This window comes from Bacillus sp. AFS002410, assembly GCF_002556365.1.
GTDB lineage: Bacteria > Bacillota > Bacilli > Bacillales > Bacillaceae_G > Gottfriedia.
This window is the reverse complement of record NZ_NUEU01000099.1, coordinates 1-57,671: the sequence shown is the minus strand read 5'-3', so window position 1 is coordinate 57,671 and position 57,671 is coordinate 1. Positions and strand designations below refer to the sequence as shown.

The 57,671-nt window shown below is 30.7% G+C and carries 62 protein-coding genes, 1 pseudogene, 1 riboswitch and 1 other annotated feature (1 of these 65 running past the window's edge); of the genes and pseudogenes, 52 read left to right on the top strand and 11 right to left on the bottom strand.

Annotated elements, in window-relative coordinates; translation table 11 throughout:
• A protein-coding gene (trhA, locus tag CN692_RS23915) for a PAQR family membrane homeostasis protein TrhA (protein WP_098121633.1) crosses the window boundary here: on the bottom strand, positions 1 to 251 show its start. Its footprint begins 376 nt before the window's first position; the window shows 251 of its 627 coding nt (coding positions 1-251); it begins with the start codon at positions 249 to 251; its stop codon lies beyond the left edge, outside the window.
• Between the two features lie 212 nt (positions 252 to 463).
• Here trhA and iadA point away from each other — a divergent pair, with 212 nt between their 5' ends.
• The 4 genes from iadA (at position 464) to CN692_RS23895 (ending at position 4,854) form a co-directional block, all read left to right on the top strand.
• Positions 464 to 1,630, top strand: coding sequence for a beta-aspartyl-peptidase (iadA, locus tag CN692_RS23910; RefSeq protein ID WP_098121632.1), 1,167 nt, complete (start codon positions 464 to 466; stop codon positions 1,628 to 1,630).
• Positions 1,631 to 1,822: 192 nt separating this feature from the next.
• Entirely contained in the window at positions 1,823 to 2,869 is a 1,047-nt protein-coding gene (locus CN692_RS23905) for a BMP family lipoprotein (protein WP_098121631.1), read from the top strand.
• Positions 2,870 to 3,043: 174 nt separating this feature from the next.
• The gene (locus tag CN692_RS23900; RefSeq protein ID WP_098121665.1) at positions 3,044 to 3,226 is read left to right on the top strand and encodes a twin-arginine translocase TatA/TatE family subunit; all 183 of its coding nucleotides are present in this window, start codon (positions 3,044 to 3,046) and stop codon (positions 3,224 to 3,226) included.
• Positions 3,227 to 4,011: 785 nt separating this feature from the next.
• On the top strand, positions 4,012 to 4,854 hold the full coding sequence (locus CN692_RS23895; RefSeq protein ID WP_098121664.1) for a DegV family protein: 843 nt from the start codon (positions 4,012 to 4,014) through the stop codon (positions 4,852 to 4,854).
• Positions 4,855 to 4,882: 28 nt separating this feature from the next.
• Here CN692_RS23895 and CN692_RS23890 read toward each other — a convergent pair whose 3' ends face one another.
• Entirely contained in the window at positions 4,883 to 5,836 is a 954-nt protein-coding gene (locus CN692_RS23890; RefSeq protein ID WP_098121630.1) for an MBL fold metallo-hydrolase, read from the bottom strand.
• Between the two features lie 171 nt (positions 5,837 to 6,007).
• On the opposite strand from CN692_RS23890, the gene CN692_RS23885 reads away from it, so the two are divergent.
• The gene (locus CN692_RS23885) at positions 6,008 to 6,592 is read left to right on the top strand and encodes an SCO family protein (RefSeq protein ID WP_098121629.1); all 585 of its coding nucleotides are present in this window, start codon (positions 6,008 to 6,010) and stop codon (positions 6,590 to 6,592) included.
• Positions 6,593 to 6,710: 118 nt separating this feature from the next.
• Here CN692_RS23885 and CN692_RS23880 read toward each other — a convergent pair whose 3' ends face one another.
• Entirely contained in the window at positions 6,711 to 7,196 is a 486-nt protein-coding gene (locus CN692_RS23880; RefSeq protein ID WP_179865663.1) for an Hsp20/alpha crystallin family protein, read from the bottom strand.
• Between the two features lie 187 nt (positions 7,197 to 7,383).
• On the opposite strand from CN692_RS23880, the gene CN692_RS23875 reads away from it, so the two are divergent.
• From CN692_RS23875 to CN692_RS23860, 4 genes are all read left to right on the top strand, one after another.
• Entirely contained in the window at positions 7,384 to 7,869 is a 486-nt protein-coding gene (locus CN692_RS23875; protein WP_179874541.1) for a GNAT family N-acetyltransferase, read from the top strand.
• Positions 7,870 to 8,067: 198 nt separating this feature from the next.
• A complete protein-coding gene (locus CN692_RS23870) occupies positions 8,068 to 9,981 on the top strand; it encodes a hypothetical protein (RefSeq protein ID WP_142317423.1) in 1,914 nt (637 codons plus the stop codon).
• Positions 9,971 to 11,842, top strand: coding sequence for a hypothetical protein (locus tag CN692_RS23865; RefSeq protein WP_098121625.1), 1,872 nt, complete (start codon positions 9,971 to 9,973; stop codon positions 11,840 to 11,842). The genes CN692_RS23870 and CN692_RS23865 overlap by 11 nt, the downstream gene beginning before the upstream one ends.
• Before the next feature lie 438 nt (positions 11,843 to 12,280).
• Positions 12,281 to 12,838 carry a hypothetical protein gene (locus CN692_RS23860; protein ID WP_098121624.1) on the top strand — a complete coding sequence of 186 codons (558 nt, stop codon included), beginning with the start codon at positions 12,281 to 12,283 and terminating at the stop codon, positions 12,836 to 12,838.
• A gap of 287 nt (positions 12,839 to 13,125) precedes the next feature.
• Here the strand turns inward: CN692_RS23860 and CN692_RS23855 are convergent, their stop codons facing one another.
• Positions 13,126 to 13,317, bottom strand: coding sequence for a hypothetical protein (locus tag CN692_RS23855; protein WP_098121623.1), 192 nt, complete (start codon positions 13,315 to 13,317; stop codon positions 13,126 to 13,128).
• Between the two features lie 130 nt (positions 13,318 to 13,447).
• Positions 13,448 to 13,912 carry a MerR family transcriptional regulator gene (locus CN692_RS23850; RefSeq protein WP_179865661.1) on the bottom strand — a complete coding sequence of 155 codons (465 nt, stop codon included), beginning with the start codon at positions 13,910 to 13,912 and terminating at the stop codon, positions 13,448 to 13,450.
• A 338-nt stretch (positions 13,913 to 14,250) separates the two neighbouring features.
• On the opposite strand from CN692_RS23850, the gene CN692_RS23845 reads away from it, so the two are divergent.
• Positions 14,251 to 15,591: a hemolysin family protein gene (locus CN692_RS23845; RefSeq protein ID WP_257144116.1), complete on the top strand. Its 1,341-nt coding sequence runs from the start codon at positions 14,251 to 14,253 to the stop codon at positions 15,589 to 15,591.
• Between the two features lie 62 nt (positions 15,592 to 15,653).
• Here CN692_RS23845 and CN692_RS23840 read toward each other — a convergent pair whose 3' ends face one another.
• Positions 15,654 to 16,043, bottom strand: a complete 390-nt coding sequence (locus CN692_RS23840) for a YueI family protein (RefSeq protein WP_098121620.1) — start codon at positions 16,041 to 16,043, stop codon at positions 15,654 to 15,656.
• A 299-nt stretch (positions 16,044 to 16,342) separates the two neighbouring features.
• On the opposite strand from CN692_RS23840, the gene CN692_RS23835 reads away from it, so the two are divergent.
• The gene (locus tag CN692_RS23835; protein WP_373605054.1) at positions 16,343 to 17,473 is read left to right on the top strand and encodes a histidine kinase N-terminal domain-containing protein; all 1,131 of its coding nucleotides are present in this window, start codon (positions 16,343 to 16,345) and stop codon (positions 17,471 to 17,473) included.
• Between the two features lie 36 nt (positions 17,474 to 17,509).
• On the opposite strand, the gene CN692_RS23830 is transcribed toward CN692_RS23835, so the two are convergent.
• Positions 17,510 to 18,268, bottom strand: coding sequence for a DUF4397 domain-containing protein (locus tag CN692_RS23830; RefSeq protein ID WP_098121618.1), 759 nt, complete (start codon positions 18,266 to 18,268; stop codon positions 17,510 to 17,512).
• Between the two features lie 297 nt (positions 18,269 to 18,565).
• Between CN692_RS23830 and CN692_RS23825 the strand changes: the two genes are divergently transcribed.
• From CN692_RS23825 to CN692_RS23785, 8 genes are all read left to right on the top strand, one after another.
• Positions 18,566 to 18,880, top strand: coding sequence for a hypothetical protein (locus tag CN692_RS23825; protein WP_098121617.1), 315 nt, complete (start codon positions 18,566 to 18,568; stop codon positions 18,878 to 18,880).
• A gap of 232 nt (positions 18,881 to 19,112) precedes the next feature.
• A complete protein-coding gene (locus CN692_RS23820) occupies positions 19,113 to 19,379 on the top strand; it encodes a hypothetical protein (RefSeq protein ID WP_098121616.1) in 267 nt (88 codons plus the stop codon).
• 497 nt (positions 19,380 to 19,876) lie between these two features.
• Positions 19,877 to 20,137 (top strand) — a binding site (T-box leader).
• Positions 20,138 to 20,208: 71 nt separating this feature from the next.
• On the top strand, positions 20,209 to 21,192 hold the full coding sequence (asnA, locus tag CN692_RS23810; RefSeq protein ID WP_098121615.1) for an aspartate--ammonia ligase: 984 nt from the start codon (positions 20,209 to 20,211) through the stop codon (positions 21,190 to 21,192).
• A 260-nt stretch (positions 21,193 to 21,452) separates the two neighbouring features.
• On the top strand, positions 21,453 to 21,758 hold the full coding sequence (locus CN692_RS23805; protein WP_098121614.1) for a hypothetical protein: 306 nt from the start codon (positions 21,453 to 21,455) through the stop codon (positions 21,756 to 21,758).
• Positions 21,759 to 21,793: 35 nt separating this feature from the next.
• A complete protein-coding gene (locus tag CN692_RS23800; RefSeq protein WP_098121613.1) occupies positions 21,794 to 22,741 on the top strand; it encodes a LacI family DNA-binding transcriptional regulator in 948 nt (315 codons plus the stop codon).
• Between the two features lie 76 nt (positions 22,742 to 22,817).
• Positions 22,818 to 23,588: a Cof-type HAD-IIB family hydrolase gene (locus tag CN692_RS23795; protein WP_098121612.1), complete on the top strand. Its 771-nt coding sequence runs from the start codon at positions 22,818 to 22,820 to the stop codon at positions 23,586 to 23,588.
• 482 nt (positions 23,589 to 24,070) lie between these two features.
• Positions 24,071 to 24,172: riboswitch (purine riboswitch) on the top strand.
• Positions 24,173 to 24,203: 31 nt separating this feature from the next.
• Positions 24,204 to 25,925: an adenine deaminase gene (gene ade / locus CN692_RS23790; RefSeq protein WP_098121611.1), complete on the top strand. Its 1,722-nt coding sequence runs from the start codon at positions 24,204 to 24,206 to the stop codon at positions 25,923 to 25,925.
• A gap of 185 nt (positions 25,926 to 26,110) precedes the next feature.
• Positions 26,111 to 26,800 (top strand): Crp/Fnr family transcriptional regulator, encoded by a 690-nt coding sequence (locus CN692_RS23785; protein ID WP_098121610.1) that lies wholly within the window; start codon positions 26,111 to 26,113, stop codon positions 26,798 to 26,800.
• 81 nt (positions 26,801 to 26,881) lie between these two features.
• Here CN692_RS23785 and ric read toward each other — a convergent pair whose 3' ends face one another.
• Positions 26,882 to 27,589, bottom strand: a complete 708-nt coding sequence (gene ric / locus CN692_RS23780; protein WP_098121609.1) for an iron-sulfur cluster repair di-iron protein — start codon at positions 27,587 to 27,589, stop codon at positions 26,882 to 26,884.
• A gap of 458 nt (positions 27,590 to 28,047) precedes the next feature.
• Here ric and CN692_RS23775 point away from each other — a divergent pair, with 458 nt between their 5' ends.
• Entirely contained in the window at positions 28,048 to 28,275 is a 228-nt protein-coding gene (locus CN692_RS23775) for a hypothetical protein (RefSeq protein WP_257144114.1), read from the top strand.
• A gap of 155 nt (positions 28,276 to 28,430) precedes the next feature.
• On the opposite strand, the gene CN692_RS23770 is transcribed toward CN692_RS23775, so the two are convergent.
• Together CN692_RS23770 and CN692_RS23765 are read right to left on the bottom strand one after the other, a co-directional pair.
• Positions 28,431 to 28,655 (bottom strand): hypothetical protein, encoded by a 225-nt coding sequence (locus CN692_RS23770; RefSeq protein WP_098121608.1) that lies wholly within the window; start codon positions 28,653 to 28,655, stop codon positions 28,431 to 28,433.
• Between the two features lie 175 nt (positions 28,656 to 28,830).
• A complete protein-coding gene (locus CN692_RS23765) occupies positions 28,831 to 29,061 on the bottom strand; it encodes a hypothetical protein (RefSeq protein WP_098121607.1) in 231 nt (76 codons plus the stop codon).
• 215 nt (positions 29,062 to 29,276) lie between these two features.
• On the opposite strand from CN692_RS23765, the gene CN692_RS23760 reads away from it, so the two are divergent.
• The 8 genes from CN692_RS23760 to CN692_RS23730 all read left to right on the top strand — a co-directional run bounded on the left by CN692_RS23760 (position 29,277) and on the right by CN692_RS23730 (position 36,812).
• On the top strand, positions 29,277 to 30,824 hold the full coding sequence (locus CN692_RS23760; RefSeq protein WP_098121606.1) for a spore germination protein: 1,548 nt from the start codon (positions 29,277 to 29,279) through the stop codon (positions 30,822 to 30,824).
• Positions 30,825 to 30,874: 50 nt separating this feature from the next.
• The gene (locus CN692_RS23755) at positions 30,875 to 32,065 is read left to right on the top strand and encodes a Ger(x)C family spore germination protein (protein ID WP_179874540.1); all 1,191 of its coding nucleotides are present in this window, start codon (positions 30,875 to 30,877) and stop codon (positions 32,063 to 32,065) included.
• Positions 32,062 to 32,277: a hypothetical protein gene (locus CN692_RS23750; RefSeq protein ID WP_098121604.1), complete on the top strand. Its 216-nt coding sequence runs from the start codon at positions 32,062 to 32,064 to the stop codon at positions 32,275 to 32,277. The genes CN692_RS23755 and CN692_RS23750 overlap by 4 nt, the downstream gene beginning before the upstream one ends.
• A 121-nt stretch (positions 32,278 to 32,398) precedes the next feature.
• Positions 32,399 to 33,496 carry a GerAB/ArcD/ProY family transporter gene (locus CN692_RS23745; protein ID WP_098121603.1) on the top strand — a complete coding sequence of 366 codons (1,098 nt, stop codon included), beginning with the start codon at positions 32,399 to 32,401 and terminating at the stop codon, positions 33,494 to 33,496.
• A gap of 157 nt (positions 33,497 to 33,653) precedes the next feature.
• Positions 33,654 to 33,752, top strand: coding sequence for a putative holin-like toxin (locus CN692_RS26930; RefSeq protein ID WP_257144113.1), 99 nt, complete (start codon positions 33,654 to 33,656; stop codon positions 33,750 to 33,752).
• Between the two features lie 151 nt (positions 33,753 to 33,903).
• Positions 33,904 to 35,268, top strand: coding sequence for an NAD(P)/FAD-dependent oxidoreductase (locus tag CN692_RS23740; RefSeq protein WP_098121602.1), 1,365 nt, complete (start codon positions 33,904 to 33,906; stop codon positions 35,266 to 35,268).
• Positions 35,269 to 35,311: 43 nt separating this feature from the next.
• The gene (locus CN692_RS23735; RefSeq protein WP_098121601.1) at positions 35,312 to 35,962 is read left to right on the top strand and encodes a histidine phosphatase family protein; all 651 of its coding nucleotides are present in this window, start codon (positions 35,312 to 35,314) and stop codon (positions 35,960 to 35,962) included.
• A gap of 493 nt (positions 35,963 to 36,455) precedes the next feature.
• Positions 36,456 to 36,812 carry a hypothetical protein gene (locus tag CN692_RS23730; RefSeq protein ID WP_098121600.1) on the top strand — a complete coding sequence of 119 codons (357 nt, stop codon included), beginning with the start codon at positions 36,456 to 36,458 and terminating at the stop codon, positions 36,810 to 36,812.
• Positions 36,813 to 36,876: 64 nt separating this feature from the next.
• Here the strand turns inward: CN692_RS23730 and CN692_RS23725 are convergent, their stop codons facing one another.
• Positions 36,877 to 37,836 (bottom strand): LCP family protein, encoded by a 960-nt coding sequence (locus CN692_RS23725; RefSeq protein ID WP_098121599.1) that lies wholly within the window; start codon positions 37,834 to 37,836, stop codon positions 36,877 to 36,879.
• Between the two features lie 401 nt (positions 37,837 to 38,237).
• On the opposite strand from CN692_RS23725, the gene CN692_RS23720 reads away from it, so the two are divergent.
• From CN692_RS23720 to CN692_RS23605, 24 genes and pseudogenes are all read left to right on the top strand, one after another.
• The gene (locus CN692_RS23720; RefSeq protein ID WP_098121598.1) at positions 38,238 to 38,366 is read left to right on the top strand and encodes a YjcZ family sporulation protein; all 129 of its coding nucleotides are present in this window, start codon (positions 38,238 to 38,240) and stop codon (positions 38,364 to 38,366) included.
• 193 nt (positions 38,367 to 38,559) lie between these two features.
• A pseudogene (locus tag CN692_RS23715) lies at positions 38,560 to 39,564 on the top strand (KamA family radical SAM protein); the annotation flags it as partial.
• Positions 39,565 to 39,662: 98 nt separating this feature from the next.
• Entirely contained in the window at positions 39,663 to 41,249 is a 1,587-nt protein-coding gene (locus CN692_RS23710) for a recombinase family protein (RefSeq protein ID WP_257144112.1), read from the top strand.
• Between the two features lie 365 nt (positions 41,250 to 41,614).
• Positions 41,615 to 41,773, top strand: a complete 159-nt coding sequence (locus CN692_RS27290) for a DUF3953 domain-containing protein (protein WP_373604999.1) — start codon at positions 41,615 to 41,617, stop codon at positions 41,771 to 41,773.
• Between the two features lie 443 nt (positions 41,774 to 42,216).
• Positions 42,217 to 42,642 carry a hypothetical protein gene (locus tag CN692_RS23695; protein ID WP_098121595.1) on the top strand — a complete coding sequence of 142 codons (426 nt, stop codon included), beginning with the start codon at positions 42,217 to 42,219 and terminating at the stop codon, positions 42,640 to 42,642.
• 301 nt (positions 42,643 to 42,943) lie between these two features.
• Positions 42,944 to 43,168, top strand: coding sequence for a hypothetical protein (locus tag CN692_RS23690; protein WP_098121594.1), 225 nt, complete (start codon positions 42,944 to 42,946; stop codon positions 43,166 to 43,168).
• A 164-nt stretch (positions 43,169 to 43,332) separates the two neighbouring features.
• Entirely contained in the window at positions 43,333 to 43,527 is a 195-nt protein-coding gene (locus CN692_RS23685; RefSeq protein ID WP_098121593.1) for a hypothetical protein, read from the top strand.
• 533 nt (positions 43,528 to 44,060) lie between these two features.
• Positions 44,061 to 44,303 (top strand): hypothetical protein, encoded by a 243-nt coding sequence (locus CN692_RS23680; protein ID WP_098121592.1) that lies wholly within the window; start codon positions 44,061 to 44,063, stop codon positions 44,301 to 44,303.
• Positions 44,304 to 44,819: 516 nt separating this feature from the next.
• Positions 44,820 to 45,536 carry an alpha/beta fold hydrolase gene (locus CN692_RS23675; RefSeq protein ID WP_257144111.1) on the top strand — a complete coding sequence of 239 codons (717 nt, stop codon included), beginning with the start codon at positions 44,820 to 44,822 and terminating at the stop codon, positions 45,534 to 45,536.
• 91 nt (positions 45,537 to 45,627) lie between these two features.
• Entirely contained in the window at positions 45,628 to 46,554 is a 927-nt protein-coding gene (locus tag CN692_RS23670) for a hypothetical protein (protein WP_098121590.1), read from the top strand.
• 160 nt (positions 46,555 to 46,714) lie between these two features.
• Positions 46,715 to 47,530, top strand: a complete 816-nt coding sequence (locus tag CN692_RS23665; RefSeq protein ID WP_098121589.1) for a lipid II flippase Amj family protein — start codon at positions 46,715 to 46,717, stop codon at positions 47,528 to 47,530.
• A 99-nt stretch (positions 47,531 to 47,629) separates the two neighbouring features.
• Positions 47,630 to 47,968, top strand: coding sequence for an NIPSNAP family protein (locus CN692_RS23660; protein WP_098121588.1), 339 nt, complete (start codon positions 47,630 to 47,632; stop codon positions 47,966 to 47,968).
• Positions 47,969 to 48,057: 89 nt separating this feature from the next.
• Positions 48,058 to 48,612, top strand: a complete 555-nt coding sequence (locus tag CN692_RS23655) for a histidine phosphatase family protein (protein WP_098121587.1) — start codon at positions 48,058 to 48,060, stop codon at positions 48,610 to 48,612.
• Positions 48,613 to 48,785: 173 nt separating this feature from the next.
• Entirely contained in the window at positions 48,786 to 49,457 is a 672-nt protein-coding gene (locus tag CN692_RS23650; protein WP_142317569.1) for an HAD hydrolase-like protein, read from the top strand.
• 120 nt (positions 49,458 to 49,577) lie between these two features.
• The gene (locus CN692_RS23645; RefSeq protein ID WP_098121585.1) at positions 49,578 to 50,588 is read left to right on the top strand and encodes a class I SAM-dependent methyltransferase; all 1,011 of its coding nucleotides are present in this window, start codon (positions 49,578 to 49,580) and stop codon (positions 50,586 to 50,588) included.
• An 86-nt stretch (positions 50,589 to 50,674) separates the two neighbouring features.
• Positions 50,675 to 51,340, top strand: a complete 666-nt coding sequence (locus CN692_RS23640) for an HAD family hydrolase (RefSeq protein WP_098121584.1) — start codon at positions 50,675 to 50,677, stop codon at positions 51,338 to 51,340.
• A 176-nt stretch (positions 51,341 to 51,516) separates the two neighbouring features.
• Complete coding sequence (locus CN692_RS26925) at positions 51,517 to 51,642, top strand: FeoB-associated Cys-rich membrane protein (protein WP_179874539.1); 126 nt, start codon at positions 51,517 to 51,519, stop codon at positions 51,640 to 51,642.
• 152 nt (positions 51,643 to 51,794) lie between these two features.
• Positions 51,795 to 52,604 carry a class I SAM-dependent methyltransferase gene (locus CN692_RS23635; protein WP_098121583.1) on the top strand — a complete coding sequence of 270 codons (810 nt, stop codon included), beginning with the start codon at positions 51,795 to 51,797 and terminating at the stop codon, positions 52,602 to 52,604.
• A 355-nt stretch (positions 52,605 to 52,959) separates the two neighbouring features.
• Complete coding sequence (locus CN692_RS23630) at positions 52,960 to 53,886, top strand: AAA family ATPase (RefSeq protein ID WP_098121582.1); 927 nt, start codon at positions 52,960 to 52,962, stop codon at positions 53,884 to 53,886.
• Complete coding sequence (locus CN692_RS23625; protein ID WP_098121581.1) at positions 53,883 to 54,980, top strand: DUF58 domain-containing protein; 1,098 nt, start codon at positions 53,883 to 53,885, stop codon at positions 54,978 to 54,980. The genes CN692_RS23630 and CN692_RS23625 overlap by 4 nt, the downstream gene beginning before the upstream one ends.
• Before the next feature lie 12 nt (positions 54,981 to 54,992).
• Positions 54,993 to 55,691: an LPXTG cell wall anchor domain-containing protein gene (locus CN692_RS23620; RefSeq protein ID WP_098121580.1), complete on the top strand. Its 699-nt coding sequence runs from the start codon at positions 54,993 to 54,995 to the stop codon at positions 55,689 to 55,691.
• Between the two features lie 193 nt (positions 55,692 to 55,884).
• Complete coding sequence (locus tag CN692_RS23615; protein ID WP_098121579.1) at positions 55,885 to 56,232, top strand: DUF2538 family protein; 348 nt, start codon at positions 55,885 to 55,887, stop codon at positions 56,230 to 56,232.
• Between the two features lie 297 nt (positions 56,233 to 56,529).
• A complete protein-coding gene (locus CN692_RS23610) occupies positions 56,530 to 56,922 on the top strand; it encodes a hypothetical protein (RefSeq protein WP_098121578.1) in 393 nt (130 codons plus the stop codon).
• 247 nt (positions 56,923 to 57,169) lie between these two features.
• The gene (locus CN692_RS23605) at positions 57,170 to 57,637 is read left to right on the top strand and encodes a hypothetical protein (protein WP_098121577.1); all 468 of its coding nucleotides are present in this window, start codon (positions 57,170 to 57,172) and stop codon (positions 57,635 to 57,637) included.
• Positions 57,638 to 57,671: the final 34 nt, after the last annotated feature.

Below are 57,671 nucleotides of genomic sequence, written 5' to 3'. Positions count from 1 at the left end.
AAATAAATAGCTGAGTGATCTAGTATGGTAAATATTTTAATAAGCTTCGGGTCTTTTACACTATGAAGTAAAGTTGAACAAATATAAAGGAGCAACATGGAAGATCCAAAGATTGTAAAAGAAAATAAATGCCAAGGCGTTCCGTTATTAAGTGCTTTACTAATTAAATAATACAGTGCTGGAATACTCAGGATTGCGCCGACTCCGTGAGTAATTGCATTTGCTAATTCTTCTTTCATTGCTCTACTCATAAAAATGCCTCCTATATTAATTGAATCATTTTTATCCTTGAGAGTATTATGAACAAATGTGGAGATTTAATGTTTTCAACTTTTGTTAGTAGTATGTAAACTGGCTCCAGATAGCTTTTTATTAATTTAGAAAGCAACAAAGATTCCTAAAACATGAAACATGCATATATGTTAATCTGAATTTAAACTAATTTATCTAATTGGAGGTATATATGTTACTCATAAAAAATGGAGAAATATTCTCACCCAAATCAATAGGTAAAAACGATATTTTAATTTCGAATGAAAAAATTGAGTATGTTCATGAGGAAATAAACTTTACTTCAGCTAATCTGCCTATACAAATATTGGATGCAACTGACTACTATATTGTGCCTGGCTTCATTGATGCACATGTTCATCTTATTGGAGGTGGAGGAGAAGGTGGGTTTAAAACTAGAACACCTGAATTATTATTATCTGACTGTATAAAAGGTGGAATCACTACGGTAGTAGGGGTGCTTGGTACAGATGGAACAACGAGAACAATGGCAAGCTTACTTGCGAAATGTAGGGCTTTAGAGGAAGAAGGAATAACTTCGTTTGTCTACACAGGCTCATACCAAACACCTGTTAAAACACTATTTCCTAAAATTGAAGAAGACATCATCCTTATTGATAAAATTATTGGTGTTGGGGAAATTGCAATTTCAGACCATCGATCTTCTCAACCGACAAAGGATGAATTTGCAAGAATAGCAGCACAAGCTCGAAATGGAGGGTTACTTTCTGGAAAAGCTGGTGTTGTGAATGTACATATAGGGGATAGTAAAAAAATGCTATCAATGATTGAGGAGATTGTAGATGAAACTGAATTACCAATCACTCAATTCTATCCGACGCATATTAACCGAAATAGTTACTTATTTGAAGCAGGGATTAAATATGCAAAAAATGGTGGATTTGTAGACTTTACGACAAGTTCCATTCCACACTTTTTAAATAATGGTGAAGTCAAATGTAGTGTAGGTTTAAAAAGAATGCTCGACTCTGGAGTTAATATTGAACAAATTACATTTACATCTGATGGACAAGGAAGTCTCCCTGATTTTGATGAAAATGGAAAATTAAGAGGAATGAAAGTTGGAAGAGTAAGTAGTTTATATACCGAAGTGAAGGATGCCATTTTAATCGAAGGTATTTCGATTGAAGATGCAATTAGTGTAATCACAATCAATCCAGCTAACATCTTAAAATTACAAAAAGGTCAAATCAAAAATGGTTTCGATGCTGATTTAGTATTTTTAAATAAAACTACTTTAGAAATTGAAAGCGTTATATCAAAAGGTAAAATCATGATGCGAAATAATGAGTTATTAGTCAAAGGAACATTTGAATAGTTTTGGGATTAAAGGGTTAAGAGCGGTCCAAGGAAAGAATTTACTTTTTTTAATACTCTTTTGAATCCCTAGTTGATAATTTTTCTTTTGTCTTAAAAACCTTTAATTTCCTAATACATGCATTTAGAGACGAATAAAAGAATTAACCGAAATTCATACTAGAAATAATTGTATTTGAATGAGGTGAATGATTTGTATAAAAAAAGGACTGCATTAATCTTCACGATGTTAATTGCAGTCGTTATTTCGGCTTGCAGTGTTAAACAAAATTCTGGTGATTCATTTAAAATTGGGATCGTATCAAACTCTAATGGTAAAAATGATAGTTATTTAAACTCAATTGCAAAGAAAGGGATTTCTAAATTTGCAAAAGAGGAGAAGCTAAAAATAGATAAAGATTATAATTACATTGAAACAACAAGTACTAAAAAATTTGAAAAGAAAATAAGCAAAATGGCAGATTCAAATTATGATTTAATTATTGGAATCGGAAGTAATTTAACTAATTCCATGAATACAGTTGCCACTCAATATAAAAATATAAATTTTGGTTTAATTGATTCAAGAGTTGATTTACCTAATGTGATAAGTATTAATTTTTCTGAACAAGATGGAGGTTTTTTAGCAGGCGTAATTGCGGCTATGAAAACAAAAACAAAAAAATTAGGGTTTATCGGCGGTGTCGACAATGAAATAATAAACCGTTATAAATATGGTTTTATTTCTGGAGTTAAATCAATCAATAAAGACATCGAAGTTTTTACTGCTTATTCTGATACTTTTAGTGATCCAAAAGAAGGTTCTAAAATAGCCACCGATTTCTTTAATCAAAATGTAGATATTATTTTTCCTGTCGCAGGTTTAACAAGTAAGGGTGTTTTTAATACTGCCAAAAAAATAAAGAAATCAAATAAAAGAGAATTGTGGGTTATTGGAGTAAACAAAAACGAATATAAACAAGGTTTACCTGAAAATGTAACTCTTTTCTCAATTGTAAAAAAAATTGATCAAGCTGTATATGATTTAGCTAAGCAAGCAAAAACAAATGAATTTCATGGTGATAAAACATTAATTTATGGGCTTAATGAAGGTGGCATAAGGTTAATATGGGCTAAAAATAATGTAGAGGACCCCATTTTATTAAAGGTTGGAGAATTTAAAGATAAAATTGAATCAGGTAGTATTGTTGTACCAAGTAATGAAAATGAATACTTGAAGTTCAAAGAAAATTTAACTTAAATAAAATGCGGATAAAATGGAAATAATATTATTATGTAAACTAAATCTTAATACTTATTAAAATTTTATAAAAATCCTTGAAATTATTTGACGAATGGACAAATTTTTGACAATATTACTATATAAGGAAAGTTTGGTACTTACTTATTAATAGTGGATGGAAGTTGGGGGAAAATAATGGCTAACATAGGCTTTCCAGGTTTAATTTTAATTCTAATTTTAGCTTTAATTATATTTGGACCAAAAAAATTACCTGAAATCGGAAAGGCATTTGGAGATACACTTAGAGAATTTAAGCGTTCTACACAAGGCCTTACAAATGATCTTTTAGAAGATAAAGATGAGAAGAAAAAGTAAATAAATTACTAAAAAACTCGGACTAGTACCGAGTTTTTTTTTATCGCATTTTAATAAAAAAATAGTCAAAAGTTAAAATGTTACTAAGCGATCTATTTAAAGGTGAATTTCTTCTGATGAAGTTATAATGTTATTTATTTTTTTTATAGAAAATTTATTTATTGAATAAAACCAAACTTTTAGTAATGGCTCTTTTTTCAGAATATAAATTATTGAGTTGGTAATTGTTTGAAGAACAAATTTAATTATTTGATATAAGTAGACGGTTACAATTATTAGCAAAATAACTGAGTATCTAATTTTTGATATTCCCATACGATAGGGGATTAGTAAAGTTCTTTATTGCTGCTTTTATTTGAAAAAGTTGATTGGAACGGAAGGATTCTCGACTCCTATGGGAGATGCGGGAAGGCTGAGACCCCGGAGGCAAAGCCGAGGAGGCTTAGGTCTCGCCCCATGGAAAGCGAGATTCCTGTAGTGGAAATCAACTACACATAGCTTCTTTTTATGGGAAAATTTATTAATTGATAGGTTCTTATGCCAACAACGTGTAAAAAACTCGGTATCATACCGAGTTTTTTTATTTTATTAAGGTCAATTTGAATGTCCCTTCTAATAGTTTATCGCTTCACTTACCTAATTTTTCTCTGAAGTCAATACGATTTTTTAATAAATTTTGAATTTTTAATGGAATTTTAATAGTTACTGTTAACTGAAAATAAAAATGATATAATAAGTTAGCTTGCAAAATTTGTAGAATTTTAGAAGAGAAAGATGTGAATCAATTGGCGAATATTAAGATTGTTACTGACTCAACGGCCGACTTATTAAAAGAAGAAATTGAAAATTTAAATATAACAGTAATTCCATTATCAATTCAAATAAATGGTGAAACTTATATAGACGGTGTTACGATCTCACCGAAGGAATTTATCGATAAAATGCAACAAACAGTCGAATTGCCAAAGACATCTCAACCAGCTGTTGGTACATTTGTAGAGACATTTGAAAAATTAACAGCTGATGGTAGTAAAGTTATTTCAATTCATTTATCGAGTGGTTTAAGTGGTACTTATTCAACTGCATGTGTAGCAGCTGGTATGGTGGAAGGTGATGTTACAGTAATAGATTCAGCATTTATTACAAGAGCAATGGCTTTTCAAGTAATAGAAGCAGCAAAAATGGCAGAAGACGGATCAACAAAAGAAGAAATCGTTAAACGTATTACGAAAATTAAAAATAATTCATATTTATATATAATGGTAGATACACTTGAAAATTTAGTTAAAGGCGGAAGAATTGGGAAGGGTAAAGCATTTATTGGTTCATTATTAAATATTAAACCAATCGCATCACTTGATGGAGGCGTTTATTCTCCAGTTGGAAAGGTGCGTAGCCATCCACAGGTCGTAAAAACTTTAACGAAGTATTTTGAGCAAGATACAAATGGAAAAACGATTAAAGGCGTAGGGATTGCGCATGCAGATGCGCCAGAACTTGCAGATGCTCTTAGAAATTCAATTCAACAATTTTCAAATTTTGAATTAGACAAAACTGGTTATACGACACCGGTTATAAGCACACATACTGGTAAAGGTGCAATTGGGTTTGTTTTTTACGCTGAATAATATTTTTTCATACTAAAAAGAAGAAGCCTCAATAAAAAATGGCTTCTTCTTTTTTATTAAGTACTTTAGAATGCAGTATTGTTTCGCCTAGTAAAGATATTTTAAGCTTTTCTGTTTTTAATTTCTTTCTTTTCCATTCAGAACATAAGCGCTCTAATGCTTCGATTGGAGTGTCATCTGCAAGTTTAAAGGTTCCGTAATGCATTGGGATAAATAATTTTGCATTTAAATCGATAAACGCTTGCACTGCTTCCTCAGGTGACATATGGTTGTATTTCATAAACCATTCAGGTTCATATGCTCCAATTGGGATGATCGCTGTATCAATTTTAAATTTTTTCCCAATTTCTTTAAAGCCTGAGAAATATGCACTATCACCAACGTGATATAAGCATTCTGTAGATGTTTTGAAAACAAACCCACCCCAATGTGATTTATTTCTGTCAAATAATGTTCGCTTCGTCCAGTGTTGTGCAGGGACGAATGAAATATTAATTCCAGAATAGTTTTTTGATTCCCACCATTTCATTTCACTTACGTTATGATAGCCACGTTTATGAAACTTTTCCTTTAAACCTATTGGTAAAATGAACAATGTGTTTTTTGGAAAATGGCGTAATGTATTAAAATCAAGATGATCATAATGACCATGTGAGATACAAATTATGTCAATTGGAGGTAATTCGGATAAAGACAGCCCTGGATTTGATAAACGCTTTTTTAAAGCCATTTGATTAGCATAAACAGGATCAGTTAAAATATTGACTCCGTTAATTTGAATTAGAAAAGTAGAATGTCCAATCCATGTAATAGTTGTTTTATGACGATTTTCTTTTAAAAATGAGATTTCCTTTTGACTACTTTGTTGAATTGTACTGCTGTAATCTTTTCTTTTTTTACTTCTTTCAATTCCACATTTGACATAATCTTTAAAAGTTTTTCGATAACTCGTGTCTAAGTTTTTGTATTTTTTATTTGCCATGATCAGTCATCCTTTCGAAGATTATTAATCAACATGATTAGTGTAACTTTAGTTTGTAAAATTATCTTTTGAAAAATTTAAAGTTTATATGTTAATTAATTTAAAATATTAGAAAAGAGTAAGCTATTTTTGATACAATGGACGAGTACAACGCAACTTAGGGGGAGAAATATGAAGAAAAGTAGGTTATTCATGACATTAATAGTGATTTTATGTCTTTCATTATTAAGTGGTTGTGGAAATAAACTTGATAATCCTTTAAATTGGGATTTAGAGAAATTTACATACAAAAATCAAGAAAATCAGTCATTTGGTACAAAGAATTTAAAAGGTAAAGTTTGGCTAGCTGATTTCATATTTACAAGTTGTCAAACAGTTTGTCCGCCGATGACAGCAAATATGGCAAAATTACAACAAAAGGCAGCAGAAAAGAAATTGAATGTGGACTTTATTTCGTTTAGTATTGATCCAGGAGTTGATACACCACAATTATTAACGTCATACGCTAATAAATTTAATGCTGACTTTAGTAATTGGAACTTCTTAACAGGTTATTCTCAAAATCATATCGAAAAATTTGCTTCAGAAAATTTTAAAACAATTGTTAAAAAACCAGAAAACAATTCTCAAGTTATTCATGGTACTAGGTTTTATTTAGTTGATCAAAAAGGCAAGATTGTGAAAGATTACAGCGGTGTAAGTAATGTGCCATTTGATGACATTTTGTCAGATATTAAAACATTGAACGGGCAATAATGGTTAAATGTTAAAATAAAATATGATTTAATAAAAAACTGAGTACTTAAAAGATACTCAGTTTTTTTATTATTTAATTTAGTTTTTGCTAGCTAATTGAAATGATTAAATTGTCATTTTAGTCTAAAAAGATTTGTTTTTGGTATTCTGGTAATTTTGTACCTTTTATGACAAGCATTCCATTTTCGTAAATTGCAGCCGCTGTCGTTGCATTGATTGGGTATGGTAATTTAACAATTCGTTGTGATTGGCTATAAGAATATTTTTTATATGAGTAGTTTGTTTGATCGTTTAAAACTTCAGTAGTCGTATCAGCTTTTAAGCCTATTGTTAAGATTGTTCCTTCTAAGTCCATATAAATTTGTTCTTTGCTAACACCAGGCATACTTGCTTGAATAATTAGCTCTTCTCCATTTTCGATGATTTCTACTCCAATTGAAGAAAATACACCGTGTTTATGGAAGAATTTATCAATTTCATCAAATAGACCTCTAATAGGGGATTGATCGATTAAATCATCCACCTTTTTTAAATAATGTTGTAAATCAATAGATGAATGGCTTTGTTTTTCATCTGGAGTGTTGTTATTTTCTTTTTCACTCATACTTATACCTCCTAACATTCCGACTAACGCAGTATATGTAATGAGCCTAATATAGGTGCAGGTATTACGTGAAAAAAGATAAAGAAAATAATCAGGATAAGCCAGAATTGATAAAACCATTAGTTGAAAAAGTTTATTATAATGTAAAATAAGAAAATAAAATTAATAAATGAGAAGAGGAAGTTTAATGGAACTAACATTTGCAGCAAAAGAAGATGTAAAAGATATTGTAACAATTTATAATGACGCAATCATGAACACAACTGCTACATTTGACACGAAAATTAAAACGGAAGAGGAAATGCTAATATGGTTTCATAATCATCCAGAACTTTATCCAGTTATTGTTTCTAAAGAGAATGGAATCGTCACGGGTTATTGTTCCATAACACAATTTAAAGAAAAAGATGCATATAAACATACTGTAGAGCTATCTGTTTATATCCATCCAGATCATCGCCGTAAAGGGTTAGCAAAAGCATTAATGGTTGAGATGATCGAAACAGCTAAAAAATTAGGTCATTATACAATTATTTCATGTATAACTAGTGGAAATGAAGTTAGTGAAAGATTGCATGAAAAATTAGGATATCAAAAGGTTGGACATTTTTATAAAGTTGGCCAGAAGTTTAATCAATGGTTAGATATTGTTTATTATCAATTAATGCTTTAGGACTTTTTCAATTTATTTAACTTATACAAATTACATTAGAAGCAACAATTAACAACAACTTGATTTTATACTTTGTCTACTATTTAAACATCTAGGATTTCCTAGGTGTTTTTATTTGTATTAAGGCCGTAGTATTCATAATTTCTTTACTTTGAACGTAAAATGTAGGAGAAATGTCGGAAAGTGGGGGAAATGACTTTGAAATTAAAACGCGCATTGACCCAGAAATTAGTGAAAAAAATTCATAATTTCTTGTTTCTTGGAAAAATTGTTACAGAAAGAGTAGTGGATCAAGAAAAGCAGAGTTTGCTTTTTTATGAGGATGAAGATCATATTCGTTTTTATGTAGAATGCTTATCTCCAATTCCATCAAAATTAAAGGCTAGTTTTTCGACTCAAGACGTGCTGTTTGTAGGGACAACTGCAAATAAAAATAATGAAAGTAAAATAAAACCATGGATTAAAAGTAAGAAAAAAGACGATATAATTGACGGACTAAAAAAGGTGTTTGATTCTAAGTTAGTCATGTTTCGTTTAGAATATGCGAATGAAGTAATTACAGCAGATTTAGTTGAGTTTTTTGATGGGAAAAGAGATTCATTCTATCATCTTTTACCAGTTATTGAACTTAGAGGGGATGGTAAACGGGAAGAGGTGGAAAATCGGTTAATAAAAGGATCCTTGCCAATTCATCTACCAAAATATTTTAATGACTTTGAACAACCCGAATTTATTTTTTATGAAAATAGACTATATGGAAATTTATTTTTAAAATCGATGATGAATGATATCAGTTACTTAGAAAAGCAAAATGAAGTTACTTTTCAAGAATATGATGAAAATGAACTGAAAAAGTCTTTTATTCATTTAAATAATTTAATTTATTTTATCCCGGAAAAACAGTGGGATGAGCTGAAAAAGGACTTTAAAAAAGAATGTAGAGAACTGATCTATACTCAAGAATTTACTGAGAAACAACCATTTCCAATTGAATGGAGTAGTGATTCTGAAAATGCGTTCATTGAAAGGTTTTATCAAAATTGCTTGCAGCAAGGCTTATTATATGAAAAAAAAGACATCATAAATTTTCATATATGTTGTAAATTCCAGGCATTGACAATACTAGGTGGAGTCAGTGGTACAGGGAAGTCACAACTAGCAAGGGTTTATGGTGAGACTTTAGGACTGGAGTTTGGAAAAGAGCTACTTTTTGTTCCAATTTCACCATCTTATCGAGAACATTACGATTTATTAGGCTATTTAAATCCGGCAACAGGAATCTATATAGACTCAGAGACTGGTTTAACAAAATTACTTATAGAGGCAGAGCAATTTCCACACAGGATGTATATGGTGATTTTTGATGAGATGAATCTATCTCAAATTGAACATTGGTTTAGTAAATTTTTATCAATTTTAGAAATGCCACAAGATAAGAGAGTTATTACATTATTTCATGATCATAATGTCGTAATTAACCAATATTATAAGCCTAAAGTAAAAATAGGAAATAATATTATTTTTGTTGGTACAGTTAATTTTGATGAAACCTCAAGTGAGTTTTCTTTAAGATTATTAGACCGTGTTAATATCATCTCACTTAGATCTACGTCTTTTGTAAATTATGCTGAAAAGATGAGTAATGAAAATATATATGAAAATGTACCTCAAATTTATATTAATGCAGAATCCTTTAATAATTGGACGAAGAAAACGTTCAGTTCTTCAGAGCTTACAAATGATGAGCTTAAGTTTTTTGACGAATTTAATAAAATAGTTGAGCAGTCGCTTAGTGAACGAATTATTTCTCCTCGAATGATAAAAGATTTATCAAATTATTTAGCTAATATCCCTACACTGCCTTCACATATCCAATTTGAACGTAGAGAAGCAATCGATCTTTTTGTAAAGCAACGTGTATTAACGAAGGTCAGGGGACTGTTTGCAAATTTAGAAGAACTAATTGGTACCGGAGAGGGGAATGAACAAGAAGGGCTGTTAAACATGATTATGAAATCAAATTTAGGTAGATCAATTTCTGATTTTGAGAATTCTATTAAAGAATTGAAAAAGAAAAGAAAACAGCTGGAGATTGATGGATATGTCAACTAACGAAAGTCCAGAAGTTTTTGAACCTCTTTATCTACCATTTACAATTGCAATTCTAGTTGGAACTAGAGGCAAAGAAGAAAAAATCTCTCTTGATGCACTAACAATGAACCCAAAGGAAGCTTATTTATTTGCCTATGAAATACAGGAATTAAAAAGGTTTTTATTTCAAGTTGATGGTGAATTTGACGGTAAAATTACATTCATTTGGAACAATTTGTATCATTTTCAACAAGAAAATTTAGATGATCATCAATATATTTTCACCTCTGAAAATAGAAGAATACTAATTTATGAACATGGGAAAACGGAAAATGCATATCCTTGGAGATGTGGCTATTATGAATTTTGCATTGTTTATCAGGAACAACATTTTTACGGAATGATTAAAATCGTACCGAAAAATTTAGAGTACGATCAATTAGAGTGGATGCATGCCACTTTACATCAACAAATAAATGGAATAATGAATGATTCCCAATACTTTAAAAAATCTTCAGCTTCTTTAACACAAAATGGAACTATGTATTTTTGGCCAATTATTCGCTTTATCGAAGCGAATGAAGAGCGACTACTTGTAGCTATTCAGCAATTTATTAGTAAACTAAAGCGGAAACAAAAAAAAGAATATGAATTAAAAAGGCAAGTTAAAAAATTAGATTTCACTACGATTAGATGGAATTTATTGCATCCAGACATTTCAAACGCAACGAATTTAACGATGCAGCCTGTTGTTCAAGAGGAAAATTATTTAGATGAAATCAAGTATGCAAAAAATAAAGTGCGCAAATTTTTATTAACAATTGAAACGCTATTAACTTTTGTAAAATATGAATTAGTAAAAGACAAAAATAAAATGAATCAAATCGATTTTCAAATAAGAGATATTGAAAAAATGATGCAGAACGTTGTCGGTAATGGATCAATTACGGATCGGGAAAAAGCTAAATATCGACAGTCAAAATTATTAAAGGAAATCGAGCTAGAAAAATTAGTGAAGAGCGTTTCAGAGAAAGAACGAATTACGAATTCCTTAGAAAAACTTTATGAAGTTTATTTTAGAGAATATACAATCGGTATTTTTCGGATCGCGACTGATAATGATACGTCTAATTACCCTTCCAGTCCTTCTAAAGTGTTTTTAAATTTTATTCACTCGTTAAGCTTGTTTGATAAAAAGGTAAAGGAATATGGTAAAAAACAAATGCTTTTACCTGTTTATAAGCCAACTTTTTTACTATACGAATACTTTGTTTTTTTTTCATTATGCGATATTTTCCTTAAGTTGAAGTTTCATAATGATGAAGAACCGTTAGCTGAACAGATTTTAATGCATATTAAAGATGATGAGCTAATGGATGGTGCCTTTGTAAAGCTTGAAAACAAAGAATGGATTATTAGTTTAGTGTATAACGAAATCATTGAAGGAAGCCCACAAGTATCACTGTTGAAAGGAACTAATTTTTTTAGCGGTGAAGAATCTAAGAAACCCGATATTCGGTTAGATTTTTACCGGAAAAAAAATAATGAATATGTTGCATCAATCATTTTTGAAATTAAATATAGCCCTATGTTTAATATCTACCAGCCAGTAGGAAACACAAAAGCTATGGAACAAATGTATAAATACTGGGGACTTAAATATGTGGAACGCGTGAATGGTAAATTATCATTTGTGCGAAAACCGATCAATGAAGTAATTTGCTTATATCCAGGAAGTAATGTTCATCGTAAAGTTTTAGAGGCAGGTTGCGGAACTTATATTCAGTTTTACCCTAAGAAAAAGGGCGAGGATTTTTATGAGCTAGTAGGTGAAAGGGAATTAGTTGAAATTATTAATAAAACCCTTGAAGAAATAAAGTGATTTTCGAACGTAAACTTGGAACAAATTGTTCAAAGTTAGCTACGCTATAAGAAAAAACAGTGCCCTATACCGAACGAAAGGCGTAGGGCATATTTTTTCTAAACAACAAGTATTGTGGTTTGACATTTCGTTACATTGTCTATATCTTATTTTAAGAAATGAAATTTCATTAAAATAATTATTTTAAATTGGAAATTTATATTACAAAACTAATTATGTTATAATTCGGAATTCACATTTTATACATAATTACTTATGAAAGCGTTGCCAAAAGCTAAATTTTACCATACAATAGAGCCATGTACTCAAGATATTTATATATTTTTTTAACAAAATAACTAAATAGAATTCATGTGAGTTTATTAAAATTTGGTATAAACATAGGTTTATAGACGTAAGATAAGAATATTTATATAGGAATTTTAGGGGTGAATGAGAGTGTTTCGTGTTATTCATACAAATGAAGAGAATAATTTATTTAACGAGCTTTGGGGAGATTTTTGTGAAGAAAACGAAATACCTTTTTTAAAAAGGCATAATCAAGTTACTCGTTATGGTATTTGTAGTTCGGATAAAAAGTTAATTGGCACATTGGAGTTTGATAAATTTGAGTTTGGCAGTGAAGACAAAAACAAATATTATTATAATTTTTCCGAAAACAAGTATATTAAATATATCCAAAATGAAGAAATCTATGAAATTAGTAAGTTATTAATAACCCGGGAAAATAGAGGTAAAGGGTTTTTTAAACATATTTTATTGGCTTGTTATGATCATGCGATGAATAGTAACGCTGATTGGTATATTGGTACAATTAATAAAAGACTTTATATGTTTGCTAGAAGTGTAGGGTTTAAAATCTTACCTATAGACGAGTATTTCGAAATTAGTGATGATATTATTACTGTTCCTTTTTTACTGGATATCAAGCATGCTATTAAACTATTGAAACATTCAGATGAATTTAAAGAAATATTGATGTATTACGATAAATAATTTTTTTAAAAAACTCAGGGTTATTCCTGAGTTTTTTCAGTCTATTGAAAAAAGAACTATTCAATTAAGGAGCATATTTTTAATGTAGAGGAAGCGGTATGATGTTGATTTCCACTACAGGATTCTCGCTTTCCATGGGGCGAGACCTGAGTCTCCTAGGCGCGCATGCGGGGTCTTAATATAGAAATGAATTACTCAATATATTCGCTAATCTCGACCGATTATCTACTTATAATTTCAACACACTAAAAAAACTCAGGGGAATTCCTGAGTTTTTACAAATTGCACTATTCTTGCTCAAGAATAGAAGCTGTTTGATTTGTTTGATTATAAGCTGTTTGACAAGCTTGTAGAGCTTGTTCAATTCTTTCGTGATTTTGTGGTTTTTCAACAGTTTCTAATGCAGATTGAAGACATTCAATAGCGTGTTTAAGTTCAGTCGTAGCATCCTGAGTAAATTGACGTGCATTTTTTTGCATAGAAATTCCTCCCTTCATTCATTCATTTTTATTTTTACCAACATTAATTTAAGTATGTAAAAAAACGCAGCAGAGAAAATCTGCTACGTTTCAGAACTCTTATTAAGTTTTCGCACTGAATAACTTACGGTTAAACTCCAAAAATTGATAAGATTGCAAACCGTTTTTTTGGTTTAAATGTTAGAATTTTTTTCTGATCCTCTAAATCAGCCTTTAATAAAGTTACTTGTTCATTTAATTGGTCAACTTGATTTTCAAGAGTACCAATTACTTTTTTTAAATCTTCTATTTCACAGCGATGTTCCAAGATTTGCACTGAAACAACCTCGTTTGCTTTTGTTTCAACTTTTTCTTCAAGTTTGATTAATTTTTGAGTTAACTCTCTAATCAGATCAATATTGTCAGTTTCCATTTGTTTTGATTCAACTACTTGAATTGATTCTTCATAAATTTCTTTAATTTGCTCTATTTGTTCATCTGTAAATAAATATCCATTATTGGATTTCTCTAATTCTAAATTACCTTTTTTTGAAAATAATAAAACTTTTTTATTTGTTAGTTGAAGCTGTTCCGCTACTTGAGAAGTTGTATACATTGCCATTCCTCCTCTAATAATTTATATATAAACAGTTCTTTATTAAATTCGACTTTCCTTTATGGTTGACAAAACTAGTGTTGACTCGGCAAAAGTTCTTATAATACTTCGAATTTATTTGATATACCTATTAAAATGACTGATTATGTAAACTTTCTTATTTTTATATTGTTTTTTAGCGAAGGGCAGGACATAGGTGTTTAATTTGCACTTTTGATGAAATACTTTTTAAAAATTTTTTGATAACAAATTATTTAACTGAATATACTAAGATAAGCCTAATTTTAAAAATTAGATTATGAAGATAGCCTTCACTTCCAAATGGAGGGATGACTCAGTTGTTAGGAATTGGAACTAATTTACTTTTAGTTGTTGTATTAATTGCATTTACGGCCTTTTTTGTTGCTTCAGAATTTGCGATTGTTAAAATAAGAAGTTCAAGAATTGACCAGTTGTTAGGGGAAGGAAATAAAAAAGCAAGAGCTGTTAAAAAAGTAATTACCCATCTTGATGAATATCTTTCAGCTTGTCAACTTGGTATTACTGTTACGAGCTTAGGTTTAGGTTGGTTAGGTGAGCCCACTATAGATAAGCTATTTACACCTTTAATTGAACATATGAATTTGAATCCTGCTATAACAAAAACGATTTCATTTTTAATCGCATTTGGTATTATTACATTTATTCATGTAGTTGTTGGTGAATTGGCTCCTAAAACAATTGCAATTCAAAAGGCAGAACAAATTACGTTAATGTTTGCTCCAGTGTTAATTTTATTTTACAAAATTACATATCCGTTTATATGGTTGTTTAACAATTCAGCAAGACTAGTCTTAAAAATATTCGGACTTCCACCTGCTTCGGAGCATGAGGTAGCGCATTCAGAAGAAGAATTAAGAATTTTACTTTCAGAAAGCTATAAAAGTGGCGAAATTAATCAATCAGAATTTAAGTATGTAAATAATATCTTTGATTTTAATATGCGAGTCGCTAAAGAAATTATGGTACCTAGAACGGAAATGACAGCAATTGATTTGCGCGAACCTTTTCATGAGAATATTCATTTTATGAGCACAGAAAAGTATACACGATTTCCTGTTGTAGATGGAGATAAAGACCATGTTGTCGGGTTAATTAATTTTAAAGATGTATTTACTGATTTTGTCCTTCACAAAGGAGATGCAGAGGTAAAAACACTTGAACAATATATTAGACCGATCATTCAGGTTATCGAATCAATTTCTGTTCATGATCTGCTTGTGAAAATGCAAAGAGAACATATACATATGTCGATTTTAGTTGATGAATATGGTGGAACTTCTGGGCTGGTAACCGTTGAAGATATTTTAGAAGAAATTGTTGGAGAAATTCGAGATGAGTTTGATGTTGATGAAAAAGAGGATATTACGAAAGTAAACGAAAATAAATTTATTATCGCTGGTAAAGTATTAATTAGTGAAATCAATGATGTTTTTAGTTTGGATATTGACGATACAGATGTCGACACAATTGGTGGTTGGATTCTAACCGAAAATTTTGATGTCCAAGAGGGAGACTTTATTAAATTTCAAAACTGTACGTTTAAAGTACTTAAACTAGATGGGCACTATATAAAATCAATTGAATTAACACGTGAACCAGTTAAAAAAACTGAAAGCCAAGAAGAAAGCGCAACTTAAATTGTCAAACAATTAAGCTGCGCTTTTATCTATCATTTTGAAAATTTCACATACCGTAGTGATTAAAAATCAGTTGATTTAAAAAGTGCATCTTTTACAAAAATTTCGTTCTTTTCAATTGCTTTGCTATGAGTCACCACTAGTCCGATTGGGGTAGGGACGGGCAGATTGTTGACAAGTGAGAATGGAATATTCTTATTCTTAGCCATTAAAATATATTTTGAGATTGAATTGTAAGGAAGGGTACCATTTAATAATAATGTGACATCCTTGTTCTTAATTGAATTTTCAACGTTTGGATAAATTGAATTCGACATAACTTGACTAGTTGTTAATGCAATTTCAATTCTCTCGCGAATTGTGCCTAAAAAAACGTTTCGTTCTTCAATTTTTACTTGCTTTTCACCATAGATACCTTTAATTAAATAATCTTCAACATTATTACTAGCCATAAAAAAACCTACTTTCAGTTTATTAATTTAATTGTATCTAAATTTATTCTATTCTACATACGATATTATTGACATTTTTTCATACTTTTAGTTTATTAATAACTGACTATAAGATTGATAATGAGAATTTTGAAAGCCAATTTTAAAATTAATTGGATTTTAACTTCATTATAATTATAATTTTAATTTTATGTAAAATCGGAAAATTGTAAAAAATAATACCTTTTTGTAATAAATTCGACAAATTTTTATTTTTTACTTAACGAATATTTAAAAATTTGATACTATTTAATTAATAGATTTTATTGGAGGTGTTCCTTATTGATAAATCAATAGAGAGTAGGTATAGCTCTTTCATAAAGGAAAGTATGCCTACATTAACGAAGAATTGGGTCGCTCAAGCGGTAATTAGCGATGATGATCCATTTAAATCCGAGATTATCATTAATGGAACCAAATTGATTGATTATACATTATTATTTATTGAAGGTAAAATTAATGAGGATCAAGTAGTAGATTTGGCACATAAAATAGCCCTTGAACGAGCGAAGGCCAGCGCAAACATCGGTGATTTTGTGTATAACTCGAATATAGGCAGAAGTGAACTTTTTAAACATTTGTCAGAATTTGAAGAAAGTATTAGCTTACTTCAACCACTAATTAATAAAATAAACTATGTTTTTGATCAGTTTATTTATTTTACAGTTAAACAGTATTCTTATATTATTACTCAAGACATTGAAGAAAAGAAGCACTTCATAGATGAAACACATAAAGAACGACTGACAATTCTTGGTCAAATGTCAGCTAGTTTTGTACATGAATTTAGAAATCCACTTACTTCGATTATTGGATTTGTTAAATTGCTTAAAGGTGATCATCCAGAATTGAAATATTTAGACATAATAGATCATGAATTACATCAATTAAATTTTAGAATTGATCAATTTCTTCATGTTTCGAAAAAAGATCATGATCAAATGGTGGAGAACTTTTTAATAAATGATTTATTCAAAGAGATAACTGATTTTCTATATCCAAGTATTGTAAATTCGAATGTTATTTTACAAGAAGGACTTTTTAATCATATATACATACCAGGTTTCCGAAACGAACTTCGCCAAGTTTTACTTAATATACTGATGAATTCAATTGATGCACTTGCTGAAAACAACGGTCAAAAAACGATTCATTATCAAGTTGTTGATTTAGAAGATAAAATTGAAATTCAAATTAGAAATAATGGCCCTAAAATAAGTGAAGAAAGCATACGGACAATTTTTGAACCATTTGTTACGACAAAAAATCATGGTACTGGAATTGGTTTATTTGTATGTAAACAAATTGTAGAAAAACACGATGGTAAAATCGAATGTATTTCTGATGAGGATTGGACAGCATTTTGCATAACTCTGCCAAAAGAGGCATAAAAAAACTCGGAAAAAAACCCGAGTTTTTTTATTTTACTAATATAATTTTATAACATCAAATTTTGAATCCCCACCAATACTCCCAACTGACACTAAATCATATACTATATTTTCTTGGAATTTTGATTGATAAAGCGGCAGAATAATTAATTTTGTACCTGATAACCTTATTTCTAAATTAACAGTCATAGGTGAAATTGGGAGATATTCTGATGCATTTCTATATGGTACATTTGAAAAAACAACGTCTCCTTCCCCAGCTTTTACAGCAAAATCAAGATTAGTTGAACTAGGAGATAAGTTAATAAAACGAATTTTAGCTTCTCCTAAAGGTAATGAAAGATCATCAGTATAAGAAAAAAGTGAAATCTTCTCTACTTTAGCACCAATTGCAATTGTATAATTTTGCTCATCAAGTAACGATATTTCTTCAGAATGTATCGGGTTGGATAAATCCCCAGATTTGAAAATGTCAATATGGTGTACTCCAGAAGAAATGCTTAAATAATGAGTCGAGTTTTTAAATGATAAATTAGAAATTAATGGCTTTTTATTAATAAAAATATCAATGCTAATTTTGTTCGGGATTACATTTAATAGTCTAATGAAGGATAAATTTTGTTTTTTTATCGCCTGTTTTTTATGACTTAATGGTGCATTATTTGTTATTAATCTTTCAAACGAATCAAACTGCTGATATTTGATATGGTAAAAATCATCATTGTTATTTGTATTGGATGAAAAGTGATTAATTATATTTGGTTTCAAACGATCCATATGCTCGACTTTCTTCAAATTGCACACCTCCTATATGTATCATTTAACCGTCCCACTTAAACTATTATTCAATAAATAGTTAATTATGAATTATTTTCTGTTTAACACTCTAAGCAAAAGATTGAAATTGAAAAGAGGCGTGTCAACAAAGAGTATTACCTAATGGCAGATTCGAATATGTTCTTTTTTTCTTAAAAGTTAAAGGGATTGATAACGTGCAATTCTTTGAAAAGCAAAAAAGAAAAAAGGATAAGATAAAATTAGTAAGATTGATAGTAATATTTTAAAAACTTATAAGAGGTAGAGGGAAAAATAATGGCTTTAAGTGCAACTGTAAATTATAAAGATAAAACTGTTAAAAGCTTTGTAATAGAAGAACATCTTCATGATGAAATATTTGAAAAAAATACAGTGTGGAAATCATATAAACAACTTTCAAGGATAAGTGATTATTATCTTTATGGATTGAAAATGAATAAAAAAGATTTTTTTCAATTTATTGAAGAGTGGGAGGAATATTCAAAATGGATCCATACTACTTATCAGATAGAATATGAAAAAATATTGATTGATTTGAGAAAAATATATAATTTTAATGAAGTAAGTTATGTGAAATTTATTGGTGATTGATTAGGTTAATAAAACTAATTGGTTAAGAAAGAAATTATGCCTATGTAACTAAAACGTTGTTTGTTAGATAACATTTTGGAGCTCTAATCAGCTCTTTTTTTATTTGAAAAAATGGTAGTTTAGTACCATAAGGATTGTTTAATTTTATATGAAAAAATGTGAGATTCCCCCAAATTATACAAGACGTTAAGTTGATATAATTAATTTAAAAATATTTGTAGGTGGTGTAAATATGAAGAAATTTATATGGTTACTACTTTGTATTTTTGTATTTTCATTAATATCTGGATGCAATTCGGATAACAAGAGTTTTTCTGAACTGAATCACGGAAATTTAAATGAAATTAGCAAAATTAAAATTACTAACGGTCAGAACGGGGAGAACACAGTAATAACAGAAAAGAAGGCAATTGAAAATTTTATTAGTGATATTAAAGATATTAAAGTTGCCCAAAATAAAAACACTGATGTAAAAGGATGGTTATACAGTGTTACATAGTATAATCAAGACAAAAATTTAATGAGTTTCACAACTAGTGAAATAGTAGGAAAGACAAAAAAAGATGATGCAACATTAGTTATTGCAATTGAAAAATTATTGAATCTTAAGTGAATTTTATTCAACTAATGCAATGCCTTAGTTGAACAATTTAATCTACGTTCTGCGGGACTTTTTTTATTGAAGACAATGGGAGATTAGTTGAAAAAGGATTGTCTGAAACTACATAAAAAAAGGTGGAATTCCTCCACATTATAGAACTCTCTTATGTAAAATAAGAAAAGCTTTTTGTCCTGTATCTTTCATTATCTTGGTTATATGAAACATTACACATTATCGATTTAAACAATAATAAGGAACTCGATAATGGCTTGATTTGGTCAATTTTTAATGGAAATAAAAATCTTGATAAAGAATAAAAATATTAAAAAAATATTGACTTTTTCATATTTATGTATAGAATAATTATTAATAAAATGTTTCAGAGATGTGACAACAAAACGACTGTGAAAGGACGAGTAGTAGTAGGACGTAGACAAAGCGAGTCAGGGGTGGTGTGAGCCTGATACGAAGCCTATTATGAAGAACCTCCTGGAGTCGCTGACCGAAATCCTTTAGAGGAAAGTAGACTTAGCCGTGATCTTCGACGTTACAAGAAGAGCAGTATCGAGATATCTCTAATCTCCGTACTGAATAAGTGAGCAACCTCTGTTGCTAATTTGGGTGGTACCGCGGAACCAAAGCCTTTCGTCCCAGTTTTTTTGGGAAAGAAGGGCTTTTTTTGTTGGCTTTTTTCTATAACATCCAAACATTTTAGGGGGAAATAAGCATGTATCAATCATTAATGACAGTAAGAGAGACTCAAATCGCAATTAAGGAAGTTAAGACATTTTTTGAGGATCAATTAGCAAAACGTCTTGGAATGTTCCGTGTATCTGCACCATTATTCGTAACGAAAAAATCAGGTTTAAACGATCACTTAAACGGTGTAGAACGCCCAATTGAATTTGATATGCTTCATTCAGGAGAAGAGTTAGAAATTGTTCATTCACTAGCGAAATGGAAACGATTTGCACTGCATGAATATGGTTACGAAGCTGGTGAAGGTATCTATACAAACATGAACGCGATTCGACGTGATGAGGAACTTGATGCTACGCATTCAATTTACGTTGACCAATGGGATTGGGAAAAAATTATTCAAAAAGAATGGCGTACAGTAGATTATTTACAAGAAACTGTACAGACAATTTATGGAATCTTTAAAGAATTGGAAAATCATTTATTTGAAAAATATCCGTATCTTGGGAAGTATTTACCAGAAGAAATCGTATTTATTACATCCCAGGAGTTAGAAGATAAATATCCAGAGTTAACACCAAAAGATCGTGAGCATGCGATTGCAAAAGAGCACGGAGCAGTCTTTATTATTGGAATCGGCGATGTACTTCGTTCTGGTGAAAAACATGATGGACGCGCAGCTGACTATGACGACTGGAAATTAAACGGTGATATCTTATTCTGGCATCCAGTATTGCAATCTTCATTTGAATTATCATCAATGGGTATTCGTGTTGATAGTAAATCACTTGATGAGCAGCTAACAAAGACAGGTGAAGATTTCAAACGCGAGTATAATTTTCATAAAGGCATTTTAGAAGATGTGCTTCCACTAACACTTGGTGGTGGTATTGGGCAATCAAGAATGTGCATGTATTTCTTACGTAAAGCACATATTGGTGAAGTTCAATCTTCTGTATGGCCTGATGAAATGCGAGAAGCATGTAAGAAGGAAAACATTCATTTGTTTTAAGACAAATTAGCAATAAATAAAAGCATGCCTCTATATCTTTTGTTTATACATATTCATTAGAGAATTGAAATTTAATAACATGTAGACTGTTTCGGCAGTCTATTTTTTTTATGTTAAATGACAAATCATTATACGCTTTTAAACTATAGTCTGCTTTATATATGTGGTTTAGAAATTATTTTGATTTTTTTTCTTGACTTGAAATCCATTTCATAATTTAGATTGAAAATAAGTTAAATTTCAACAAAGGGGGAAGAAAGATGATTAGAAAAGTTAATCTTCACCAGGACGAATTTGTACTATCTACTATTACAGGTTTAGTAGAAATTTTTGATGGGATGCAAAATATCTACTATGGAGACTTGTTTTTAACAAATAAAAGATTATTTATAGAAAGCAATAAACTTATAAATTTTGAAAAGTCTTTTTGGTTTGAAGGAGAGATGGACACTATTAAAAATTCTACCCTTATTGTAGGAGAACAAAGAATTGAGGTAAGATGGGCGTACAATGGAAATCTAATTTACTTTATAAAAGCTTTTCAGAAGTTAAAAGAAAGTGCGTAGTATTCTTCATCAGAGGTTGTTGTGGGAGGTAAGTGATGGCAAATATTAACGATATTGCAAAATTAGCAGGTGTATCCGTCTCTACTGTTTCTAGAGTGCTTAACAATTATAAGTATGTTGCTAGTGATAAAAGAGAAGCTGTCCTTAAAGTTATTGAAGAAATGAATTATACACCAAATAAAAATGCGATTGATTTAATTCGAGGAGAAACAAGAACAATCGGTGTGATTCTCCCATATAACAATAACCCGGCATTCGATCAAATCCTGAACGGGATCTTGAACAAAGCATTAGAAAATGATTTTTTGATTACAGTACTTCCTTCAAATTATAGTAAAGAAAAAGAAGTGGAATATCTGCAAAAATTAAAAAGTAAGCTGTATGATGGGATCATTATTGCTTCAAGAGCAAATGATTGGGAGACGATCATTCCTTTTAGCGAATATGGAACAATCGTAGCTTGTGAATATACACAGCACAAGGAAATTGGCTGTTCCTATATGGACCGTTATTCTTCTTATCTAGATGCCTTTCAATTATTAAAAAATAAAGGACATTATAAGGTAGCTTTTACAACAGCTAGGCTAAAGAGCAATAGTACAAATCAAATGATTGAAGCTTATACTGAGATTTTTGGTGAGCTTCAACCTAAATATCATATATCTGATTGTCATTCCTTAGAAGATGGTTACATGGCAGCAAAGAAATTCCTGCAATTGTCGAAAAGACCAACTGCAATCTATGCGAATGGCGATGAAGTGGCTGGTGGTATGTTTTTATTTGCTAAGTCTCAACAATTGAAAATCCCAAGTGATTTAGCGATCATTGGTCAAGAAAATCAACCAATTGGAATCGGTATGGGAATATCTACAGTGGATCACCAATTAATGAAAGTTGGTGCACAGGCTTGTGACTTAGTAATAAATAAGTCTACAGAAAAAGTAAAAATACCGTATCGCATTGTGGAAAGAGATTCTGTTTAAATCACATTTTTGGTGGTATTAACAAAGAGAATATTTATAACATAGATAAAAAATTAGTTTAAAGTGGGGAAAGAAAATGAGTAAAAAATTTATAGTTTTTGACATTGATGGAACGTTACTCACGACAGAAATGAAGTTTTTAGATAGTACAAAAGAAGCATTAATTTCTCTTAAAGAAAAAGGACATGAGATCGGGATTGCGACAGGAAGGGACTATACTTCAGCAATAGCAATCGTTGATGAGCTTGAAATTGATACTTATGTTTTATGTAATGGATCAATTGGATATGTCCGACATGAGTTGGCGCATGAGGAAAACTTTACAAAGCAATCTATTATGCAATTAATTAAAATTGCAACGGAAAACAATGATCAGATTGTATTCCAAACAGCGAGCGGATTAAAAAGACATTTCGAGCTACCAGGAGATTCGTTAACGAATGCCTACGATAGTCTAGGATTGACCATTCCGGAGTTTGATGATCTGTATTGGGAAAAAAATTCAATTATTCAAGCGATGCTTTTTTGCAAGCCTGAAGATCTTCCAAAATATGAAATCAATGAATTCAGATATGTTAGTTGGCATAAATTTGGCTCTGATGTCATTCCGAAAGAAGGATCAAAAGCAAAAACCATTTTAAAAATCGCAGAAGAAAATGGATTTAAGCAGGAGGATATCATCTTTTTCGGAGATGGAATGAACGACATTGAACTGATGGAACACTCAGGAGTTGGGGTTGCAATGGGAAATGCCGAAACAGAAGTAAAAGAAAAAGCCAATTTAGTCACAGATAGTTGCGATGAGCATGGAATTTACAATGCACTTAAGAAAATGTTATTAATATAATTATATAGAAAAAGTCAACTAATGGATGTATGAGTTAAATAACTTCCTCGACTAAAAAACTGCAAAAATAAATAGGATTGTCTAATTTGACAATCCTGTTTTTCAACACCTTTTATAATAATCCTAAAATAATTTATTAACGTCAAATCTTGTTTCCTCTTTAACACACCCTACTGATACTAAATCATATACTGTATTTTCTTTAAATTTAGTTTTATTCGTTGAAACGAGACAAATTGTTTATTATTAACTTGGAACATAAACACCTTTTTTTTCCCCCTTTTTCAAACTCCATTCCTTCTATGAACACCAACCTTTATTCCCATTTATAATATAATTCATTAGAAAGAAAATTGAGAATTATTTTATATTTAAAACTCTTAAAATAGTTATTGCATATTAGACTCAAAATTTAATAGAATACTTTTAATATAGTTTTTTACAACTAAATATAAGCTAATTAAGTTCAGTCACTTTTATTTTAAAGTGATTCTTAATACGCTCGTATAATTTTGGAAATAAACGGTCCAAGAGTTTCTACCAAACTGCCGCATAGTTTGACTACGAGAGATATGACATAACATAATCTCTCCTATTTTTAGGAGGAATAAGCAAATGAACTTACATGAAATGAAAACATCCACAAAGGCTGAAAAAGCTGACTTTTTAATAAAAAATGGAAAAATAATTAATGTATTTACGAAAGAAATAATAGAGGATTCAATTGCTGTAACTAATGGGATCATTGTTGGAATCGGTGAGTATGAAGCGAATGTAGTAATAGATGCAGATGGTAAATATATTTCACCAGGCTTCATTGATTCGCATGTTCATATCGAGTCCTCTATGGTTTTACCTAGTGAATATGCAAAAACAGTCCTACCACATGGAGTTACGACTGTCATAACAGATCCGCATGAGATTGCAAATGTTGCTGGGGTTAATGGGATTAAAATGATGTTAGATGCTTCGGAAAATATTCCATTAGATGTTCGGGTGATGCTACCGTCTTGTGTTCCTGCAACTTCGTTAGAGCGAGGGGGAGCGGTACTTTATGCAGAGCATTTAGAGCCATTTATGAGTCATCCAAGAGTGTTAGGTTTAGCAGAAGTAATGGATTATCCTTCTGTTATGGCGATGGAAAAACAGATGATGGATAAATTAAATTTAGCACATAAGTATCAAAAGCCTATAGATGGCCATTTAGCAGGACTAACTAAAAATGAAATTAACGCATATTCCTATGCTGGTATTTCAACAGATCATGAATGTACAAATGTTCAAGAAGTACTTGAAAGACTTAGAGTAGGGATGTATGTTGCATTTAGAGAAGGTTCCGCTGCAAGAAATCTAAAGGATTTGTTACCTGCAGTAAATGAAAGAAATGCTGGGCGTATTATGTATTGTACTGATGATAAACATTTAGACGATATCATGAAAGAGGGTTCGATTGATTTTTGTATTCGAACAGCAATCGAATATGGGATTCATCCAGTAACTGCCTATTCAATGGCGACTTTAAATCCAGCTACTTGCTATGGTTTAAAACAAAAAGGTGCAATAGCTCCTGGATATGAAGCAAACTTTGTATTTTTAAGTGATTTAGAATTAGTAGAAATTACTGATGTATGGTGTAAAAATGAATTTATCGTAAGAAATAGACAAAATATCAATTTTATTAAAAATGAAGAGTCAAAATTGATTGAATCTAAATTAAGCTTAGGTGATATAAAGATTGAAGATTTTGAGTTGAAAACAGACTCACAAACGTTCGCTAACATTATTGAAATTAATCCGAATAGTATCGTTACAAATCATATAATTGATAAAATCACGATTGAAAATAATTCATTCAAGCCAAGTGCAAAAGAAAATTTATGTAAAATAGCAGTAATCGATCGCTATCATTCAGAAAAAGAACTTGGTTTAGGAATTGTTAAAGGCCTAAATTTAATTGATGGAGCGATCGCAACGACCGTTGCTCATGATTCTCACCAATTAATAGTTGCCGGCATGAATGATGAGGATATGTATGTAGCGATTAAGACAATTGAAGAAATGAACGGTGGAATTGTCGTCGTATCTTCGGGAAAAGTAATCGTTAAATTATCATTGCCAATTGGAGGATTAATGAGTAATCAGTCTGCAGAAGAAGTAGAAGCAGGTTTACATCAAATTGAGAATTCAATGTTAAAAATCAGACCTAACAATACATTTAATGCTTTCTTAACTTTATCTTTCCTTGCATTGCCAGTTATACCTAGTATAAAAATTACGACTAAAGGTTTATTTAATGTAAATGAATTTAAATTTATTCCTGTTTTGGTAAATGAGTAAAATAGAATACTGTACTAAATGAGACTCCGAGAATTGGGGTCTTTTTGAAGTTTAAACAGTTTGAAGGTCACATTACCTAAAATTAAATTTGAATTTTTAAATAGAATTGATGAAATTCTTATACAATAGTAAATGAGAAACATTCGATATACAATCAGGTTAAAATGGATTGAGGAGAAGAATGCATGTCAGAAGTGATTTTTAACCATTTAAGAAATGTTCCACTCTTTAAAGGCCTTACAGATGATGAGCTTCAATCTATTGTGGACATTTCATATACAAGAGAATATATTGCTAAATCATTTGTCTTTATGCAAGGAGAAAGTCTAGACAGAGTATTTTTTATCCATTCCGGTAAAATAAAAATACATATAAATGATCTGTCAGGGAAAGAGCAAATTGTTTCGATTCCACAAGCTGGTGAAATGTTTCCTCATGTTGGTTTATTTCTTAAAGGTACTTTTCCTGCTCATGCTGAAGTTATTAAAGCTGCCAAATTAATAGTTCTACCAATTGCAGATTTTGAGCTAATTCTAATTAAACATCCTGAATTATGCATTAAATTATTTAAGTTTCTTAGCGAAAAGATTGTTGATTTACAAGCGAGGTTAGTTGAACAAACACTACATAATTCATTTGATAAAATCATCATGTTATTACGACGACTAAGTAAGTCAAATGGAATACCATTAAATAATAATCAATTTAAAATAACAACCCATTTTACCAATCGTGAGCTTGCAAATATGATTGGTACATCAAGAGAAACGGTTAATCGAACAATCAATCAATTAAGAAAAAAAGAAGTAATTAGCATGGATTCTGAAGGTTTTTTTATCATAAATATAGACAAACTCGACAATAAACTTTATTAATAATAAGAAAAAAAGGCATATGAAGTTAAATTTCATAGGCCTTTATAAGTTTTCACAAATTTTTAAACTCGTAATATTTGATTAATCTCTTTCGATTACTCGATTAAATAAGATATTATTTTCTAAATGGATATGTTGGAACGTATCAGCCTCAAGAGCCTCAAGTCTTTGATAGACAAGACGATAAGTTCCACAAGCTTCAACTGGAGGAGTAAAGTCATTCGTAATTTCACGTAATTCCTTTAAGATATTACCAGCAGAGTTATGGTCACTTTCTAATTCTTCAACGATTTTATTTAGTTTATTACGATTTTCAGCAGTTGGATTTTGTTCATGCTCTAATATTAGCTTAAAGTCTACTGCTTCTTCTTTCCAAGTATGTTGTTCCAGTTCTGTTTTTAAGTCAAAAAATAATTTGTGTAAGCGTACTAAATGAGGATGAGATTGACCGTGAACTCGCATTACTTTCGTTACATAAGGGCTTAAAAGTGGTAATTCTTCGTTTAAAAAGTGATGATGTTTGTTAACAATATGAGCAATTAATTCTTTATTTGAAGCTTTATTATAATCAATATCTGCTTCGTTTATTTGTTTCGATTCATGATAAAGTGTATTTAATTTTGTTAAAACTTCTTCAACGTTCAAATTTTTTTCTTTAATCGCTTCAATTAGTGGTCTATTACCACCACAGCAAAAATCAATTCGATATGATTTAAAAAGGTCACTAGCCTTTGGAAATTCGGTAACAATCTTGCTAATTTTATCAAATTCATTAAATGGTTGATTCATAAAAAAGCCTCCATCATTTTTTTTCTAACTAGAAAAAGAATAACAATTTAACGAACAATACTTTGTGATATATATCACAAGTTTGGTTTTTTTATTAAAGTGAAAATATGAAAAAGTAAATAAATTATTTATAGAGTTCTTTATTTTGAAGGTATACAGGGGGATTTTTTAAAAAATCTAGTTCAAAAGGGTATAAGTCATATTGTTAATTAGTTCACAAAATGGACAAAGGATAGGATTTCTTTACTTGGGTTAGTCACTAAAATCATAAAAAGCTGAGATATATTTGAACAGATTGAAAATGACTCAAGCAATTCTTGAGTCATTTTGATTTTTTTAGGGTTAATTCTATTCAAATCAACAAAATCTATAATGAAGAAATTTTTATATAAAGAACGAATGATAAAGACGAACTAAATGTGAAGAGTATGTATTACAATGCATAAGGAGAGATTGTGTTGAGTGATAAGATAGATTTTTCAGAAAAAATCCATATAGGTGAATTGATTGCAGTTTCAAACGTGTACGGATTAACTCCATATACCCTTCTTTTAGAACTTGAAAAAGGTACGATTGAAGTATTTCTTTCGATAAATGAATTTAACGGGAAATATAGTGATACGACAGATCTAGACTGGTGTCAATTAAATAACGGAAAGGTATTTTCTAAAAAACTGAATCACTAAAATTTAGTTTTATTAATATTAAAATGGTAATGAAATTTTAAGTTAAAGATTTAAAATTTCACATTGAAAACAACTCGATAAGTTAATAATCTAGCTAGTCAGGTAAATACCCTATCTAAAAGGTAGGGTTTGGATTAAACGTTTTTGACGACAACTTAAGTTCTTTTATTTAATACGATTTCGCCAAACATGGCTAATTGATCATTATTTAGACTTTCTTTATGAATTGTTGGCATGACAACGGATAGAAGGAAATTAACCTCATTATTTAATCGATGAATCTCTTCTAACAATTCAATTTGTATGCCTTTCATTTCACTTATTACCTCTAAAAACAAATCTTCTTTATTCTGATTTAATTCATTCAGCTTACTACTCATATCAAACACCTCCAATGACATTATTCGTTACATAATATTCAATATCCTTTTTGTATTAAGTATTTTTAACATTTCTATAAAGTAAAAAAACTCAGCCAATAATTTAATTTTGGCATGAGTGGGATTTTTCATTTTAAATAAGTAAAAATCGTTTTGCTTCTTAAGGATGTAGTATTCATTCTCCAATATTATCTTCAAACCATTCCTGCAGCTCTTTTAAAGAAGTAAAGGAAAAAATTTCTTCACCATTTTGTCCGTTATCAGTACCATTATTACCCCTTAAAGTAATTTGTCCTTCTTCTCCAGAAATTAAGATTGCATATGGATGGTTTAAATTAATAAATCTCGCATCTAAATCATTATCAATCCAATTTTTACTACTTAAAAATGCTTCGTAATGATCCATATTGATTCCTCCTGTCGATGATATTGTTCCAACTTATGAAAAAAATACGCAAGAATTTAGGTTTATAAAGCGTAATGACCCTTTTCTTAGTTCGCTTTTTTCGTATCGGGTCAATCGCTAGCAAAAGTATAATTAAAATTGCCAATAATTTCCGTATATAGAAGTTAAAAATAGAAAATTATAGAAAAGACAATGCTGCAAAAGGGGGGGCTTATTTGATTCGAAATAAACATAAATTGCTAAGAACGTTTAAGTCAAGAAAGAATGAGGAAATAAATGTTCGACAAGATCCCCTATATGACAATTATGGTCAAAATATCGAAGCATTCGAATTAATTTTTGATAATTGCTCAGACGTAATTTTTCGTTCATTTTTACTATTCGGAAATACTAGGGCAACGATTATTTATATTGAAGGCCTAACAGATAAAGAAGGAATTGAAAATTTTGTTTTAGTGCCACTAATGGAAAAAGTATCAACCACAAAACAATCAATAAATGATGTAATTGAGGATAAAATTCCAGTTTCTAAAGTGAATAAGGTCATTTCATTTCAACAATGTATCGATTCAATTTCATCTGGCAATCCAATTCTTTTATCAGAAGGTGTAAAAGCTGGGTTTTCTTTAGGGCTTGCAAAGTGGGAAAAACGCTCTATAGAGGAACCAACAGCTGAAGTTGGCATTAAAGGACCGCGAGAGGGATTTAATGAGTCGATCGAAATTAGTAAATCTCAATTACGTAGAATTATTAAAAGTCCTTCACTTAAAATGCTATCGCTGAAAATTGGGCGCTATACGAATACAACAATTGTTATTACCTACATAGAAGGAATTGCAGATCAAACGCTAATCGATGAAATCGTTAGCCGATTAACAGGTATTGAAGTAGATGGAATTTTGGAAAGTGAATACATTGAGGAATTGATTGAAGATAATGCTTTTTCGCCTTTTCCGCAGATTTTGTCTACTGAACGTCCAGACGTAGTTTGCTCTAATTTACTTGAGGGAAGGGTAGGCATTTTAGTTGAAGGAACGCCATTTTGCTTAATTGCTCCCATTTCATTTTTTTCATTGATTCAATCACATGAAGATTACTATCAACGATTTATCGTTAGTTCAGCGATTCGATGGTTACGCTATTTATTTCTTGGTATTTCACTTTTGCTTCCATCATTTTATGTTGCGATTATGACTTTTCATCAAGAAATGGTACCAACTAATTTGTTACTAAGTATGGCAGCTTCTCGAGAACCAATTCCTTTTCCATCAATTGTAGAAGTATTGATTATGGAAGTTTCATTTGAAGCACTGCGAGAAGCAGGAGTTCGATTACCTAAGCAAATAGGAGCGGCTGTAAGTATTGTAGGTGCTTTAGTAATTGGTCAGGCAGCTGTTCAGGCAGGTTTGGTTTCGTCACCAATGGTAATTGTAGTGGCGATTACTGGAATTGCCTCATTCATGTTGCCTCGTTATATTGCAGGGATTGCGATCCGTTTGCTCAGATTCCCGATGATTTTGCTTGCAGGTTCATTGGGGTTAGTTGGAATCATGTTAGGTATAATCCTGATCGTCATCCATTTATGTAGCTTACGATCATTTGGTGTTCCATATTTATCTCCCCTTGCTCCGCTTAAAACTGAAGAACTAAAGGATGTCTTATGGAGAGCACCATTTTGGATGATGGATAAACGGCCTCATCTCACAGGAAAGACTAATTTAAATCGTCAATCCGACGGGCAATCACCAAAAAATCATAAATGAAATGGCCTTTAGTAAAAAATTTAAAGGAAAGACGAAAGGAGAATCAATTAATGAAACGTGTTCTCTATTTGTTATCCTTATGTGGATCGATTTTATTGTTAAGTGGTTGCTGGGATCGATTGGAAATAAATGATTTAGCCATTGTCACTGCAGTAGCCATAGATCGAATAGATGATAAAACGATTGAACTTTCAACTCAAGTAATTATTCCGAAAAATTTAAGTTCTGGTAATGGACAAGCTGGAGTAGGTCAACAAAGTTCATTAACTATTGTTAGATCTCAAAAAGGAAAAAATATTGCCGATGCAATCTCAAAACTGCAAACGAAATTACCGCGTAAAATATTTTGGGGGCAGTGTGAGGTATACATTTTTAGCGAAGAGTTAGCTAAAAAAGGGGTAAAAGAGCAAATGGATTTTTTACTTCGTCATCCTCAACCAAGGGAAAGAGCCTATTTATTCGTGAGTAAAATTGATCCAAAGAAAATACTCGAGTTGTCTACTCCCATAGAACGATATTCAGCAGAAACAATTATGGGGCTATCCGATTTTCGATTTTCAATGCAAGTCAATTTGCAGTCCTTTGAAGCCACGTTAACAAGTCAAGCAAATGCAGCTGCTATTCCATTACTAGAAATACAGTCAGCACCAAAGAATGAGGACTCAGATCAATCCAATCGACTACCAGCCATTATCGGTACGGCTGTTTTTAAAAAGGATAAAATGATTGGACAGATTTCGGAACGAACAACAAGAGGAGTTCTATTATTAAGAAATGAACAGAAAGAATTTACTGTAACATTAAAATCTGTTGACAGGAAAGGTAATGTGTCATTGTATCCCGTTTTGCTTCGTACAAAGCTTGTACCAGAAATTCAGCATGATAAATGGAAAATGCTTGTGAAAGTTAAGGCAAATGGAGCTATTGTCCAAAATGGAACAGACCTAGATTATTCAAATGAACTACTTAAAAAGAAACTAGAAAAAGTATTTCAAGAAAAGATTAAAGATGGCATAGAACAATCTCTTAAGGAAGTTCAACAAAATCTTAAAACTGATATTATCGGTTTCGCAGATGAGTTTCACAGAACCTATCCGAAACAATGGAAAAAAGTCGAAAATCACTGGGATGAGAAATTTCCTACTGTAGAAGTAAAAATTGACGTCGATGCAAACATTCGAAGACAAGGATATATTAACAAACCAGGAGCAATACCTGAGAAAGAGGTTCGGAATAAATGAAGTGGGGTTCTTTTATTTGTACAACAGTAATTGTAGCTCTAATTTTCTTTTTTGAATGGAAAAAAATGAAATTAGCTTCTAAAGAAGATCAGATTGGCTTTGTTTTGATCCTTTTATTAGCATGGATTTTTTCTTTGTTTAATCTACAGCAAATGGCTGGACCAATTACATGGGTTGAAGCTCTTTTTAAACCATTTGAAAAATATATGTAATGACTGATCAATTTTACAATTCTTAAAGGAACAAGATTATTTGAGAGCGGTTGTTTAGTAGAGCTATGAAAAAAATAATCTTAACTTCGGTTATAGAATTATTCCAAAAAGGAGGTAGACAATGGAGAAAGGGAAAATATCATCGCTTCAAATGGCATTCATGCTGTATCCAACCATAATTGCTACAGCTATTCTCATGCTTCCTAGTTTCACTGCTCAATACGCTAAACAAGATCTATGGCTGTCCCCGATTTGGGCGTGTTTAATAGGATTTTTAACTGTTTTCATAGCAATTCAATTAAATAAACTATACCCGAATCAAACAGTGATTCAATTTAGCCAGCAAATAGTAGGTCGCTTCTTTGGGAAAATAGTTGGATTACTATTTTTGATATTTTACATTCCTACTACAGGTTTAATTACTAGAAGTTATGGAGAATTTGTGGTCGACTCCTTTCTACCTCATACGCCAGTAGTTGTTATTACGGGATCTATGATATTAGTCTGTTCATTTGCGATTCGAGGAGGTATTGAATTACTAGGAAGAGTGGCAGATTTATTTGTGCCGATTTTTATAATTACCCTTATTTTACTTTTACTCTTACTACTTCCAGATTTTAACTTCAACAATTTATTGCCTATAATGGAAGATGGATTCATGCCTTCATTTAAAGGGTCAATCATACTACAAGGTTGGTTTACAGAATTTTTTTTAATCATCTTTCTCCTTCCATTTTTAAAGGATTCTAAAAAAGGGCCAAAATCAATTTCTTGGACTGTATTTGCAGTAATGATTACTTTAGTTATCGTGAATATGTCAGCCTATGCAGTTCTTGGAACAACAACACCCTACAAAGTCTATCCTTTAATGAATGTAGCCCGATATATTAGTATTGCCAATTTTTTTGAACATTTAGAGGCAATCTTTATGGCAGTATGGATTTTAGGAACATTCGTTAAAATATCTATATTTTATTACGCATCGGTACTAGTCGTTGCTCAGTTATTGAATCTATCTGATTACCGTCCAATCGTATTACCAGTTGGGATTCTAATTGTTGAATTTTGCTTTTGGTCATTGCCTAGTACAGTTGAAATTAGCCATTATGAAACCGCAGCATTCCCATTTTATGCTCTTTTTGTTCAAACCATAATTCCTTTATTCTTGTTATTACTTTCGCTATTTAAAAGAAGTTTTCAAAAGCTAACAGAAAATTGAGTGTTTATCAATCCAATCGGAACTAAAATAAAATTTTCATAACAAAGTTAATCTAAAGTGGTAAGAAATACACAATTTGAACTGTTAAAAATATTGTGTATTAGCATGTATAGGACAAACCTGCTTCCGGGAAGGCTTAAATTAAGGAGGCGTTAAAATGGTTACTTTTGAAGTTTTATCATTAATGATTAGCTTTGGAATGTTTGTCATCGCCATTTTAGAATTTAAAGAAAAGGATCGAAATAAAAATTCTTAAAGACGCTCATTATATTAGATAGTAAATCTTGTAACACGCTATAAAAGCGTGTTTTTTTTATTTTAGTTTTATACAAAATTCACTTATTCTAAAATAATTATTGTACAATTATACTAGATTAAGTGAACAAGTTAAGAAGGTGTAAGTTGATATGTATGATATTACAATAATCGGATCAGGTGTAAGTAGTATTTTTTTAGCATATACATTAGTACAAACAAATCAAAAGGTATTAATACTTGAAAAAGGAAAATCATTAGAGGAAAGAACATGTGGACTCGACCGAGGAGAAACTTGTAATTGTGAAGTATGCGGTAAATTTTATGGCTTTGCAGGACTTGGTAAATCAGAAGGTAAATTTAATTATTCCTGTGATTTTGGTGGAGAATTGGCCCAAAAAGTAGGAAAAGAAAAGTTAATACAATTAATGGATGAAGTTGATGAATTATTATGCCTTTTCGGTGCTGACTCGCTGCAAAAATATTCGACTGTAAATGAAAAGCTAGCAAAGAAAGCGCAAGATTGTAATTTGCAAATGTTAACTACAGAAGTAAGACATCTTGGAACACAGCTTTCAACAGAAATATTTCAACGTTTGTATACTATTTTAGCAAGTAAAGTTGATATTCGTTTCGAAGTTGATATTCAAAATCTGAGAAAAGAAATGAATACATTCACTATACATACGAATCTAGGTAAATTTGAATCTAAAAATGTTGTTTTTGCTACTGGTAGATCTGGAACAGATTGGTTAAAAGAGCAATGTACAAATCTCGATGTTAAGCAAGGGAAAACTCGTCTAGATTTAGGAATTAGAGTTGAAATGAAAGAACAACAATTGCGTTCAATTTTGGAAGATACTTTTGAAACAAAACTAGCGTTTGAATATGATGATGTTATTTCAACTACATATTGCATGAATCCAAAAGGTAGAATCGTTCGAAAGTTTCAGGAAGGTTTAGTCATGCCTGATGGACAAAATTTTAAAGAAAAAGAGACCCGAACAACTAATTTAAATTTTACATTGTTCACTCCTAACTATTTTCCTTCTTTAAAAGAAGCAAATCTTTATGCTAGTAAAATCATAGGCAATATTAATAATGATTCAGATAGAATCGTAGTACAGCGATTAGGTGATCTACTAGGTGGAGAACCAACTACTGAAGTAAAAATGGAAGAAAACAGTATCAAACCTACATTAAGTGCAGACTGCGGTGATTTAACGAAAGAAGTACCTTTATTTTATTTAACTATTTTACAAGGATTTTTAAATCAATTAGAAGAATTTATAGGAGAAACGATTGATAAAGATACTCTACTTTATGGGATCGATGGAAAGTTTTATTCTCCTATTATTGAAACAGATTTAAACTTTCAAACTAGTTTAGACGGATTATTTGTCATTGGTGATGCTTCAGGCGTTACACATTCGTTATCTCAAGCAGCGGCTAGTGGCATTTATTTGGGTGAATTTTTGGCTAATAAAGAACAAAGTGAACTTGAAGTAACTAAATGAAAATTTCTTTTAAGATTTAAAAATTCATATAGTAGGTGATTCTATGACAAATAAAATTCATTTATATTTAATTCGACATGGTGAAACTTATTTAAATCGCTATAAAAGAATGCAAGGATGGGCCGATAGTCCATTAACAGAAGAAGGAAAAATTGTTGCGATTGATTGTGGTAAAAGATTATCCGATATTCAATTCGATCGAGTTTATACAAGTGATTCAGGCAGAACGGTTGAAACGGCCGAATTAATTTTACAACAAAACAATTACGAAATACCTGTCATCAGAAAAACAAAAGCCTTTCGAGAATCTTTTTTTGGTAGTTTTGAAGGAGAATTTTCAGCTGTAGCTTTAGGTAAAGTTGCAACAGATAATGGTTATTCTTCATTTAGGGAACTAATGCGAAATCGAACACTTGAAGATATAACAAATTTTTTTAAAGAATCTGATCCATACCATCATGCCGAAAACTATAGTGAGCTATGGAATCGTATAGAAAAAGGCCTTGATGAACTCATTATAGAAAACAATAAAAACGATGAAAATGTTTTAATCGTCACTCATGGAAATACAATACGCAATATCGTAAAAAAATTTTCAGAGGAATTTAATATTGAATTAGAAATAAAGAACGCTAGTATTACATTATTGGAATATTCATCTGAAACTTATAAAGTGATTTCTTTTAATCAGTAATTGATTACGTTGAAATGCATATAAAAAGGTGAAAAGTGCAATTAAATTTTGTGAAAGTGCAAATAAAAAGGTTAAAACTGCAAATATATTCGTACAACTGCAAATAAAAAAGCTAAAACTGCAAATATATTCGTGTAAACTGCAAATAAGACCTTCATTTAAGAATAAAAATGAGTGATTCAGAGAAATATCAAGACAAACCAATGAATTAGACTTTAAGAACTAAAAAAACGATTCAAAACCATAAAAATAAACAAAAAAGAAGTCTCTGCGCGGGAAGAAAACAATAAAACACCAAAAGAAATGGCAACTAATTAGCATAAAAATTAGTTGCCTTTTTTATCAAAAATTCTAAACCTAAATCTCGTGTTTTAACAAGCGGCCACAATATTCATTGTTGTTATATGCGATTTTGGTAATTAAAAAATATTAACAGTTTTTTAATAATTGTAAAAAGAATAGTTAATAACAAGTCACAATAAAGGAGATGAAATTGAAAAAACTAAATTTAATAGTAGTAAGCATTACATTATTAGTATTTATTTTAGCTGGTTGTATCAACAATACAAAAAAAACAGTAAAAGAAGAGCACTCCTTATCAATTACAAAAATCGCATATGATAGCCTTGATGCTGGTGACAGAACTGAATTATTGAATGACAAACCAGATGGTGTAGTGGAAAGGAAAGTTGTGACAAAAGATATCGCACACCTAATCGATATGAAATACGATGGAAAAGAAGTGTATGCAGTAACATTCGAAGTAAAAAATAGCGATTTATTAGGAGATATAACAGTGTATTTAGATGGTGAAAAACAAAAAGTAATCGGTAGAGGGTACAGAGAATAAAAAGGTAGGGATCCCCCTACCTTTTTGATTTGCTATTTTACATGTAAATTTGTAGTTTAATTTTTCATTTATTTTTTAATTTTTTTTGCCCATTACTATTTTTACTTTTAATGACTGGTGAAGGAGCTTTAAAAAATTGTTTTATTGATTGCCTGTTCTTAGTCAAGTCTAACTTTAGTACTGCCCCCGAATGTTCTACAGTTTCATTCGTATAGCCAGTATCTACTGGAATACTTAAGCGATCAATTTTTTCAATTGGTTGGGTAAATGCAATAGAGGCTAGTGAAAGTATGTCGTCTAGCTTTAGATCGGTGGAGACATATTTTGTTGTTTCGTCTAGTAAAAGCGGAACTCTAGCAATACCACCGAATGTATTTAACTTTTCTTTAACAGCACTTACTACTTTTAATAGTACTTCCTGTTGACGTTGGACCCTTCCAAAATCGTTGTTTTGATCATGTCTAAAGCGCACGTATTTTAAAAGCTGCTCACCATGTAAGTTGTTTTTTCCAAGTTTCATTTTCAATTTCATATCATCAATTAAAGATTGACTAACATCTACCGTTATTCCTTCTGGAACTAGCGTATCTACGATGCCAACAAAACCTTTAAAATCGATGATGACTGTATGGTCAATTGGAATGCCAAGATTACGATAGATTGTATCCTTTAGTAGTTTTTCACCACCTAAATAATAGGCTTGATTTATTTTTCCATATCCATACTTATAACCCTTAATTTTGACATACGAATCCCTTAAAATTGAAGCTACCTTTAAAGTACGGTCCTCAACATTATATTGAACAACTGCGATACTATCTGATCTAGAATTTTTTTCACCACGAGAATCAACACCTATGACAAGGAAAAATAAAGAGTTTTTTAACAACTTATTTTTAAAGCTCATTTCTTGCCTATTTTTATGATTTGCTTCATTTCGACCCTCATTTGAAGGTTTAATTTGACAACCGACTAGACAAAAAACAAGGATCGAAAGGAGGCATATTCGAAAAAGTTTCAACATTATCTATTACTCCTTCTATGTAAATAAGTAAGTTTATTTGTATGTACTTTAGTTTATATTTCCCATCAAATATTTTGATAATACATAACTGATTTGAGAATAAAGAATTCTCATGACTATTTGTACAGTAAAATTTCGATCGACGTAGGTCTTTTTTGTTATTAATTCGCAAACTAATTGAGAGTAGAAAAAGTCTTGGGAAATTATTTTCTCGAGACTTTTTCTTTTTACGAATGGACTTTTATATTTTTTAATGTCATTTTAGTAGTCATTCATTGAGTATAAATGATAATTGATTAGATCTTACCTAAAATATAGACGAATGCCCATGTAACAAGGATTGTGAACCTTACATATACTTTATTGTGATTTCTAATATGTATTTGAAGGAGGCAATATACATGAAAGGTTATTCACCTTACTACGGCGGTGGCGGTTGTGGCTTTGGATGCGGCGGCGGAGGATTTGCGCTAATCGTTGTATTGTTTATTTTATTAATTATCATCGGTGCTTCATTTGTAAATTGCTAAAAACTATTGAGCGTCAGCCACTTAAACCGACTAACAACAAGTTAGTCGGTTTATTTCATTTCTAACTATGAATTCGATTAGTAGTTTTTTCACCATCTTTTTATAAATTGCATATAAAGAAGTAGGTATATAACTAGAAATTCTACTTAAATTAGTTTATTCAATTTGTCCTATTAAACAAGGAGGACCATAAATGAAAAATCAGCTTTATAAACCGCAAAGACATTGGAAGGATATTCCATTATGGAAAGACGTTACCGATGAACAATGGAACGATTGGCTATGGCAATTAACGAATACTGTAAGAACATTGGATGATCTGAAGCAAGTGATTGATTTAACAAAGGATGAAGAAGAAGGAGTTAGAATATCCACAAAAACCATTCCTTTAAATATCACTCCATATTATGCTTCATTAATGAATCCTACTGATCCACGGTGTCCAATTCGAATGCAATCTGTACCAATTAGTAAAGAACTAAATAAAACAAAATATGATTCAGAAGACCCGCTCGGAGAAGATGACGATAGTCCAGTATCAGGTTTAACACATCGATACCCAGACAGAGTACTTTTTTTAGTGACAAATCAATGTTCAATGTATTGTCGTTACTGTACAAGACGTCGTTTTTCAGGCCAAATTGGAATGGGCGTACCAAAAAAACAATTAGACGAAGCAATTGCCTATATTCGTGATACAGAAGAAATTAGAGACGTACTTATATCTGGTGGAGATGGATTATTAATTAATGACAATATTTTAGAATATATTTTAAAAAATTTAAGAGCAATTGATCATGTAGAAATTATTAGAATTGGCACAAGAGCACCTGTAGTTTTTCCTCAACGGATTACAGAAAACCTTTGCGAAATTTTAAAAAAATACCATCCAGTATGGTTAAACACGCATTTTAATACAAGTATTGAAGTTACCGAAGAAGCTAAAAAAGCATGTGAAATGCTTGCAAATGCTGGAGTTCCAGTAGGAAACCAGTCTGTTATCTTAACTGGAATTAATGACAGTGTACCAATTATGAAAAAGTTAATGCATGATTTAGTAAAAATCAGAGTCAGACCATATTATATTTATCAATGTGATTTATCAGAAGGAATTGGTCATTTTAGAGCACCAGTAGCTAAAGGATTAGAGATCATTGAAGGTTTGAGAGGTCATACTTCTGGTTATGCAGTACCTACTGCATTTTTATAATGCAGAACAATTTAATCCAATATTTTTTATTTTTATATTAATTTTTGTACGATTTTAACAGTAATAATAACTAGGGGGGATTATTATTGAGTATCGTAGAAAAAAGTAAAATAAATAACAGTATAAATCATGTTGCTATTTACTTAAGAATATCCCAAGAAAAGAAAGGTGAAAATGCGGACACATTATTTAACCATAGAACCATTCTAACGGAATTTGCTAAGGAATGTGGATGGGAATTCGAACTATACCAAGAAGTATTAAGCGGTGGTAAATCCGAGTTAAGTGAACGCCCCCAACTACAACGCATGTTAAACGAAATCGAGTTATACGATGGTATATTGGTCGTAGAATTAAGCCGTTTAAGCCGTAATGGACTAATTAGTGAAAAAGTTTTGCAGACATGTGTAGATTATAATAAGCCGATCATTACTAGAGAACGAATTTACGACTTGGCGAATAGTCAATCTGACGTATTAATGTACCGTTTTGGAAGTTTAATTGCTTCACAAGAACACTCTTTAATAGGGGCTCGCAGTAAAAATAATAAACTATCAATGGTTAAACAAGGTATGCACGTTAGTGGTACTGTACCATTTGGATACAAACGAAATAAAAATACGAAACGGTTAGAAATAGATGAGAAAAGTGCAGAAATTATTCGTTACATATTTAAACTGCAAAATGAAGGATTAGGGAGCTATCGTATACGAGACATACTGAATGCAGAAGGATATAAAAGTGCAACAGGTAAAGCGTTTAACTTACCTAGTATTAAACGGATCATTCGTAATCCAGCTTATAAGGGGACGGTTGTGTTTAATGATCGTAAGCGAGTTAAACAAAATGGTAAGTATGTTTATGTTAACGTTAATACGATAGAAGTAGAAAATTCACATCCCAAAATTGTTACTGCAGCAGATTGGGAAAAAGCTAATGGAATACGTGATGCAAGGGCAGAAACGGCAAATATTAATAGAGAAAGACCTAGCTCAGTTACAGGTGTAACCAAATTAAAAGATTTATGTTTTTGCTATAACTGTGGTAGAAAGCTAGTTATTTGTAAAAACAATCGAAATACAAGTTATTACATTAAAGGGTGCGAGTACTTAATGGAAGATGGCACAAAATGCCCGAATATTGGTATAAATGCGATTTATGTTGAAGAGTTAGTAATGGAAGAAGTAGGGAAGTTAAGAGATGAAATTGAATTAGAAATTGAACGCCTACTAAATAATGATACAACTGATTTAACAACCAATTTAGAAGAACAATTAGTCCACTTAAATGGGAAAATAGATGAACAAACAAAACAATTTAACAAGTTAATAGAATTAGCCATAAGTGGAGTATTTACGGTTAATGAAATAGCAAGTAAGAAGGAAGCAATAACCGATACAATAGAATTTTTAAAAGCAGAACATGAAGAATTGACTGTTAGACTCGCAAATACTCATTCTGCGTCAGATACAGAAAAGCTGTCCAATGTTTTAACCGTGCTGGATGAAATTGAAAAGGGTAATGCAGATCCAATAGAAATCAATATGCACTTGAAAAGGTTTATACGTAAAATATATTATAAACGGATGCTAGACTCAGATCTGCAAAACTTATCACCAAATAATCCTATCCGTCGGAACGCGCCTTTTACGATTGAAATAGAATACATTTGAAAACCTTTGTTAACAAAGGTTTTTTTGTTGCGAATATAGGGTTTTCTCAACTAATTGTATTGCTAAATGAAATATTTATTTCCTAGTAAATACTTGATACAAGTTATTCAGGATAAAGGGAAAAATGTCTTCAAATGAAAATAATATAGTGAAAGTTTAGTTGGCCCAAGATAAAATGAAATTTAATATAAAAAATGTTAAATTCCCCCAAATTACAATCACTTCCACGAGAGATATAATTAAGTATTAGTTAGGAAAGAGTTTTGTAATAACAGGTGGTGAAAATATTGTTGAGACTTTTAGTAACAATTTTAGGTATATTACTTCCTTTAGTCGTTGTAGTCCTAGCTATATACGGCTATATAATGAATGAGACGGAATTAATGCTACATTATATGTTCCTTATCTTAGGATTAGTGTTCTTGATGTCAGGATTAAGAGAATTTCGCTTAAACAACAAAAGAACATATTTTCATTTTTTTGTAGCTTTGTTGTGTTTAGTAGATTTTTTCATATGGAATTAATGAAAGAGAGTTGTATTATATGAATCTATTTAGATTCTTTATTTATCTAGTCGTTTTTTCTATTATTGGTATAGCAAATAATTATTTTTTTAAGGGGTTTAGTGATCAAGTCCTTCACATTAATAATAAACTTGTTGTTTCAATGATTAAGACACTTGTTGATTTGATTATTTTATATTTCACATTTAAGCTATATTTCAACGTGAAAAATAAGCTAAGATACAAAATCTTAATTCATATTGGTGCTTTTATTGTGGGAACGGTTATTTTAGTCATAATAAGTAATAATATTGATTTGTAAAATTATTGATGTTCAGAGAATACAATAGTTTAAGAACATGAGGTACTAGGGGTTTTTTGAATTAAAATTCTATCTAAGTAAAAATAAAATAAATTTTATAAAATTAGTATTCATATAGTGAGACTGAGAGGTGGTCATTTATTTGAATAAATTTATAAAGTTCGTTGGGTTTCTACTATTAATCACAATTGTTTTTAGTGGTGGTTTTATTAGCGCGAAATTACTTTATAACAAACCAACAAGGGAGATACAAGTGGGATATGAAGAACCAGGTCAACAAGGTGTGATCGAAATACGTAAGGTTATTAATGATGTAAATAATCAAGACAAAATTGATTTTATCCAACAAATGCTAACCTTTGCTAAGCAAATTAACGTTAATAAAAAAGACCTTGGAAAATCAGATTTACACTTGTTTATCAATAGTCCAAAACAAGGGATCCGTTTGATGGAAATACGAATATGGTTTACTGATGATGGTGCGATTATTGATATGGGAGATTATCGAAAAATTGATCAATCGGAAGCAAAAATATTAAAGAAAATGCTTGGATATAAGGAACAATAGAAACTTCATTAAGTAACTAACCATTCCACATGTTGAAAATCAAGAACTGCTTAGATGCAGTTTTTTTAATTAAATTAAATGTCATAATTAGTTTAATATCGATTATGCGACTTTATATGAAAAATTGTGAAATTCCCCCAAATTTATACAATTCAGATGAAGTGGATAATTAAGTAAGAATTATTAACGAGGGAATCGAAGTACATATAATAGTTTAAAGTGTGTTTGATTTTAAAAATAATAAATTACAAAGGATAAAACATTATGAAATATATCGAATTTTCATTGAGGTATTATTACTATGAAGTGTGATCTAACAGGTTTTGGTTTGGGGATTTTTCTAGTATTACTCGGAGGAATGTTTCTATTTATAAATACAAAAGGTAAGTCAAACATAATAAAAATCTTATCCATTTTTTCACTTGAAGGTGGGGCATTATTATTAGGCTTGTTAATCGCACTACTCTCAATTCTTCAACTATTAGGTGTTGGACAAGGAACATGTAAAAGTTCTTTATTCAATTAACTCATAAAAAAATAGGGGGAAAATAAATACAAGCCAATAAGTCTCATTTACAAACTTATTTCCATTTAAGATAGCGTACTTCAAAGTGAATTAATAAAGGTCTTAGATAAAGATTATAGAATTATTAATTAGACATAAATTATGACAGCTTTTATGGAGGACTTATGATTTCTAATAAAAGTGTTTATAAATTCATTATTAGAGCATTGTTGTTTTCGATTACCTATTTTTTTATAAGAACTTTCATTTTTCATGCAACGGATCTTAATTCTACATTAATGGGTGCTATTGTTGGCGGGTTTGTAGGGTTTTTATTTCAATTAATCGTAACGAAGCCAGTTGAAAATAAAATTACTTAATAAAGTTTGATAAATTCTTTAAATGATTAAACGTTATATGTTAATTGAACAACTCGATCGGCTGCGTAGTCGATTTTTTTAATTAATTAGAATCAAAAAATATTACACGAAACCAATTAAATTAGAGATGATACATTTCCGCAAACTTAGAAACACATCAACTTTAGATATAATATCTAGTGAGTTATTCATTAAAAACTATTTAAGGAGAAATAGAGAATGTTTTTTTTTATTCAAATATTAGTTTTTAGTTTAATCATGGGTATTATTATTACTATTGCGAGGGTGTTATCTAAATGATCAAAAAAGTAATGTAGATTAATATTTATGATAGGAAAGGTTATATCTTTGCTTGTGTTATTTTCTAATGTAATAAAGGTTTAGTTTATTTTATTGAAAGATTCTCAGAATAATTGAGTGTTTTGGAGGGTAGAAAAGAACTCTTATAAGATCATGTAGGTAAAATAATAATCGAAATTAAATTTCTTGAAAAATTAATGTACATTTCGCTTAATAGATTAGGAGGTAAGGATTTGCTTAAAAAGATCAGTTTAATATCTCTATTAACTGCAATCATTTTACAAGTTTACGGTTTTTTTACTAACAAATTTTGGATCCTGATACCATATACATTTTTCATATTAGGAATCATGCTTTTCTTACTAGGATTACAGGAAAAAGGAAAAGTTAGAAGAAATCTTTTCATCATGACGGGGAGTACTGTTTTTATGGGATTTATAAGATTGTTAACTAATTACTATGGAACAAATTTTTAAGCTTATATTGACTGAGATGTATTCATAATACATGGATGGCTAGTTAACCTAATAATGAACGCACCCTTAATCAGTAAAAAAGTACTAACGTTTTTACAATTGAATATATCAAAAGCAAGAGTTAAAAAATTGAGGTGGAAAATGAAAAAGTATTTGCGATTAATGATGAGTGCGTTGTGCCTTTTATTAATGATTGCAAGTTTTTTTATCTCGGATCATAACATTCAAAGAGGAATATTTGTACTGATTATCTTAATTTCTTTTAGTACCTCGATACAAGGAATATTCAATCGTAAGAATAATAGAGATAAAAAAGTGGTGTTTAACAGTATTATTGCTCCTTTAGCTTTAATGATAATGTGTATATTATTATTGAAGAATTAATAGATATATTTGTTATCTCATAGGAGCCATAATGGCTCTTTTTTACTATATTAAACTAGTTATAAAGGAAATCATTACCATTTTATAGAATGTTAATATATAAAAATAATGATTTTCAGAGGAGATATATTAATGCAAAAAGTTGATATAGGGGGAATAGAACTAAATTACGAGTTTTTTGGAAATAAAGATGCTAATGTAACTATGGTATTCGATTCTGGCTATGGCTGGGACTTAAGTAATTGGAATTCAATTAGAAATGAAGTATCACAGTTTTCTATGATGTTTATTTATGATCGGGCAGGTATTGGGGAAAGTGGAAAAGACAATAGACCACGTCATAGTAGGCAAAATGTTGATAACCTCCGTACTTTACTACAAAAAGCAGGAGTAAAGCCACCGTATGTATTAGTTGGACATTCTTTTGGTGGAGCAAATGTTAGGTTATTCGCAAGTGAATATCCTGAAGAGGTTGCTGGGGTAATTCTCTTAGATTCAGTTCATGAGGATCAAAATAAGTTTATGGCTCCTCTCTTTTCAGATAAAGTAAAACAAGAATATTTTGATCAATTTAAATTTGAAGCTACATTAGATGAGTTTGAAGAAAGTCTTGAACAAATTCGTGAGTCTAAGTCGCTCGGTAATATTCCGCTGCTTGTGGTTACGGGTGGTACACAACCTTATCATACTCCGGAGTCGTGGGTTTACTGGGCAAAATTTCAAGAAGAACTTGTTAAATTGTCCTCAAATAGTAAGCATATAATAATTGATGATGCTGGACATGCAGTACACATTGATCGTCCAGATGCAGTGATTAAGGCATTAAAGAATTTTTATGCATTTGTTTAATAGAAATAATAAACAAACTCGTGTATAACCGCATGCATTAGTTGAAGTAATAGAATATTGGTTCCGCTAGGATAAATATAGGTGAAAAATAATGTATAAAGTAAAACATAATAAAATTACTAAAGAAGTATTAAAAGAATTGGATCAAAAATTTGTCCCGGATGTTGATTACTTTTATTTTGAGGATCGACCAAACTTTGTTTTAGTGAATGAGCGTGAGACAGTTGATTTGTCATTAGATTTAAAAACCTCTTACTTGCCGTGGAATATTTCTGCAAAAGCTCGATATATAGCTATTGTATCTAATGAGGAGTTTCTTAGTTGGGAGGAAGAGTTACAAAAAGCTGTTTTAATAGAACAAATACGCCTAAATAGGGGTTACATATTTGAGTTAGATGAATTACGAAAAGTAATAGGGGACATTCCAGTTGAGGTACAGAATGCACTCGATACTTTTTCGATTAATATTGATGGGATGAAAATGATTACACTGCAAGGATTTTTATGGGAAAATTTTCTGACTGAAATAAGAACAAATATATTACTTTATGTAGCAAATATGTTTGTAGACATGGATTCCATTTCAGATGTAAGTTATTTGAATGCCTTAAAGAGAGAATATCCAAGCATCGTTTCGTTACTGAATACATTTGGAAGTAAAAATGGACCGAACTGCTTAGGTGCGGAGTTAATAGCATTGCAAAAGGATGAAGATACAATAACATCTTATTTAAATAAATGGGTACTTCCAGCTGAATTTTATAAAGAACTGAAAAATAAAGATTATGTGAGAATTGAAACAGATTCGATCCAATCAAATGACGTATTGATATGGGAAAAGGATCACAATACCTTTCATTCGTGTTTCGTATTGAGTAATGGCTTAGTATTTAATAAACAAGGGCAAACGATGTTTAATCCATACCAATGTCTCCCACTAGAGGATGTTCTTAATAATTGGAATTGGGTTGAGGCTTCTGGCGGTCATTTAGTTATTTACAGAAAAAATGAAGTTTAATTTCTTGAATACTAAACGACTACTTTTGCAGTTGAATTATTGAATAAGGAGGATTCAATGTTAATCTATTGAATTAAATAAATTAGCTGACGGTAGTAAAAAATAACTTAATAATACTATTTATGAATTATTCGAGTTTAAGAAAGACTGAGGAATTATTATGGAAATAATTACAGGAAAAGTGATCATTATATCTGTGTTTATATTTATTGTGACAATGATAGAAACTTTAGCATATTCGACTAGAATATCTGGTGCACGAGTAAAATTAATTGCAACTGCATTATCTTTATTTAGTACTTTGGTAATTGTTTCAAGGTTTTCTACAATGATTCAGCAACCTTTAACGGCCAAACTTATTGCGCAAGCACCAGATACAAACAAATTAGCTTATTTAGAGGAACAGTATAGGATTTTAATTGGGGTAACATCAATAGGAGTACTATTTGGTATACTTTTATTCCCTACTTTTGTAAATATATTTTCAAGGGCAATTATTCAATTATCGAATCAACGTGGTTCCGTTGTAGGGCTGTTTATTAGTCAGTTTAATCGAAATGGATTTACTAAGATTATTAAGTGTTTTAGAGTTCCAAGTTTATCTTATTTAAAAGGTATAACGTTAAAAACGATTCCAAAACGTCTGTTTGTTATAAATGTAATTATCACATCTGTATACACAATATCTGTACTTTCTTCAATCTATGCATCAATGTTAGTACCGAAAGATCTTACTCAGGCTGCATTAATGTCGTCTGGAATTGTTAATGGTATATCTACAATTTTATTAACTTTATTTATTGACCCTAAAGCTTCTGTTTTAGCAGATCGAGTTATGAAAAAACAAAGTGATTATATTTATTTGAAAAGTTATTCGTTAACTATGATTAGTTCTAAATTTATAGGGACACTCTTTTCTCAAATTTTATTTATTCCCGCTGCTTACTATGTTGCATGGTTTGCAAAGTTCATATAAGTTCCTAAAAAACAACTGATTTATATGATTGTTTAACTTGGAGTCGATAAACAATAATCGACTCCTATTTTACTACTAATTTTAAAGGAGATAGATTTTATGTTCTATAGAAGGAAATATTACATCGTAAAGAATGATTTTGTAGAAGCGTTTAATGAACATTTTAATGAAACGAATTTACCTAATCAACTTAAGCATGGTGCAAGATTGACAGGAAGATGGATGACTTCTCATGATGCAACAACTACAGAAATATTCGCTATTTGGGAGTATGACAGCTATGAAAAGTATCAAGAAATTGAAGCGAATGTTAGAGGCGATCAAGAACATGTACAACGAGTTCAAAATTGGTATGAAAAACATGGCGGTAGAACTAAAGTATTTGAAGAATATTGTTTGGAAGTTAGAAATGAAGAGTTGATATCGACTTTGAAATAAAAAAACATAGTCAATTTAATTATGTTAAAATCCGTTCCCTAAACACTGCATAGATAATATTAAACTAATAGATTAATAGGGAGATTTCTATGTTAACTAACTTATACTTTGTAAGACATGCACATTCTACATATACTCCTGGTGAATTGGGGCGTCCATTATCAAAGAGAGGTTTTTCTGACGCACTAATAGTAGCAGATCTACTTTTAAAAGAAAAAATTGACTTTGTTGTTTCAAGTCCTTATACCCGTGCTATTCAAACTGTCGAAGCGGTTGCCAAATCGTTAAAAAAAGAAATTGTCATTGAAGAGAATTTTAAAGAACGAGAACTCTCAAAAAAACCCGTTGAGGACTTTAATTTTGCCATAACTCAAGTTTGGAAGAATTTTAACTTATCTTGGGAGGGTGGAGAATCAAACGTTATTGCACAGAAAAGAGGAATTGAGGCTACGAAGAAGATTTTAAAAGATTACGAGGGAAAGAATGTTGTAATAGGAACACATGGTAATATTATGGTTCTAATTATGAATTATTTTGATCAGAAATATGACTTTGAATTTTGGAATGACCTGACAATGCCAGATATCTATAAATTTACTTTTGAAGGTGAATCTTTAATTGAAGTGAATAGAATATGGAAGTGAAACTATGCTTAACTTGATAAGTAAGTAGAGACTGATTGAACAAAAAATTGCTTAACTGTAGCCTAGTTTAATAGGAATCTGCATTTAAATTAATATAAATTAATCTCATATGAATTATTTTAATAGACTAACTTAAGAAAAAACTAATCACATTTCAAATGGAGATGATCGAATTGCAACAGGCACTTATATTTGATATGGATGGAACATTATTTCAAACTGATAAAATTTTAGAGCTATCACTTGAAGATACATTTGATCACTTAAGATCACTAAATTTATGGAACTCAGTAACACCTATTGATAAGTATCGTCAAATAATGGGCGTACCTTTACCGAAAGTTTGGGAGGCTTTATTACCTGAGTATTCTATGGAAGTACGAGAACAGACAGATGCTTTTTTCCAGGAAAGATTAATTGATAATATTAATAATGGGAATGGAGCATTATATCCTAATGTAAAAGAGATTTTTGCTTTTTTAAAAGAAAATAATTATTCGATTTACATAGCGAGTAATGGTTTAACAAACTATTTAAGTGCAATTGTTAAGTATTATCAGATAGATAATTGGGTTACAGAAACGTTTAGTATTCAGCAAATTCAATCGCTAAATAAGAGCGAATTAGTTAAAACCATTCTTAAAAAGTATGAAATCATGGACGGAGCTGTAATAGGAGATCGCTTATCTGACATAAATGCAGCTAAGGATAATAATTTAATGGCGATTGGATGTAGGTTTGATTTTTCACAAGAAGATGAACTCAAACAAGCAGATTTGGTAATTGATGATTTAATTCAATTAAAAAATGTTTTTCCTAAATCGAATGGTCTGATAAGTAGCTAAAGCATGGGTAAATTCTATATTTGAAAAGCGGTCAGCATTCATTTGCTGGCTTTTTTAAATCATATAAATCAATATTCTGAGAAAAAATAAGTTATTTTTTAATCCGGTTTGTGTACACAAATGCTTAATGAAAACCTTAAAGCGTGCTATGTTCTTATTAGAAATGATTGGGAGGGGAAGAACATCAAGCGTAAGAGTATTCACTTTAGAATCAATGAAACAATTTTAGAAAAATTTGAAGATGCATTAATCTATGAGGGAATAAATAAAACAGAATTTCTAACCCATGCAATTCAAAATTTTTGTGCAAAAGTGGCATCACAAAAAATGAATGATGTGAAACGTCAATATGAAGCTAGTACACATTTGCAAGTACGAATTGATACACATATATTGTACGAAGAAAAACGGGTAGATTTAGATGAATGGGTTATTAAGCTATTAAATTTAACAAAAGATGAAAAGATACTAGACATTGGATGTGCGACTGGGGCATTCCTTTCGATACTACAAACAAGAGGTCATAGTGGAGTACTTACCGGACTTGATCAGTCATCAAAAATGATTGAAGAAGCAACTATGAACTCAAAACAAAAGAATTTAACTATTGAATGGATTATAGGTGATGCAAGAAAACTTCCTTTTTCAAACAATTCATTTGATTGGCTAGTAGCAAGACATATGCTTTATCATGTGCCAAATCTTCAAGAAACAATAGAAGGTTTTAATCGAGTTATTAAACCAAACGGAGGGCTAATTACTACTACAAATTCTCGTGATTCATTACCAAAAATTATGGAGCTTTGTAATGACATGCTATTTGAATTTGGCTTCCCTGAAAGAGTTTCGCCTGCTGCTCCATTTTGTATAGAGAATGCAAAAGAACTGTTAAACTCAACTTTTGATAGAGTAGAAGAAACAGTGATTTCTAATTCATTAATTTTTGAACAACCAGAGCCGATCATGAATTATGTAATCAGCATGTTTCCGTCATTAAATATACCGCAAGATACTGGCTTATACACTGATATGAAAAAATGGTTAAAAGTTGAGGTTGAGAATAGATTAGCCGGTAATGGAGGAGTTTGGCGTGATCCTAAGGATGTAGGGTTCTATTTATGTAGAAAATAAGATGTGAAATAATCTATTAGAATTAAAGTTTTCCAAAAAATATTATGGTAATATTAGTAGAGTTCTAATAGGAAGGACAGGTTATTATGGACAAATACAAGATAATATTATTTGATTTAGATGGAACACTTTCAGATCCAAAAGTAGGTATTACGAAATCAGTTCAATATGCATTAGAGAAAATGGAAATAATTGAACCTGATCTTGATAAGCTTGAATGCTTTATAGGACCACCTTTACAAGAATCGTTTGCCGAATATTACAATTTTGATCAACCAAAGATTCAAAAAGCAATCGAGTATTATAGAGAGAGATTCACAGAGAAAGGGATGTTTGAGAATGAATTATACTCAAATATTTCTTCGTTATTAAAATCCCTAAAAGACCATCAATTTATTTTAGTTGTCGCAACATCTAAACCAACAGTATTTTCTGAAAAAATACTAAACTACTTTAAGATTGATCAGTATTTTGATCTTATTGTTGGAAGTAATCTTGACGGAACTAGATCATCAAAAACTGAAATTATCCAATACATAATTGATCAATACGAAGAGTTCGATTTGGATAATTTTATTATGATTGGTGACAGAAAACATGATATCATTGGAGCAAATAATAGTGGTATTGATTCGATAGGAGTTACTTATGGATATGGATCAGTTGAAGAACTGAATAATGCTAACTCTACAAATATTGTAAAAAGCGTAGATGAACTAAATGAATTATTGCTAGGGAATTTAGTTAAGTAAATACCGTTCATACAAGTAGATCAAATTAAAGTTTAAATTGATCATTGTATAAGTAAACACCAATGGGCTGCTTCGGTAGTCTTTTTTTTGACTAAAACGAGTTTTATATGAATAAAGGAAGTTTATGTAAATTATTGAATAGTATAATATATACCTTTTAAGTGGAGGAACGATGTATGATAAGTAGTTTAAGTTCAAATGATTGGATGTCTGGAACTACTGCATTGGTTACATTGATTTCTTTAGGAGTTGCAGCATTTATCCTATTCAAACATAGAAAAAATAAGAAAACTGACAATTAAAATCAAACTGATTTAACTCTACAGTTAGGTGAACTGCAAAATCGACTTTATGGTCGATTTTTTTTATTTCGATTAACGGTGCACTTTTGATAGAAGGATTGAAAGGGGGTATATAGAAATAAGAATAAAAAGGAAGAAATTAGGTGGGTTTTTTGAGTAAAATAATTAGTTATTACAATCAATTTGATGAGTGGGGAAGGCTTGAACGTGAACCAATTGAATTCCAAGTTAATTGGCACTATATAAAAAAATATTTACCTAAAACAGGCTGCATACTTGATAATGGCGCAGGACCAGGAAAATATTCAATGGAGCTTGCTAAAGATGGCTATCGAGTAACTTTAACGGATTTAACACCAAGACTTGTTGAAATTGCTAAAAATAAAGCTCTAGAGTTTCAACTAGATAGACAATTTGATGGATTCTATTCTGCTGATGCAAGAGAACTAAGTATGTTCAGTGATGAGCAGTTTGATGCATCATTAATGCTTGGTCCGATGTATCATTTACAAGAAGAAAAAGATCGTATTCAAGCTGTGAATGAGTTAAATAGAGTGACAAAAAAGAATGGTCTAGTTTTTGTCGCTTTTATGCCGAGAATCAGACATGTATTTTCTTCACTTTTATCTCCAAATAACTGGAGGCCAAATGATAATATGGATACTATTCTCGAGTTTTCTCAATCTGGTTGCTTTAATCATGCAGATGAGGGGCGTTTTACTGGAGCGTATTATTTTAATATTGAAGACATCAATCCTTTTATGGAACAACAAGGTTTTGAAACTTTAGAATTAATAGGGTCAAATGTTGGAACTATTTTAAACGATGAAAGTTGGAATTACTGGAGAAATAAAGGCGAATCTGAAGTGGAAAAAATTATTAGTTTACTTATAGAAAAAGCAACAGATCCATATATTCTTGGTACTTCCTCTCACCTTCTTTATATTGGCATGAAGAAATAAAACATAATTAATATTTTAGCCTGAGTTGTTTCGTAACGTTCGAATTTTATAATTGACAATAATTCTTGGTAATTAATTTTAAGAAGTCTTAGAGATTTTAATAAAAAGGTTTTCCTGATTGTGGCTAAAAACATCAAGAAAACCTTTTTATTTTATATTAATCTCTAAATATCGCACTCTGACTTTATGGATTTTTATATCCGAGTAATTATTTATAGAAGAAACGAGTTTTTGTTTGTAATAGAAAAAACAATTATCAGAAAAATGTAAATATAGTGTATAATTTTAGAAAGGAATAATTTTACAATTATAGAAATTATTAACTTTAATAGTAAAGAAAGATAGGAGTCTAACAATGTCAATTAATAACATTAAACAAAACATCTCAAACGTACTAATTGGACAAGAAGAAGCAATTGATTTACTAATGATTGGTTTGATTGCCAATGGTCATATATTGCTAGAAGATGTTCCTGGTACTGGTAAAACGACTCTTGCCAAAAGTTTAGCGAAATCAATTAATGCTGATTTTAAACGAATTCAGTTTACAGCGGATACACTTCCGGGTGATGTAACAGGTCTTGAATATTTTGATCTAAAAGTAGCAGATTTTAAAACAAGAAAAGGTCCGATTTTTTCAAACATAGTTTTAGTGGATGAAATCAATCGTGCTGTACCACGAACTCAATCTGCTCTTCTTGAAGTAATGGAAGAAAGGACAGTTACTATTGCTGGCCAAACACATCAACTACCTTCACCTTTCCTTGTTTTAGCAACCCAAAATCCATTAGAATCAGCAGGTACATTCCCACTTCCTGATGCACAACTTGATCGTTTTTTACTGACGATTCGCCAAGGATATCCTACTTTACAGCAAGAAAAGGAAATGATTTTAAGATTTAAAGAGAGTAATCCGATCAGTGATTTAAAAAATGTTATTACATGTGAAGAAATTATCTCTTTTCAAGAAGAATCCAAAAAAGTATCGATCCATGATGAAGTGCTTGATTACTTACTTCAAATTATAAATGAATCGAGAAACCATGAACAAATCGAGATTGGCGTTAGTCCACGTGGCACACTTGCTTTTACGAGAGCAATTCAAGCAAGAGCTATTTTAAATGGACGGGATTATTGCACCCCGGAAGATGTAAGAATGCTTGCAATACCTGTGTGCAGTCACCGATTAATATTAACTATTGAAGGTGAAATGAAAACAACGAAGCAACGCATCATAGCTGAAATTTTGGAATCTGTATTCGCTCCAGTTGAACAAGTATGAAAAAGAGTTATCACTATCATTTTTTAGCACAACCAATAACGATTCTTTTCTCTGCTTGTTTAACGACTTTATTTTCAATTTTTAGTCATACGGTTTATTATCTTGCAATTTGTTTTGTTCATTTAATTCTAGTTTTATATGCACGTTACTACGCAAGAAAATGTGTAGTGAACTTGGAAGTGAAATTAAAGCAAGATTATCTATTTACCGATGAAGAAACGGATTGTGTCATTACATTTCAGAATCTTACATTGCGCACTATTTATGAAATTTCTTTCCAATTTGCATCTGATGAAGCTTTACAATGGGAACATGAATCGTTTGTTCAAAATAAGTTCAAAACGAATTATTATGTAATTTCTTTTTCTATGAAAGGTAGAGAAAACAAGGTATTTACATTCAAAACACGTGCGTTGAAAAGAGGAAAGTTCAACTGGCAAGATGCAAATTTAGTTGTGAAAGATCCATTGCGTCTTGTTACCATATATTTTGCGAATCAACAAACACCTATTTTTCATGTATACCCCAATATGAGAAAAGTACATATACCAGAGAACAAGGAATTCCAGGGGCAGCGAAAAGCGTTAGTTTCACCACTTTATGATGAAACAAAACTAATTGGTGTGAAACGATATGAAAGTGAAGACTTTCGTTCGATTCACTGGGGTGCAACCGCAAAAAGTGGAGAATTAATGGCGAAAAAATACGCTTTTACTCAAAGTGATCGATACGCTATTTTTGTCAATTTAGCAGATCAAAAGGGTTTTTCATTTCATCATAAAAGTGACGAACTCATAGAACTAGCAATTGGGACATGTAAACAATTGATTCAGCAAAATTGTTCTTTTGAAATATGGATTAACCGTGAAACTCCAAAAGGGTTAACCCATTTACCAACAGGTAAAAACAGAAAACAACTGCAAGCAGCCTTAATTTTGTTCTCGTATATTAATGATGGAGATTCTCCAATTTCTTCTGATGCTTTTTATCGTTGTGGATTTCGGAATAAGATACTTGATGCTACTCCAATTGTCATTGGAATTCCGCCAAGAGAATTGTCACGTAAAAATCATTGGATTCAAATAACAGGGTAGGAGGGAGAAGAATTGGATTATTACAAACGGTTGAGTCGAATGCTATTGATTGCCATTACTATTTCTCTCTTACTGTCAGTTGGTATTCTCATGACACAACAAATGATAAGATCATCACTCTCGCATGATAACACTTCTGATCATACCATATCAGCGCTCTCTCTTTTTTTTAACTCTGATAACGGCAAAGAAGGCAATGGAGAAAAGCTATTTTCTTGGAAAGGAGACGATAAAACAGAGATAGGAAACGGAAAACCAGTTAAAGGAGAAAAAATACCAGAAATTAATTCAAAAAGCAAAATGCATTCTAGTAATGTTGAGAAAGAAATGAATTGGATAATTCTTGGGATGATCACTTTAATTCTTGCTATTATTGCTTTCGTTTTTCTAAAGAAAAGAGAGAATAGGAGGTTGCAAGAAATTTCATTTGGTGTTTCCTTGCAATCAACAAAGGATACGAAACCCAATAAATATAACAAACCTATCAATGAAAAAATTCATATACCGACAGAAGAAATAAGGGTGTTGTTAATACAATGGGAAAAACAATTACCTAAAATACAGCAAAGACGCACATACGAAACAATACAACAATGGTTTGAACGGATTGATAAAAAACAAGAATTTGTTCCGCTTTACGAGAAAGTACGATATGGGAATAAAACACTTTCGATGGAAGAAATTGAGTATATACGAAAGTTACTTAATTAATTAATAAAAATAAATAGATCATACGTTAGTGATTTTAAACACTAGATTTAAAGAATTCAACAACATATTAACCTCTTAATTTAAGTCTTTCCAACTTCAAAAATTAATAAATAGACTTAAATCATGAAAACGCTTTTAATTACATATATTATTTTAATTAAAGCAGCTATCATTAAAAATAGAGGTGGGTTGGATGTACTTTATTAGCCTTGAACATGAAAAAAACTATGGTATTTTGATGAACTATTTTAAGAATGAACATCAAGATTATTTAAGGGCTTGCTATGTAGCTGCTATTCCTAAAATTTTTAATCGTATCGATTTTTCTGAGCACTTAAATGGTCCTTTTGATTGGTATTTTAAAAAAGAAAATTCAAAACTAGTTTATTCTTTAAACGATGGCGAGGGCACAAATTATTTAGTTGATCTAGGACTTCATTTCTGGTCAGGTGACAATCCTTTTAACTTAAATAATGCTTTATTTGCTTGGCGGAATAATGGCGAATATTTTAAAGTATTAGAACAAATTTGTACTATATAAATAGTAATGACCCTTTTTTAATGGGGTCATTTTTTATTTTAGATAGTAATCAATTAAAAATATCTTAACATAATGTGAATAGTATTTTAATTGAACAAGGAATTTATAAAAAAGTAAAGAATCTATTAAAAAGTAGGCTCTGTTAAAGTAGATTGTTGATTTCCTTAAGCAACTAAATGGCAGATTAGTTGGATAAGAACTTTTTAATTTATGGTAAAATATTAGAGTATTCATACTACTGAAATACAGTTTTTTTAAGTAGAAAAAATAAACCATATGCTAAGGGATGATGGAATTGTGAATTTATTATTATTAGAACCAGATGTAGCAGGTGGAATTGATCAAAATACGATTTTTTCTCAAAATCAATCTGGAGATGCAAGTGAAGTATTGTATCTTCATTATGAATTTGAAGGATGGCTTGGTGATGAAATCCTTGAAACAACACCATGTTTTATTATTACCGAAAATCTAACGAACTCAATATTACAAAGTAACCTAAGTGGAATTAAAATTGAAAATGTAGAAGTGTCGGTTACAGAAGAATTTTGCGAATGGCATCCTGGTTTAGTACTTCCAAAATTCAATCGTTTAATTCCAAATGGAAAAATAACAATAGAAGGAAATAAATATTCTTCATGGTCAGGTGACGATTTTTCAGTTTCACAAAAACATCATTTAGTTGTATAATCCAAAGCTTTTGAGGTTCTAAAAGAACATAAAATAAACTATTGCGATATAGTTGAGCTATCAGAGTATAAATCCAACTAAGGTATGGCGTTTATAAGCCTTGTACAACTAACTAATACATTAGTTGAACAACGGATCGGCTGTTTAGCCGATCTTTTTATGGAACTAAATGGCAGTTTAGTTGAACAAGGGATTAACTAAATTTCATGGAATATATTAAGGATAATAAACTCAATAGGGGATTACAATGGATATAAAATTAAATGCAGAAGTATATAAATTAGGACTAACCCTAGGATTTTTAAGAATCGAGGATGTTATAATGTGGGCAGATAATGTAATTGATCAACTTGATTTCCCACCTTATGAAATTATTGAATTATCATTATCATCAAAAGAGAATTTAGAGAAAATTATTTTAAAACTTATGATGATCCAGGGGGAGTTTGATAACGACTTACCTCCAAAAATACTACTCGGGTTACTAAATGAATACTTAAATACTACAAAAGATATGTTTAACGTCATAAAAATAATGGATAAGTTAATCAAGCATTTACCTGATAGTTGTGAATGGATAGAGTTAGAAATTCATTTTTTATCAGATGGATTTTATTTAGCTGAGCAACAAATATATGGTGAGTTGAAAGATGTCCAAAATAATCTAAGACTTTTTCTTGAACAGTTCATTGTTTATACAAAATATCTTTCTTGAGCTATGCAACTAACGCATGCGTTCGTATTATAAG

Excerpts from the sequence above, each read along its gene's own strand:
- CN692_RS23660 (WP_098121588.1), top strand. The coding sequence starts at position 47,630 with ATGTTCTATAGAAGGAAATATTACATCGTAAAGAATGATTTTGTAGAA.
- CN692_RS26925 (WP_179874539.1), top strand. The coding sequence starts at position 51,517 with ATGATAAGTAGTTTAAGTTCAAATGATTGGATGTCTGGAACTACTGCA.
- CN692_RS23885 (WP_098121629.1), top strand. The coding sequence starts at position 6,008 with ATGAAGAAAAGTAGGTTATTCATGACATTAATAGTGATTTTATGTCTT.
- CN692_RS23640 (WP_098121584.1), top strand. The coding sequence starts at position 50,675 with ATGGACAAATACAAGATAATATTATTTGATTTAGATGGAACACTTTCA.
- CN692_RS23645 (WP_098121585.1), top strand. The coding sequence starts at position 49,578 with ATGCTTAATGAAAACCTTAAAGCGTGCTATGTTCTTATTAGAAATGAT.
- iadA (WP_098121632.1), top strand. The coding sequence starts at position 464 with ATGTTACTCATAAAAAATGGAGAAATATTCTCACCCAAATCAATAGGT.
- CN692_RS23615 (WP_098121579.1), top strand. The coding sequence starts at position 55,885 with ATGTACTTTATTAGCCTTGAACATGAAAAAAACTATGGTATTTTGATG.
- CN692_RS23685 (WP_098121593.1), top strand. The coding sequence starts at position 43,333 with ATGATTTCTAATAAAAGTGTTTATAAATTCATTATTAGAGCATTGTTG.
- CN692_RS23840 (WP_098121620.1), bottom strand. The coding sequence starts at position 16,043 with ATGGCTAGTAATAATGTTGAAGATTATTTAATTAAAGGTATCTATGGT.
- CN692_RS26930 (WP_257144113.1), top strand. The coding sequence starts at position 33,654 with ATGGTTACTTTTGAAGTTTTATCATTAATGATTAGCTTTGGAATGTTT.
- CN692_RS23770 (WP_098121608.1), bottom strand. The coding sequence starts at position 28,655 with ATGAGTAGTAAGCTGAATGAATTAAATCAGAATAAAGAAGATTTGTTT.
- CN692_RS23750 (WP_098121604.1), top strand. The coding sequence starts at position 32,062 with ATGAAGTGGGGTTCTTTTATTTGTACAACAGTAATTGTAGCTCTAATT.
- CN692_RS23795 (WP_098121612.1), top strand. The coding sequence starts at position 22,818 with ATGAGTAAAAAATTTATAGTTTTTGACATTGATGGAACGTTACTCACG.
- CN692_RS23745 (WP_098121603.1), top strand. The coding sequence starts at position 32,399 with ATGGAGAAAGGGAAAATATCATCGCTTCAAATGGCATTCATGCTGTAT.
- CN692_RS23875 (WP_179874541.1), top strand. The coding sequence starts at position 7,384 with ATGGAACTAACATTTGCAGCAAAAGAAGATGTAAAAGATATTGTAACA.
- CN692_RS23740 (WP_098121602.1), top strand. The coding sequence starts at position 33,904 with ATGTATGATATTACAATAATCGGATCAGGTGTAAGTAGTATTTTTTTA.
- CN692_RS27290 (WP_373604999.1), top strand. The coding sequence starts at position 41,615 with ATGAATGAGACGGAATTAATGCTACATTATATGTTCCTTATCTTAGGA.
- CN692_RS23725 (WP_098121599.1), bottom strand. The coding sequence starts at position 37,836 with ATGTTGAAACTTTTTCGAATATGCCTCCTTTCGATCCTTGTTTTTTGT.
- CN692_RS23670 (WP_098121590.1), top strand. The coding sequence starts at position 45,628 with ATGTATAAAGTAAAACATAATAAAATTACTAAAGAAGTATTAAAAGAA.
- CN692_RS23765 (WP_098121607.1), bottom strand. The coding sequence starts at position 29,061 with ATGGATCATTACGAAGCATTTTTAAGTAGTAAAAATTGGATTGATAAT.
- CN692_RS23655 (WP_098121587.1), top strand. The coding sequence starts at position 48,058 with ATGTTAACTAACTTATACTTTGTAAGACATGCACATTCTACATATACT.
- CN692_RS23605 (WP_098121577.1), top strand. The coding sequence starts at position 57,170 with ATGGATATAAAATTAAATGCAGAAGTATATAAATTAGGACTAACCCTA.
- CN692_RS23825 (WP_098121617.1), top strand. The coding sequence starts at position 18,566 with ATGGCTTTAAGTGCAACTGTAAATTATAAAGATAAAACTGTTAAAAGC.
- CN692_RS23800 (WP_098121613.1), top strand. The coding sequence starts at position 21,794 with ATGGCAAATATTAACGATATTGCAAAATTAGCAGGTGTATCCGTCTCT.
- ric (WP_098121609.1), bottom strand. The coding sequence starts at position 27,589 with ATGAATCAACCATTTAATGAATTTGATAAAATTAGCAAGATTGTTACC.
- CN692_RS23735 (WP_098121601.1), top strand. The coding sequence starts at position 35,312 with ATGACAAATAAAATTCATTTATATTTAATTCGACATGGTGAAACTTAT.
- CN692_RS23855 (WP_098121623.1), bottom strand. The coding sequence starts at position 13,317 with ATGCAAAAAAATGCACGTCAATTTACTCAGGATGCTACGACTGAACTT.
- CN692_RS23720 (WP_098121598.1), top strand. The coding sequence starts at position 38,238 with ATGAAAGGTTATTCACCTTACTACGGCGGTGGCGGTTGTGGCTTTGGA.
- CN692_RS23630 (WP_098121582.1), top strand. The coding sequence starts at position 52,960 with ATGTCAATTAATAACATTAAACAAAACATCTCAAACGTACTAATTGGA.
- CN692_RS23690 (WP_098121594.1), top strand. The coding sequence starts at position 42,944 with ATGAAGTGTGATCTAACAGGTTTTGGTTTGGGGATTTTTCTAGTATTA.
- CN692_RS23785 (WP_098121610.1), top strand. The coding sequence starts at position 26,111 with ATGTCAGAAGTGATTTTTAACCATTTAAGAAATGTTCCACTCTTTAAA.
- CN692_RS23850 (WP_179865661.1), bottom strand. The coding sequence starts at position 13,912 with ATGTATACAACTTCTCAAGTAGCGGAACAGCTTCAACTAACAAATAAA.
- CN692_RS23625 (WP_098121581.1), top strand. The coding sequence starts at position 53,883 with ATGAAAAAGAGTTATCACTATCATTTTTTAGCACAACCAATAACGATT.
- ade (WP_098121611.1), top strand. The coding sequence starts at position 24,204 with ATGAACTTACATGAAATGAAAACATCCACAAAGGCTGAAAAAGCTGAC.
- CN692_RS23805 (WP_098121614.1), top strand. The coding sequence starts at position 21,453 with ATGATTAGAAAAGTTAATCTTCACCAGGACGAATTTGTACTATCTACT.
- CN692_RS23890 (WP_098121630.1), bottom strand. The coding sequence starts at position 5,836 with ATGGCAAATAAAAAATACAAAAACTTAGACACGAGTTATCGAAAAACT.
- asnA (WP_098121615.1), top strand. The coding sequence starts at position 20,209 with ATGTATCAATCATTAATGACAGTAAGAGAGACTCAAATCGCAATTAAG.
- CN692_RS23880 (WP_179865663.1), bottom strand. The coding sequence starts at position 7,196 with ATGAGTGAAAAAGAAAATAACAACACTCCAGATGAAAAACAAAGCCAT.
- CN692_RS23865 (WP_098121625.1), top strand. The coding sequence starts at position 9,971 with ATGTCAACTAACGAAAGTCCAGAAGTTTTTGAACCTCTTTATCTACCA.
- CN692_RS23755 (WP_179874540.1), top strand. The coding sequence starts at position 30,875 with ATGAAACGTGTTCTCTATTTGTTATCCTTATGTGGATCGATTTTATTG.
- CN692_RS23820 (WP_098121616.1), top strand. The coding sequence starts at position 19,113 with ATGAAGAAATTTATATGGTTACTACTTTGTATTTTTGTATTTTCATTA.
- CN692_RS23675 (WP_257144111.1), top strand. The coding sequence starts at position 44,820 with ATGCAAAAAGTTGATATAGGGGGAATAGAACTAAATTACGAGTTTTTT.
- CN692_RS23665 (WP_098121589.1), top strand. The coding sequence starts at position 46,715 with ATGGAAATAATTACAGGAAAAGTGATCATTATATCTGTGTTTATATTT.